56 protein-coding genes (1 of these 56 only partly in view) are annotated in these 54,903 nt (G+C 72.2%); 23 read left to right on the forward strand and 33 right to left on the reverse strand.

Going from position 1 to position 54,903, the window contains the following annotated elements; genetic code table 11:
- Positions 1-149: 149 nt before the first annotated feature.
- Together ACZ6SD_RS24475 and ACZ6SD_RS24480 are read right to left on the reverse strand one after the other, a co-directional pair.
- Entirely contained in the window at positions 150-782 is a 633-nt protein-coding gene (locus tag ACZ6SD_RS24475) for a hypothetical protein (RefSeq protein ID WP_465319313.1), read from the reverse strand.
- A 67-nt stretch (positions 783-849) separates the two neighbouring features.
- Complete coding sequence (locus tag ACZ6SD_RS24480) at positions 850-2,340, reverse strand: CYTH and CHAD domain-containing protein (protein WP_465319314.1); 1,491 nt, start codon at positions 2,338-2,340, stop codon at positions 850-852.
- A gap of 79 nt (positions 2,341-2,419) precedes the next feature.
- On the opposite strand from ACZ6SD_RS24480, the gene ACZ6SD_RS24485 reads away from it, so the two are divergent.
- The 4 genes from ACZ6SD_RS24485 to ACZ6SD_RS24500 all read left to right on the forward strand — a co-directional run bounded on the left by ACZ6SD_RS24485 (position 2,420) and on the right by ACZ6SD_RS24500 (position 5,199).
- A complete protein-coding gene (locus ACZ6SD_RS24485) occupies positions 2,420-3,520 on the forward strand; it encodes a carboxylate-amine ligase (RefSeq protein WP_465319315.1) in 1,101 nt (366 codons plus the stop codon).
- A gap of 10 nt (positions 3,521-3,530) precedes the next feature.
- Positions 3,531-3,911, forward strand: a complete 381-nt coding sequence (locus tag ACZ6SD_RS24490; protein ID WP_465319316.1) for a hypothetical protein — start codon at positions 3,531-3,533, stop codon at positions 3,909-3,911.
- A gap of 61 nt (positions 3,912-3,972) precedes the next feature.
- The gene (locus ACZ6SD_RS24495) at positions 3,973-4,944 is read left to right on the forward strand and encodes a TIGR03557 family F420-dependent LLM class oxidoreductase (RefSeq protein WP_465319317.1); all 972 of its coding nucleotides are present in this window, start codon (positions 3,973-3,975) and stop codon (positions 4,942-4,944) included.
- Between the two features lie 45 nt (positions 4,945-4,989).
- Positions 4,990-5,199: a hypothetical protein gene (locus ACZ6SD_RS24500; RefSeq protein ID WP_465319318.1), complete on the forward strand. Its 210-nt coding sequence runs from the start codon at positions 4,990-4,992 to the stop codon at positions 5,197-5,199.
- Positions 5,200-5,288: 89 nt separating this feature from the next.
- Here the strand turns inward: ACZ6SD_RS24500 and ACZ6SD_RS24505 are convergent, their stop codons facing one another.
- The 3 genes from ACZ6SD_RS24505 to ACZ6SD_RS24515 are packed head-to-tail and all read right to left on the reverse strand — an operon-like array spanning position 5,289 to position 6,419.
- Positions 5,289-5,549, reverse strand: coding sequence for a DUF4235 domain-containing protein (locus tag ACZ6SD_RS24505; protein ID WP_465319319.1), 261 nt, complete (start codon positions 5,547-5,549; stop codon positions 5,289-5,291).
- Positions 5,550-5,556: 7 nt separating this feature from the next.
- Complete coding sequence (locus ACZ6SD_RS24510; protein WP_465319320.1) at positions 5,557-6,006, reverse strand: DUF3618 domain-containing protein; 450 nt, start codon at positions 6,004-6,006, stop codon at positions 5,557-5,559.
- Entirely contained in the window at positions 6,003-6,419 is a 417-nt protein-coding gene (locus ACZ6SD_RS24515; protein ID WP_465319321.1) for a phage holin family protein, read from the reverse strand. Before ACZ6SD_RS24515 ends, ACZ6SD_RS24510 begins: the two co-directional genes overlap by 4 nt.
- Positions 6,420-6,533: 114 nt before the next feature.
- Between ACZ6SD_RS24515 and ACZ6SD_RS24520 the strand changes: the two genes are divergently transcribed.
- Positions 6,534-6,779 carry a DUF6480 family protein gene (locus tag ACZ6SD_RS24520; RefSeq protein ID WP_465319322.1) on the forward strand — a complete coding sequence of 82 codons (246 nt, stop codon included), beginning with the start codon at positions 6,534-6,536 and terminating at the stop codon, positions 6,777-6,779.
- A 68-nt stretch (positions 6,780-6,847) separates the two neighbouring features.
- Here the strand turns inward: ACZ6SD_RS24520 and ACZ6SD_RS24525 are convergent, their stop codons facing one another.
- Both ACZ6SD_RS24525 and ACZ6SD_RS24530 read right to left on the reverse strand, forming a co-directional pair.
- Complete coding sequence (locus ACZ6SD_RS24525; RefSeq protein ID WP_465319323.1) at positions 6,848-7,267, reverse strand: CBS domain-containing protein; 420 nt, start codon at positions 7,265-7,267, stop codon at positions 6,848-6,850.
- Between the two features lie 74 nt (positions 7,268-7,341).
- Positions 7,342-7,557 (reverse strand): hypothetical protein, encoded by a 216-nt coding sequence (locus tag ACZ6SD_RS24530; protein ID WP_465319324.1) that lies wholly within the window; start codon positions 7,555-7,557, stop codon positions 7,342-7,344.
- 198 nt (positions 7,558-7,755) lie between these two features.
- On the opposite strand from ACZ6SD_RS24530, the gene ACZ6SD_RS24535 reads away from it, so the two are divergent.
- On the forward strand, positions 7,756-8,166 hold the full coding sequence (locus ACZ6SD_RS24535) for an ATP-binding protein (RefSeq protein WP_465319325.1): 411 nt from the start codon (positions 7,756-7,758) through the stop codon (positions 8,164-8,166).
- On the forward strand, positions 8,163-8,960 hold the full coding sequence (locus ACZ6SD_RS24540) for an RNA polymerase sigma factor SigF (RefSeq protein WP_465319326.1): 798 nt from the start codon (positions 8,163-8,165) through the stop codon (positions 8,958-8,960). Before ACZ6SD_RS24535 ends, ACZ6SD_RS24540 begins: the two co-directional genes overlap by 4 nt.
- A 188-nt stretch (positions 8,961-9,148) precedes the next feature.
- Here ACZ6SD_RS24540 and ACZ6SD_RS24545 read toward each other — a convergent pair whose 3' ends face one another.
- Complete coding sequence (locus tag ACZ6SD_RS24545) at positions 9,149-9,412, reverse strand: WhiB family transcriptional regulator (protein WP_465319327.1); 264 nt, start codon at positions 9,410-9,412, stop codon at positions 9,149-9,151.
- A gap of 362 nt (positions 9,413-9,774) precedes the next feature.
- Positions 9,775-10,146, reverse strand: a complete 372-nt coding sequence (locus tag ACZ6SD_RS24550) for an STAS domain-containing protein (RefSeq protein WP_465319328.1) — start codon at positions 10,144-10,146, stop codon at positions 9,775-9,777.
- An 80-nt stretch (positions 10,147-10,226) separates the two neighbouring features.
- Between ACZ6SD_RS24550 and ACZ6SD_RS24555 the strand changes: the two genes are divergently transcribed.
- Both ACZ6SD_RS24555 and ACZ6SD_RS24560 read left to right on the forward strand, forming a co-directional pair.
- Entirely contained in the window at positions 10,227-10,961 is a 735-nt protein-coding gene (locus ACZ6SD_RS24555; protein WP_465319329.1) for an HAD family hydrolase, read from the forward strand.
- Positions 10,958-13,336, forward strand: a complete 2,379-nt coding sequence (locus tag ACZ6SD_RS24560; protein WP_465319330.1) for a glycoside hydrolase family 65 protein — start codon at positions 10,958-10,960, stop codon at positions 13,334-13,336. The genes ACZ6SD_RS24555 and ACZ6SD_RS24560 overlap by 4 nt, the downstream gene beginning before the upstream one ends.
- On the opposite strand, the gene gap is transcribed toward ACZ6SD_RS24560, so the two are convergent.
- Positions 13,333-14,349 (reverse strand): type I glyceraldehyde-3-phosphate dehydrogenase, encoded by a 1,017-nt coding sequence (gene gap, locus ACZ6SD_RS24565; RefSeq protein WP_465319331.1) that lies wholly within the window; start codon positions 14,347-14,349, stop codon positions 13,333-13,335. The two genes, ACZ6SD_RS24560 and gap, sit on opposite strands and share 4 nt — an antisense overlap.
- A 29-nt stretch (positions 14,350-14,378) precedes the next feature.
- Positions 14,379-15,812 (reverse strand): MFS transporter, encoded by a 1,434-nt coding sequence (locus ACZ6SD_RS24570; RefSeq protein WP_465319332.1) that lies wholly within the window; start codon positions 15,810-15,812, stop codon positions 14,379-14,381.
- Between the two features lie 64 nt (positions 15,813-15,876).
- Here ACZ6SD_RS24570 and ACZ6SD_RS24575 point away from each other — a divergent pair, with 64 nt between their 5' ends.
- Together ACZ6SD_RS24575 and ACZ6SD_RS24580 are read left to right on the forward strand one after the other, a co-directional pair.
- Positions 15,877-16,686 carry an ArsR/SmtB family transcription factor gene (locus ACZ6SD_RS24575; protein WP_465319333.1) on the forward strand — a complete coding sequence of 270 codons (810 nt, stop codon included), beginning with the start codon at positions 15,877-15,879 and terminating at the stop codon, positions 16,684-16,686.
- Positions 16,687-16,866: 180 nt separating this feature from the next.
- Entirely contained in the window at positions 16,867-17,664 is a 798-nt protein-coding gene (locus ACZ6SD_RS24580; protein ID WP_465319334.1) for a LuxR C-terminal-related transcriptional regulator, read from the forward strand.
- Here the strand turns inward: ACZ6SD_RS24580 and leuA are convergent.
- Genes leuA through ACZ6SD_RS24595 form a run of 3 tightly spaced genes read right to left on the reverse strand, consistent with a single transcriptional unit; the run spans position 17,583 to position 21,528 of the window.
- Positions 17,583-19,268, reverse strand: coding sequence for a 2-isopropylmalate synthase (gene leuA, locus ACZ6SD_RS24585; protein ID WP_465319335.1), 1,686 nt, complete (start codon positions 19,266-19,268; stop codon positions 17,583-17,585). The genes ACZ6SD_RS24580 and leuA overlap by 82 nt on opposite strands.
- Positions 19,269-19,312: 44 nt before the next feature.
- Complete coding sequence (locus ACZ6SD_RS24590; RefSeq protein WP_465319337.1) at positions 19,313-20,512, reverse strand: pyridoxal phosphate-dependent aminotransferase; 1,200 nt, start codon at positions 20,510-20,512, stop codon at positions 19,313-19,315.
- Between the two features lie 14 nt (positions 20,513-20,526).
- A complete protein-coding gene (locus tag ACZ6SD_RS24595; RefSeq protein ID WP_465319338.1) occupies positions 20,527-21,528 on the reverse strand; it encodes a hypothetical protein in 1,002 nt (333 codons plus the stop codon).
- Positions 21,529-21,838: 310 nt separating this feature from the next.
- Here ACZ6SD_RS24595 and leuC point away from each other — a divergent pair, with 310 nt between their 5' ends.
- From leuC to ACZ6SD_RS24610, 3 genes are read left to right on the forward strand one after another with little or no spacing between them, the layout of a single operon-like run.
- Complete coding sequence (leuC, locus tag ACZ6SD_RS24600; RefSeq protein WP_465319339.1) at positions 21,839-23,251, forward strand: 3-isopropylmalate dehydratase large subunit; 1,413 nt, start codon at positions 21,839-21,841, stop codon at positions 23,249-23,251.
- An 11-nt stretch (positions 23,252-23,262) separates the two neighbouring features.
- Positions 23,263-23,880 carry a 3-isopropylmalate dehydratase small subunit gene (gene leuD / locus ACZ6SD_RS24605; RefSeq protein ID WP_465319340.1) on the forward strand — a complete coding sequence of 206 codons (618 nt, stop codon included), beginning with the start codon at positions 23,263-23,265 and terminating at the stop codon, positions 23,878-23,880.
- Positions 23,877-24,743, forward strand: a complete 867-nt coding sequence (locus tag ACZ6SD_RS24610) for a LysR family transcriptional regulator (RefSeq protein WP_465319341.1) — start codon at positions 23,877-23,879, stop codon at positions 24,741-24,743. Before leuD ends, ACZ6SD_RS24610 begins: the two co-directional genes overlap by 4 nt.
- A 33-nt stretch (positions 24,744-24,776) precedes the next feature.
- On the opposite strand, the gene ACZ6SD_RS24615 is transcribed toward ACZ6SD_RS24610, so the two are convergent.
- Both ACZ6SD_RS24615 and ACZ6SD_RS24620 read right to left on the reverse strand, forming a co-directional pair.
- Positions 24,777-25,163 (reverse strand): cupin domain-containing protein, encoded by a 387-nt coding sequence (locus ACZ6SD_RS24615; protein ID WP_465319342.1) that lies wholly within the window; start codon positions 25,161-25,163, stop codon positions 24,777-24,779.
- 50 nt (positions 25,164-25,213) lie between these two features.
- Positions 25,214-27,127 (reverse strand): FAD/NAD(P)-binding protein, encoded by a 1,914-nt coding sequence (locus ACZ6SD_RS24620; RefSeq protein WP_465319343.1) that lies wholly within the window; start codon positions 27,125-27,127, stop codon positions 25,214-25,216.
- A 210-nt stretch (positions 27,128-27,337) separates the two neighbouring features.
- Here ACZ6SD_RS24620 and ACZ6SD_RS24625 point away from each other — a divergent pair, with 210 nt between their 5' ends.
- Entirely contained in the window at positions 27,338-27,922 is a 585-nt protein-coding gene (locus ACZ6SD_RS24625; RefSeq protein WP_465319344.1) for a cysteine hydrolase family protein, read from the forward strand.
- Between the two features lie 9 nt (positions 27,923-27,931).
- Here the strand turns inward: ACZ6SD_RS24625 and ACZ6SD_RS24630 are convergent, their stop codons facing one another.
- The 7 genes from ACZ6SD_RS24630 to ACZ6SD_RS24660 form a co-directional block, all read right to left on the reverse strand.
- Positions 27,932-28,966 carry a DNA topoisomerase IB gene (locus tag ACZ6SD_RS24630; RefSeq protein ID WP_465319345.1) on the reverse strand — a complete coding sequence of 345 codons (1,035 nt, stop codon included), beginning with the start codon at positions 28,964-28,966 and terminating at the stop codon, positions 27,932-27,934.
- An 83-nt stretch (positions 28,967-29,049) separates the two neighbouring features.
- A complete protein-coding gene (locus ACZ6SD_RS24635; RefSeq protein WP_465319346.1) occupies positions 29,050-29,874 on the reverse strand; it encodes a hypothetical protein in 825 nt (274 codons plus the stop codon).
- Positions 29,875-29,953: 79 nt separating this feature from the next.
- A complete protein-coding gene (locus ACZ6SD_RS24640) occupies positions 29,954-32,137 on the reverse strand; it encodes an acyl-CoA dehydrogenase (RefSeq protein ID WP_465319348.1) in 2,184 nt (727 codons plus the stop codon).
- Complete coding sequence (locus ACZ6SD_RS24645) at positions 32,134-33,015, reverse strand: SDR family oxidoreductase (protein WP_465319349.1); 882 nt, start codon at positions 33,013-33,015, stop codon at positions 32,134-32,136. The genes ACZ6SD_RS24640 and ACZ6SD_RS24645 overlap by 4 nt, the downstream gene beginning before the upstream one ends.
- Positions 33,016-33,029: 14 nt before the next feature.
- Complete coding sequence (locus tag ACZ6SD_RS24650; protein WP_465319350.1) at positions 33,030-33,899, reverse strand: MaoC/PaaZ C-terminal domain-containing protein; 870 nt, start codon at positions 33,897-33,899, stop codon at positions 33,030-33,032.
- Complete coding sequence (locus tag ACZ6SD_RS24655) at positions 33,899-34,330, reverse strand: type II toxin-antitoxin system Rv0910 family toxin (protein WP_465319351.1); 432 nt, start codon at positions 34,328-34,330, stop codon at positions 33,899-33,901. The genes ACZ6SD_RS24650 and ACZ6SD_RS24655 overlap by 1 nt, the downstream gene beginning before the upstream one ends.
- Before the next feature lie 29 nt (positions 34,331-34,359).
- Positions 34,360-35,550, reverse strand: a complete 1,191-nt coding sequence (locus tag ACZ6SD_RS24660) for a lipid-transfer protein (protein WP_465319352.1) — start codon at positions 35,548-35,550, stop codon at positions 34,360-34,362.
- A 107-nt stretch (positions 35,551-35,657) separates the two neighbouring features.
- Here ACZ6SD_RS24660 and ACZ6SD_RS24665 point away from each other — a divergent pair, with 107 nt between their 5' ends.
- The 4 genes from ACZ6SD_RS24665 (at position 35,658) to ACZ6SD_RS24680 (ending at position 38,139) form a co-directional block, all read left to right on the forward strand.
- Positions 35,658-36,347 (forward strand): TetR/AcrR family transcriptional regulator, encoded by a 690-nt coding sequence (locus ACZ6SD_RS24665; RefSeq protein WP_465319353.1) that lies wholly within the window; start codon positions 35,658-35,660, stop codon positions 36,345-36,347.
- A gap of 91 nt (positions 36,348-36,438) precedes the next feature.
- On the forward strand, positions 36,439-36,936 hold the full coding sequence (locus tag ACZ6SD_RS24670; RefSeq protein ID WP_465319354.1) for a hypothetical protein: 498 nt from the start codon (positions 36,439-36,441) through the stop codon (positions 36,934-36,936).
- Entirely contained in the window at positions 36,914-37,525 is a 612-nt protein-coding gene (locus ACZ6SD_RS24675) for a TetR family transcriptional regulator (RefSeq protein ID WP_465319355.1), read from the forward strand. Before ACZ6SD_RS24670 ends, ACZ6SD_RS24675 begins: the two co-directional genes overlap by 23 nt.
- Before the next feature lie 29 nt (positions 37,526-37,554).
- On the forward strand, positions 37,555-38,139 hold the full coding sequence (locus tag ACZ6SD_RS24680) for a DUF2867 domain-containing protein (protein ID WP_465319356.1): 585 nt from the start codon (positions 37,555-37,557) through the stop codon (positions 38,137-38,139).
- A gap of 7 nt (positions 38,140-38,146) precedes the next feature.
- Here the strand turns inward: ACZ6SD_RS24680 and ACZ6SD_RS24685 are convergent, their stop codons facing one another.
- From ACZ6SD_RS24685 to ACZ6SD_RS24700, 4 genes are all read right to left on the reverse strand, one after another.
- Positions 38,147-39,037: a transglutaminase family protein gene (locus tag ACZ6SD_RS24685; protein ID WP_465319357.1), complete on the reverse strand. Its 891-nt coding sequence runs from the start codon at positions 39,035-39,037 to the stop codon at positions 38,147-38,149.
- 22 nt (positions 39,038-39,059) lie between these two features.
- A complete protein-coding gene (locus ACZ6SD_RS24690; protein ID WP_465319358.1) occupies positions 39,060-39,749 on the reverse strand; it encodes a DUF998 domain-containing protein in 690 nt (229 codons plus the stop codon).
- Between the two features lie 102 nt (positions 39,750-39,851).
- Entirely contained in the window at positions 39,852-40,901 is a 1,050-nt protein-coding gene (locus ACZ6SD_RS24695) for a hemolysin family protein (RefSeq protein WP_465319359.1), read from the reverse strand.
- Positions 40,902-40,977: 76 nt separating this feature from the next.
- The gene (locus ACZ6SD_RS24700; protein ID WP_465319360.1) at positions 40,978-42,330 is read right to left on the reverse strand and encodes a hemolysin family protein; all 1,353 of its coding nucleotides are present in this window, start codon (positions 42,328-42,330) and stop codon (positions 40,978-40,980) included.
- Positions 42,331-42,956: 626 nt separating this feature from the next.
- On the opposite strand from ACZ6SD_RS24700, the gene ACZ6SD_RS24705 reads away from it, so the two are divergent.
- Together ACZ6SD_RS24705 and ACZ6SD_RS24710 are read left to right on the forward strand one after the other, a co-directional pair.
- On the forward strand, positions 42,957-44,051 hold the full coding sequence (locus ACZ6SD_RS24705) for a tryptophan dimethylallyltransferase family protein (protein WP_465319362.1): 1,095 nt from the start codon (positions 42,957-42,959) through the stop codon (positions 44,049-44,051).
- A gap of 45 nt (positions 44,052-44,096) precedes the next feature.
- Positions 44,097-45,464, forward strand: a complete 1,368-nt coding sequence (locus ACZ6SD_RS24710) for a tryptophanase (protein WP_465319363.1) — start codon at positions 44,097-44,099, stop codon at positions 45,462-45,464.
- On the opposite strand, the gene ACZ6SD_RS24715 is transcribed toward ACZ6SD_RS24710, so the two are convergent.
- From ACZ6SD_RS24715 to ACZ6SD_RS24730, 4 genes are read right to left on the reverse strand one after another with little or no spacing between them, the layout of a single operon-like run.
- The gene (locus ACZ6SD_RS24715; protein WP_465319364.1) at positions 45,465-46,061 is read right to left on the reverse strand and encodes a GTP-binding protein; all 597 of its coding nucleotides are present in this window, start codon (positions 46,059-46,061) and stop codon (positions 45,465-45,467) included. It abuts the gene before it with no gap.
- Positions 46,042-46,416 (reverse strand): DUF742 domain-containing protein, encoded by a 375-nt coding sequence (locus ACZ6SD_RS24720; protein ID WP_091450952.1) that lies wholly within the window; start codon positions 46,414-46,416, stop codon positions 46,042-46,044. Before ACZ6SD_RS24720 ends, ACZ6SD_RS24715 begins: the two co-directional genes overlap by 20 nt.
- Before the next feature lie 10 nt (positions 46,417-46,426).
- Entirely contained in the window at positions 46,427-46,861 is a 435-nt protein-coding gene (locus ACZ6SD_RS24725) for a roadblock/LC7 domain-containing protein (RefSeq protein WP_091450949.1), read from the reverse strand.
- Between the two features lie 31 nt (positions 46,862-46,892).
- Positions 46,893-49,361, reverse strand: a complete 2,469-nt coding sequence (locus ACZ6SD_RS24730) for a nitrate- and nitrite sensing domain-containing protein (RefSeq protein ID WP_465319366.1) — start codon at positions 49,359-49,361, stop codon at positions 46,893-46,895.
- Positions 49,362-49,843: 482 nt separating this feature from the next.
- Here ACZ6SD_RS24730 and ACZ6SD_RS24735 point away from each other — a divergent pair, with 482 nt between their 5' ends.
- Complete coding sequence (locus ACZ6SD_RS24735) at positions 49,844-51,688, forward strand: DNA/RNA non-specific endonuclease (protein WP_465319367.1); 1,845 nt, start codon at positions 49,844-49,846, stop codon at positions 51,686-51,688.
- Positions 51,689-52,115: 427 nt separating this feature from the next.
- Here ACZ6SD_RS24735 and ACZ6SD_RS24740 read toward each other — a convergent pair whose 3' ends face one another.
- Together ACZ6SD_RS24740 and ACZ6SD_RS24745 are read right to left on the reverse strand one after the other, a co-directional pair.
- Positions 52,116-52,496 (reverse strand): PPOX class F420-dependent oxidoreductase, encoded by a 381-nt coding sequence (locus tag ACZ6SD_RS24740; protein ID WP_465319368.1) that lies wholly within the window; start codon positions 52,494-52,496, stop codon positions 52,116-52,118.
- A gap of 17 nt (positions 52,497-52,513) precedes the next feature.
- A complete protein-coding gene (locus ACZ6SD_RS24745) occupies positions 52,514-53,446 on the reverse strand; it encodes a sporulation protein (RefSeq protein WP_465319369.1) in 933 nt (310 codons plus the stop codon).
- Between the two features lie 285 nt (positions 53,447-53,731).
- On the opposite strand from ACZ6SD_RS24745, the gene ACZ6SD_RS24750 reads away from it, so the two are divergent.
- Positions 53,732-54,903, forward strand: partial view of an alanine racemase gene (locus ACZ6SD_RS24750; protein WP_465319370.1) — the 5' portion only. It continues 133 nt past the right edge of the window; the window shows 1,172 of its 1,305 coding nt (coding positions 1-1,172); its start codon is at positions 53,732-53,734; its stop codon lies beyond the right edge, outside the window.

The raw sequence follows: 54,903 nt of genomic DNA on the forward strand, positions 1-54,903 counted from the left end.
AAGCCAAAACAGCAGCGGGGAAGGGGGTGGTGGGGGGTGTTTTCGGGGGACCCGGGGGGAGACCGGGGGGAGGCCCCCCCCCCCCCCCACCAAAACCCCCCCCCCCCCCCCCCGTCCCCCCCCCCGCGGTCGCGTGGTCAACGGCACGGTCAGCGGACGTCCGGGGCGACGGTCCCGCGCCGTTGCGGCCCGGGGATCTCGGGCTCGTAGTCGCTGGCCGGACGGGAGCCCACCCCGGGCTCGGCGCCGGGCGCCCGCGACAGGCGGGTCTCGCCGTCGCCGTTGGCCCGCGCCTGGGCCTCGGCGTCGATGGGGCCCACCGGCTCGGTCGCGAGGTCGCCGCGCACGGCGGTCGCCTGAGCGGGGTAGCCCTCGGCGCGGCGGTCGTCGCGCGGGCGGTCGTCACGCGGGCGGTCGTCGTGGTGCAGGTGGTCGTAGCGCTGCTTGGTCAGGTTCTCCGCGTCGAGGCGGTCGCGCATCCGGGTGAGCACCTTGATGGCGATCCCGTGCGCGGCGGCCACCAGCAGCAGCACCACGCCGAGCCGCACGACGACGCCCTCCAGCGGCGCGTTGCCAAAGTTGATCACGGAGATCAGCAGCAGGATTCCCAGGACGGCGAGCACGAACAGCGTGGAGACGAGTCGCGCCATCGAGCGGGCCGACTGCGCCTCGCCGTACGAGTCGGACAGATACCTCAGCCCGCTGCGGTAGATGATCAGGCCGTCTCCCACCACCAGCGCGATGCCGAGGAGCAGGAATATGACATACGTGTTCTCATCCACGATCGGCCCCTTCCGGACACGGCAGGTCACCTGATAGGTACCCGCAGCGATCGAGAGGCAAACGCGGTCAGCGCAGTCCGCGCGGTCCGCCGCTCGCGCGCAACCGCTGCCACCGCCGGGCGAACTCCTGTTCCGCGCGCCGCGCGCGGACGTCCTGGCGGGCTCGCATCAGACCGTAAGTGAAGCCGTTGTCGCCCGCCAGGTGGGCGCGGACGCCGAGATCGCGCAGGGCGGCCCGGGCGACGACCGCGTCCTGGTGGGCGCCCAGAGCGCTCTGGGTCTTCTTCACCTTCCTGCCCCATTTCGCCAGCTTCACGCCGAAGACCGGCCGCACCGCCTCCACGGTGTAGCGCAGCTTCTTCGCGTCCTTGCGGGCCTGGTGCAGCGCGGTGTCCCGGTCGGAGTCGGCTTCGTCGACCGCGGCCACCGACCGGGCGAGCCGGTGCCATGCCTTGACCACCGGCTTGCCCAGTTCCCGGGCGGCCGGACGGGACGCCTTGTCCGTCCACGGTGGCGCGGCGAGCAGCGCGTCGAGGTCGGTCAGCAGGGCCAGGTACCGGTCGCTGTCCACCGCGGCCAAGGCGGCGGCGCGGGCGTCCGCGGCGGCCCGGCTCAGCTCGGCGGTGAGCCGCGCGGACACTCCACCCAGGACGTCCTCGGCGGGAATGCGGTCGAGTTCGGCGCGCAGTTCCGCTTCCAGGACCTCGGTGTCCCGGGCGGGCGCGAGTTCGCCGCCGAGCCACTTGAGCTCCGCGCGCAGGGCCTCGACCCGCGCGCGGTCGAGCAGCGGCCGGAACGAGCGCAGGGCGCTGCGCAGCCTGCGGCAGGCGACCCGGAACTGGTGCACCGCGTCCTCGGCGTCGAGCCGGACCCCCGCGTCATGGGCCCGCAGCGCGTCGATCTGGGCGCGCAGGTACGACAGCGCGACGTCGCCCGCGGTGGGGCGCTTGGGCAGCTCGGGGGCGGCGGCGGTCCGGGCGCGGTCGCCCAGCGCCCGCGCCAGCTTCGAGGTCGACTTCGACGGCCGCGCGCCCAGCGCGGCGCCCACCGCGTCGAGCACGTCCCGGTCGGTCGCCTCGATCTCCAACTCGCGCCACTCCTGGGGCTCCCCGTCCGCGGGATGCGCGCTGACCTTGTCGTCGGCGAGCAGCGCGATCGTGGCGCCCTCGGCGTCCTTGAGCTCCCACTCGTCACGCTCGGTGGCGATCCGCACCACCGGGGCCAGCGGCGCGCCCAGGGTGTGCGCGCGGACCAGGGCGGCGAGGTCGTCGGGCACCTTCGTGCGGGCGCGGCCCAGGGGGAACCGGATCTCGTCGCGGGTGTCCGGGCCGACCGGGAGCTTGGCGTGCCAGCCCGCGTCGTCGCCGCCGGTGCGCCTGCGCAGGGTCACGCCCGCGTGCGCGAGGCGCAGGTCGGCGGTGTCGAAGTAGGTGGCTTCCAGCTCCGTGCGGCGCGGGCCCTCGCAGGCCCGCACCGGGCCCGCCTCGGTCAGATCGGGGAGGGCGAAGTCCGCGCCCGCCTCGTACTTTCGTTCGATCTCACGTACCCGGGTGGTCATCCCCTCACTATGACACTGAGTGAGTCCGCTCGCGGCTGGGTACTCGATGAGGTGACCGGAGCGGAAAGAGGAGAACCAGTTGGCGACGCAGGGTTTGACAGTCGGGGTGGAAGAAGAGTTCCTCCTGGTGGATGACAAGGGCGGACTGGTTTACCAGGGGCCGGAAGCGATCGCCGACCACGAGAAAGGCGCGGACCTCAAGACCGAGATGATGCGCTGCCAGGTGGAGTCCGCGACCGGAATCTGCCGGGACGCCAAGGAAATCCGCGACGAGCTGGCCGGGCTGCGCGAGCAGCTCGCGCGCGGCGCCCGGGAGCAGGGCGCCACGCTCATCGCCTGCGGCACCGCGACCCACGCCCAGCCCGACATCGCGGTCATCGGCCCTGGCACCCGCTACCACCGGATCGCCCGCCACGTCGGCAAGTTCATCTTCGGCGGGGTGACCTGCGGCTGCCACGTGCACGTCGGCGTCGAGGACCGCTCGACGGCGCTGGCGGTGGCCAACCACCTGCGGCCGTGGCTGCCGCCGCTGCTGGCGCTGTGCGCGAACTCCGCGTTCCACGAGGGCGAGGACACCGGCTACTCCTCGGTCCGGCACCTGCTGTGGGGGCGCTGGCCGTCCGCTGGCCCGCCGCCCTATATGGACTCTCCCGACCAGTACGAGGAAATCGTGCAGGGGCTGCTGGCGACCGGGGCCGCGATGGACCGCAAGATGGTCTACTGGGACGTCCGCCCCTCCGAGGCGCAGCCGACCGTGGAAATCCGGGTGTCCGACGTCGCGGGCACGGTGGAGGAGGCGACGCTGCTCGCGGTGCTGGTGCGCTGCCTGGTCGCCGACGCGCTGGCCGCGCCGGAGCCCGCGCCCCGGGTGCCCACCGAGATCATCCGCGCGGCGCAGTGGCGGGCGGCGCGCGAAGGCCTCGCGGGCGAGGTGCCCGACCCCGTGTCGGGGGCGCTGCGGCCGGTGCGCTCGATCGTCGGCGACCTGGTGCGCGACCACGCCGCCGAGTTGCGGGCCACCGGCGAGCTGGAGTTCGTGGAGTCCACGCTGAGCTGGCTCGACCACCACGGCGACGGCGCGCACCGGCAGCGGGACGCCCACGCGCGCGCGGGCGGGCTCGACGGCGTGCTGCGACTGCTGGCCGCGCAGACGAGTTTGTCGCCGACCGCCGCCGGGTAGCACAACCGACATGAGCACCGACGGTTTCAGCACGGACGGAGAGAGCAAGTTCGAGAGCCTCGACGAGGACAACCTCGGCCTCGATCCGCTCGAAGAGGGCATCGAGCCCCCGGAGCGCTGGGCCGAGGCGGACAAGCACGGCATGACGATCGCCGAGCAGCGCGAGGGCGAGGACCTGGCGCACCGGCTCGCGGCCGAGGAACCCGACGTGTCCGACGACCCGGGCCGCCCCGGCCCGGACACCCCGATCGATGAGCTGTCCGACCGGATCGATGAGCCAGCAGACGACGTGGACGACGTGACCGCCGCCGCCCCGGGCGAACCGGGAAACCCGGCGCCCGCCACCGACGACACCAGCGGCTCGGTCGCCTCGGCCCTGCGGGAGGAATGAGCCCCGCGCGGGCGAGTCCGAGGGGGGACCAGCGATCTCGGCTTCGCGAGAGGAATGAGCGATGACCCGCTTCGGCTACACGCTGATGACCGAGCAGTCCGACCCGCGCGACCTGGTCCGCTACGCCGCGCGCGCGGAGGAGGCCGGGTTCGACTTCGAGGTCAGCAGCGACCACTTCAACCCGTGGCTGGACGAGCAGGGGCACGCGCCCAACGCGTGGAGCGTGCTGGGCGCGGTGACCCAGGTGACCAGCACGGTCGAGCTGATGACCTACGTGACCTGCCCGATCATGCGGTACCACCCGGCGGTGGTCGCCCAGCAGGCCGCGACGACGCAACTGCTGTCCGGCGGGCGGTTCACCCTCGGCCTCGGCGCGGGCGAGAACCTCAACGAGCACATCGTCGGGCGGGGCTGGCCGCCGGTCAACGTGCGGCACGAGATGCTGGTCGAGGCGGTAGAGATCATCTCGGCGCTGTTCGACGGCGGCTACGTCAACTACGCGGGCGACCACTTCCGGGTGGACTCCGCGAAGCTGTGGGACCGGCCGGACCTGCGGATGCCGGTGGCGGTCGCGGTGTCCGGCGACCAATCGGTGAGCCGGTTCGCGCCGCTGGCCGACCACATGATCGCCGTCGAGCCGGACAGCGCCCTGTGCTCGGCCTGGGACAAGCTCGCGCGCACCGAAAGCAGGAAGATCGGGCAGATCCCGATCTCCTGGGACCTCGACCGCGACGCCGCCGTCACCCGCGCGCACGAGCAGTTCCGGTGGTTCGGCGGGGGCTGGAAGGTCAACGCCGAGCTGCCCGGCCCCTCGGCGTTCGCGGCGGCCAACCAATTCGTGCGCGAGGACGACGTGGCCGCGAGCATCCCGTGCGGCCCGGACGCGGGCGAGATCGTCAAGGCGGTCTCGGCGTTCTGGGAGGCGGGGTTCACCGACATCGCCCTCGTCCAGATCGGCGGGGACGCCCAGGACGACTTCTTCGCCTTCGCCCGCGACGAACTGCTGCCCGCCCTGCGCGAATCGGCCGCCTGATTCGCGGGCTGATTCACTGACCGTCGCGCTGGGTATCCGAACGGTGTGACCCGACCAGAGAACGAATCCGACAGCGTCGACTCCGACAGCGACGACATGCTGGACCGCAGCACGGCGTCGCTGGACGAGTACGCCGAGAGCCACACCCGCGAACGCGTGCCGCTGCACGGCGAGGACGCCGAGGCCGACACTTCCGTCGACGGCACGGCGGACACTGTGGACCAGTCGCCGCCCGCGGCGGAGCCACCGGATTAATTGTTCGTCCTATCGATACAGTTGCGGGCCACCTTCCTGCCGAAGGTGGCCCGCAATTGTTTGTGTTAACAGGAACTTGTCAGTCGTCGTCAGTCGTCTAGGTGTTGTCCGGTCAGCTTGCGGAAGCCCTTGGCGCCCGCGCGGTCCACGCTCGCCTTGACGACGCCGAAGATGGCGCCCTGGAGCAGCGCGGCGACGAGCACCTCCCGGGTGGAGTGCTCCGACGAGGTGGCCTCGGGAGCCTCCTCGTCGCCGGAGACCGCGCGCCAGACGCGGCGAAACACCGCGGCGGACACCAGGCCGCCGAGCACGCTGATCAGCATGCTGAGGGGACGGTAGAGCAGCTTCACGACCGGCTCACCTCGTCCGCTTGCGGATCAGCAGCACGATCAGCGCGGCCAGGAGCGCGGCGGCGACCCCGACCGGGACGGGCTTGCGGCGGGCCACCTCGACCGCGTGGCTCGCCTGCCCGGAAGCCTGGCCCGCGAGGTCGTCCGCCTTGATCTTGGCCTCGTGGGCGCGCTCGGCGAGCGTCTCCCGGACGTGCCCGGTCTTCTGCGCCAGGTTCGCCTTGGCCTCGCCGGTCTTCTCGGCGACCGCGGCCTTCACCTCGCCGGTCTTCTCCGCCACGGTGGCCTTGACCTCCCCGGCCTTGTCGGCCAGGTTCGCCTTGACCTCCTCGGTCTTCTCGCCGACGCGGCGCTTCACGTCGGTCTTGGCGACCAGCGCGTCCACCGTCTCGGCGAGGTCGCCGCGGACCCGTTCGATGTCCTCGCGCAACTCGTCCTGCTTGGGCTTGGGGTTCATCGGTGCGCACTCTCCTTCACTGCTTCGACGTCGCGGCGGGTGCTGCCGATGGCCTGCTCGGGGATGGGCGGGGTGGCGTTCTGGACCTTGTTCTTGGCCAGCAGCCCCAAACCGCCCGCCGCGGCGAGCAGGGCGACCGCCACGATCAGCGCGGCGGCCCACACGGGCAGCGCCAGGGCCAGCGCCGCGATGACCGTGATCACCAGCGCGCCCACCCCGAACCAGGCCAGCACCGCGGCCGCGCCGCCAAAAGCCGCGCCCGCGCCCGCCTGCTTGCCCTTGTCCTTCAGCTCGTTCTTCGCCAAGGCGAGTTCGTCGCGAATCAGGTGGGACACCTGCTCGCCGAGCCTGCCGACCAGCTCGCCAGTGGACAGTTGGCGCACCTCCTCGGTGCGGTTCGGCTCATTCGTCATGCCGGGGGACTACCCCTGATCAACGGTCATTACTCATCCGGGCGGGTGACGCGGTGTGCGGACAGGCGGCGCCGGGTAGCCGGAAACCGAACCGTGAGAAGGAGGCACCGACCCATGACGGCCACTCCCCCGGACCCCGATCCGGACCGCACGCCCGGCCTCGGGCTCGAACCTGGCGGCGGGGTCCGGCCCGGCGACACCCCGCCCGACTCGGGCAGCGCCACCCAGGGGCTCTCCCGCCGCGAGCGCTACCCCTCCCGCGCGCTGCCGGTGGTCACGCTGGTGTTCGTGATCGTCGTGCTGCTCGCGGTGGTCGCCTTCACGGTCGTCAGCCTGCTCGGCATCGTGAAAATCTTCTGAGCCACCAGATCGCCGACAAAGCCGAAGGCCACCCCGGCGCGACGGGGTGGCCTTCGAGTCGGTTTCGGCTAGTCGTCCACGGACAGGGCGCTGAGCAGGTCGCCGACCCTAGGCTCGGGCAGCGAGCGGGCCACGTCGGCCTGGGCGACGATGCCGACGAGGTCGTGCCCGTCGATCACCGGCAGCCTGCGCACCCCGTGCGTGGCCATGGTCCGCAGGATGACCTCGGCGTCGTCGTCCGCGCCCACGGTCACCGCCTCGCCTTGGGCGAGCTCGCCCGCGTGCACCGCCACCGGGTCCTTGCCCTGGGCGAGCACCTTCACCACGATGTCGCGGTCGGTCAGCATTCCCTTGAGCCGGTCGTCCTCGCCGCAGATCGGCAGCGACCCCACGTCCAGTTCGGCCATCCGGCGCGCCGCTTGCAGCACGGTGTCCGAGGCGCGGATACAACTCACGTCCGGCGTCATGATCTCCCGAGCGGTGGTCATGTCTCTCCTTTCCGAAAGCACGTGTGGGTGTCACGATCGGGCTACCCCGGCGGCGTCCGCCCAATCCCGCGACCTCAGCCCTCCGCTGGCGGCCGTTCCTCGGCCAGGACGTCGTCGGGATTGCCTTCCGGGATCACCTCCGGCGCCTCCCGCGGCTCCGCCAGCGGGCTGCCCACCTCGTCCCGGCCCACCTCGCGTTCCACGTCGTGGTCCAACTCGTCGTAGACCACCTCGTCGCCGATCACCTCGTCGCGGTCCTCGGTGTGGCCGCGGTAGGCGGATTCCCGCAAGTCGTCTTCGTAAGGTCTGGGGTGGCGAGGAGTCATGCTCCGGGCGTTCCCGGGCCACGGGCCCGCGAAACGCACTTTAGGTGTAGCGCGCGCCGAACGGGGTAACCGGAGTCGGTGACAGATCCGCGACACCGGCGGGAGCGCGCCACCGGCGCGATGCATCTTCCGCGGCCGAGGCAACCCCGAGTGGGAGAGGCGATGCCGGACCGCATGTCCGACGAGGGCGAACTCGTCGAACTCCGGGTGGACGCCGCCCTGACGCAGCTGCCCCTGGCCAGAGCGGTGGCCGCGAACATCGCCATGCGGCGCGACTACGACGTCGACGCGATCGCCGACCTGCAACTGGTCGTGGACGAGACGTGCACGATGCTCATCAGCCGCGCCCTGCCCTTCAGCGACTTGGTGCTGCGGTTCCGCACGACGCCGCACGGCATCGACATCCACGGCACGGTGCCCGTGCTCGACGACACCCCGCTGGACAAGGGCTCGCTGGGCTGGAGCCTGCTGACCGCCCTGGTCGAGTCGATGCGGACCGAGGTGTCCGGCGGTGAGTCCTTCGCGCGGCTCGCGATCGAGCTGCGCATGGCGAGGAGGTCGGCCGCCGCGTGACCCAACCACACCTGTCGAGTTCGGCTCGTCGTGCCGGTTCCGACGGCTACACCCACCTCACTCCCCTGTTCCAGCGGTTGACCGATCCGCGGACGGACCCGGCCGAGCGCGCCGCGCTGCGCGAGGAACTGGTGACCGGCCACCTGCCGGTCGCCCAGCACATCGCGCAGCGCTTCGCCAACCGCGGCGAGCCCTACGACGACCTGCTCCAAGTGGCCACCGTCGGCCTGATCAACGCCGTCGACCGGTTCGACCCCGAGCGCGGCAGCGACTTCCTGTCCTTCGCCGTGCCCACGATCATGGGCGAGGTGCGCAGGCACTTCCGGGACACCAGCTGGTCGGTCCGGGTGCCGCGCAGGCTCAAGGAGCTGCACCTCGCGGTCAACACGGCGACCGCCGAGCTGGCCCAGCGGATGGGCCGCGCGCCCACCCCCAGCGAGCTGGCCCGGCACCTGGACATGTCCACAGAGGACGTCTACGCCGGACTGGAGGCCAGTTCGGCGTACCGCTCCCAGTCGCTGGACGAGATGATCGGCCCCGACGAGGACACCGCGTCGGTGGGCGACCGGCTCGGCGTCGAGGACAAGGCCCTCGACGGCGTCGAGTACCACGAGACACTGCAACCGCTGCTGGAGCGGCTGCCGGAACGCGAACGCCGGATCTTGCTGCTGCGCTTCTACGGCAACATGACCCAGACGCAGATCGCCGACCAGGTGGGCCTGTCGCAGATGCACGTCTCCCGGCTGCTGGCCAGGACGCTGTCCCAGCTTCGACAGGCGATGACCGAGGACTGAACTGTTTGGTCATGGCTGTTCGGACATGGCTGTTCGGACACGGGCCACTCGCTCACCGGCCACTCTGGACACCGGAGCCGATCGTCTCGCGCGGCTCTCGAATCACGGCGACCACCGGCGCGCTCGGAAAGTCCCGCGACAGCGAAAAGTCCCGCGACAGCCCGGAAAGTCAGGCGTAGCGGCGAAAGTCAGGCGTAGCGGCGGCGGCCGCGTCTGCGCAGTTCGGCGCGCTCGTTCTCGTCCAGCCCGCCCCACACCCCGTAGGGCTCCGCGGTGCGCAGGGCGTGGTCTCGGCAGCGGATCAGCACCGGGCACCGCGCGCACACCCGCTTGGCCTCGCGGATTCGCTGGTCGCGGGCGCGGCCCCGCTCGTTGTCCGGGCTGAAGAACCGGTCGGCGGGCGCCCCGCGGCAGGCGCCGCGGTCCTGCCAGGGCTCGATGGCGGTGCTCACCTGTTCGCGTTACCCCCGGTGTCCAGGGGCAAAACGCCCGCGGGGGTCCGGTCGCCCGGTCGGGACGGCCGCGTCGTCCTCCGCATGGCCGCACGAGCGGCCACGGAGAGTGATCATTGGGCGAGGTCCGAGGCCGCCGACCGGACTGGGGGTGGGGGGTTGGTCCGGTCGGCGGCATCTCGTCGCCATGCCCCGGTTCGGCGACGTGCGTCCAGCGGTATCGGGGGGAACACCGCCGGGAAACGTCCGCCGGTCCAGCTTTGCGTGGCGACATACGACTCAACGTCCGAACCTCGCGCCGCGTTCCCCCGCCCGGGTGTTTCCCGTCACTCTCCGCTATCGCGGGCTCCGGGGTGTCGCGGTCAGCCCGCGAGCGCGGCCGCGACCGTCGCCCGCATCTCCAGCACCTGGGTGAGCCCGCTGATCTCCAGCACCCGGCTGGCCATCGATTCGCCCACCACGAGCCGGAACACGGCGCCGACGACGAGCGCCCGCTCCGCGGCCTTGGCCAAGCCCGCCACGCCCGCCGAGCCGAAGAACGTCACCTCGCCGAGGTCGACCACCACCAGGGTGGCCCCGCCGTCGAGGGCGTTCGCCATGCTGGCGGCGAACCTGGGCGCGGTGAGCAGGTCGACCTCCCCCCTCGGCCGGATCACCACGGCGCCCTCGGTGGGCCGGTCGAGCACCACGTCGAGCAGCGGGCGCGGGGCCGACCGGTCGGATGCCTCGGACATGGCGCCAGTGTCGCAGCAACACCCCGGTTTCGGCAGCGCGAACGCTGCCGAGGCGGGCCCGAAACGGTAGCGTCGCTCTCATGATCGGTCTACCCGACGGTGTGCGGGCCTGCCTGTTCGATCTCGACGGCGTGCTCACCAGCACCGCGGCCCTGCACGAGATCGCCTGGCAACGCACCTTCGACGAGTTCCTGGCGGGCAGCGCGGCAGGCGACCGCTCGCCGTTCACCACCCTGGACTACACGTCCTATGTCGACGGACGGCCGCGCGCCGACGGGGTGCGCACCTTCCTCGCCTCGCGCGGCGTCCGGCTGCCCGAGGGCGAGCCGGACGACCCGCCGGACCGCGCGACCGTGCACGGCGTGGGCAACCGCAAGAACGTGGCGCTGCTCGCGCTGATCGATGAGCGCGGCATCGAGGCGTACCCGGGCTCGGTGGCCTATCTGCGCGCCGCCCAGGACGCCGGGCTCAAGATCGGCGTGGTGACCTCGTCGGCGAACGGCGAGCACGTCCTCGCCGTGGCCGGGCTCGCCCCGTTCGTCCAGGCCCGGGTCGACGGGCTCACGATCGTGGCGGAGCGGCTGCGTGGCAAGCCTGCCCCAGACTCGTTCCTCGCGGGCGCGCGGGCGCTGGATGTGGCGCCGTCGGAGGCGGCGGTCTTCGAGGACGCGCTGTCGGGCGTGGAGGCCGGGCGTTCCGGCGGGTTCCGCTACGTGGTGGGCGTCAACCGGGCGAACCAGGCCGACGCGCTGCGCGAGCACGGCGCGGACGTCGTGGTGAACGATCTCGCCGAACTCCTGGCGGGCCAGGCGTGATCACCCCCGGCTACGACACCGAGCCGTGGCGGCTGCGCTGGAGCGGGCTGGCCGTCGACCAGCTGCACCGCACCGAGTCCACCTTCGCGCTGTCCAACGGCCACCTGGGAATGCGCGGGTCGCTGGACGAGGGCGAGCCGGTCGGGCTGCCGGGCACCTACCTCAACGGGTTCTACGAGGAGCACGCGCTCCCCTACGCCGAGGCGGGCTACGGCTACCCGGAGGCCGGGCAGACCGTGGTCAACGTGACCGACGGCAAGATCATCCGGCTGCTGGTCGAGGACGAGCCGCTGGACATGCGCTACGGCAAAGCGCACGCCCACCACCGCACCCTGGACTTCCGCACGGGAGTCCTGTCCCGGGAGACCGAGTGGGAGTCGCCCACCGGGCGGCGGGTGCTGGTGCGCTCGCAGCGCCTGGTGTCGTTCACCCAGCGGGCGGTGGCCGCGATCCGCTACGAGGTCGTGCCCGTCCACGAGGGGATGCAGCTGGTCCTGCAATCGGATCTGCTGGCCAACGAGCCGGTCGAGTCCGAGACCCGCGACCCCCGGGTGGCCCAGGCGCTCAAATCGCCGCTGGTGGGCGAGTTCCACTGGTCCCAGGACTACCGGGCGGTGCTGGTGCACCACACCCGCGAGTCGGGGCTGCGGATGGCGGCGGCGATGGACCACGAGATCGCCGCGACCGACGGCCTGCGCACCGACATCGCCTGCGAGGACGACCTGGCGCGGCTCACCGTCGCCGCGGACATCCCGGTCGGCGAGACCCTGCGGGTCACCAAGTACCTCGCTTACGGCTGGTCGGCCAAACGGTCCGCGCCCGCCCTGCGCGCCCAGGTGGAGGCGGCGCTGGCGGGCGCGCTGCAGACCGGCTGGGAAGGGCTGCTGGCCGAGCAGCGCGCGTTCCTGGACGACTTCTGGGAAGCCGCCGACGTCGAGATCGACGGCGACGACGAGTTGCAGCAGGCGGTGCGGCTGAGCCTGTTCCACATCCTGCAAGCCGGGGCGCGCGGGGAAAGCCGGGCCATTCCCGGCAAGGGGCTGACCGGCCCGGGCTACGACGGGCACGCGTTCTGGGACACCGAGACGTTCGTGCTGCCGGTGCTGACCTACACGATGCCCGACGCGGCCCGCGACGCCCTGCGGTGGCGGCACAGCACGCTGCCGCTGGCCCGCGACCGCGCCCGGGTGCTCGGCAAGGCGGGCGCGGCGTTCCCGTGGCGGTCGATCAACGGCCAGGAGTGCTCGGCGTACTGGCCCGCGGGCACGGCGGCGTTCCACGTCTCCGCCGACATCGCCGACGCCACCGCCCGGTACTACGCGGCCACCCTGGACACCGACTTCGACCGCGACGAGGGCACCGAGCTGCTGGTGGAGACCGCCCGTCTATGGGCCTCGCTCGGCCACGACGACCCGCACGACGGCTTCCGCATCGACGGGGTCACCGGCCCCGACGAGTACACCGCCATAGCGGACAACAACATCTACACGAACCTGATGGCCCAGAAGAACCTCGTGGAGGCCGCCGACGCCTGCGAGCGCAACCCCGAGGTCGGCAAGCGCCTTGAGGTCACCGCCGAGGAAGTCGGGCGCTGGCGCGACATGGCCGACCGGATGCACGTCCCCTACGACGAGCTGCTGCGGGTGCACCCCCAGTCGGAGGGATTCACCGAGCACGAGGAATGGGACTTCGAGAACACCCCCGACGACAACTACCCCCTCCTGCTCAACTACCCGTACTTCGACCTCTACCGCAAGCAGGTGGTCAAGCAGGCGGACCTGGTGCTGGCCCTGCACCTGCGCGGCGACGCCTTCACCCTGGAGCAGAAGGTCCGCGACTTCGCCTACTACGAGGCGCGGACCGTGCGCGACTCGTCGCTGTCGGCGGGCACCCAGTCGGTGATCGCCGCCGAGTGCGGCCACTTGGACCTGGCCTACGACTATCTCGCCGAGGCGGCCCTGACCGACCTGCACGACCTGCACAGCAACGTCCGCAACGGACTGCACATGGCCTCCCTCGCGGGGGCGTGGCAGGCGGTCGTGGCCGGTCTCGGCGGGATGCGCGACCACGGCGGCGCGCTGACCTTCGCCCCGCGCCTGCCCGCAGCACTGCGCCGGGTCGCGTTCCGGATGTCGTTTCGGGGCAGCCGAATCCAAGTCGAGATCGAACCCGGCCAGGCCCACTACCGCCTGGTCTCCGGCGATCCGGTCCCGACCGCCCACCACGGCGAGCCCATCGAGATCGGCCCGGAGCCGGTGGCCAGGCCGATCCCGCCCGCGCCCGAGCACCCGGCCCCCAAGCCCCCGGCGGGCCGGGAGCCACGCCGGGCGACCCGGCCCGAGACCGGCCTGGGACCGTCGCACTCGCCGGATTAGCCCGCGTGGCCGCCGATGTGGGCGATCAGGTCGAGGGTGCGGTGGGAGAACCCGACCTCGTTGTCGTACCAGCCGACGACCTTGACCAGGGAGCCGCCGTCCGGCCGGTCGATGACCATGGTCATCGGGGCGTCGAAGGTGCAGGAGACCGTGGTGCCGACGATGTCGGTCGACACGATCGGGTCCTCGGTGTACTCCAGCAGACCGGCCAGCGGGCCCGCCGCCGCCTTGGCGAAGACGGTGTTGACCTCGTCCACGGTGGTCCGGCGGCCGAGTTCGACGGTCAGGTCCACGACCGAGCCGTCGATCACCGGGACCCGCATCGACAGGCCGTCGAGCTTGCCGCTGAGGTTGGGCAGGACCTTGCCGATGGCCTTGGCGGCGCCGGTCGTGGTCGGGATGATGTTGGCCGCGGCCGCCCTGGCGCGGCGGAAGTCCTTGTGCGGCAGGTCTTGCAGCCGCTGGTCGCCGGTGTAGGCGTGCGCGGTGTTCATCAGGCCGCGCAGGACGCCGAACTCGTCGTCGAGGACCTTGGCCAGCAGCGCGGCGCAGTTGGTCGTGCAGGAGGCGTTGGACAGCGTGCGCTGGGTCCCGTCGAACGCGTGCTCGTTGACGCCCATGACCACGGTCAGGTCCTCGTTCGTCGCGGGCGCCGCGATGACGACGCGGCCCGCTCCGGCGGTCAGGTGCGCGGCGGCCTTGCCCGCGTCGGTGAACACGCCGGTGGACTCCACCACCACGTCGACGCCCAACTCGGCCCAGGGCAGCGCGGCCGGGTCGCGCTCGCCGAGCACCCGAATGCGGTCCTCGCCGACCACCAGGTCGTCGCCGTCGAGGGCGACCGGGGTGGTGAGCCTGCCGTGGCTGGAGTCGTAGCGGAACAGGTGGCGCAGCAGGCCGGGGTCGGCCAGGTCGTTCACCGCGACCACGGCGATCCCGGCGCGATCGATGGCGGCCCTGGCGATGGTCCGGCCGATGCGGCCGAATCCGTTGACGGCGACGCGAATAGTCATGTCAGTCCTTTCCTGATGAGCGGGCGGTGTCAGGCGCGCTCGGGCGCGCGCCTGCCCGCGGTGAGCGCGAGCAGGGAGCCGAGCAGGAATGCCGCGGTCGCGATCAGGGCCGACAGGCGCAGGCCGTCGATCATCGTCGGCGCGGTGACCGCGAGCGTGCCGAACAGCGCGACGCCGATGGCGTTGCCGACCTGGCGGGCGACGTTGAGCACCGCGGAGGCGACGCCCGCGCGCTCGGCTGGCGCCGACTCGATGATCGCCGCGGTGGCGGCGGGCACCGTCATCGGCGTGGCGAGGCCGGTGGCGACCAGCGCGAACAGCAGCACGGCGTAGGGGGTGTCCGGCCCGGCGGCCAGCCAGCCGAGGAAGCCGACCGCGCCGAGCAGCAGGGCGGCGGTCATCGGCCGGTACGGCCCGAACCGGGCGGTCAGCCTGCCCGAGAGCGGGGCGGCGAGCAGCGCCATGCCCACGGTCGGCAGCAGGAGGAAGCCGGTGGTCAGCGCGTCGTAGCCGCGCTCCTGCTGGAAGTAGAGGGTGGTGAGGTAGAGCATCCCGTAGTAGCCGAGGTTGAGCAGGACGCCGATCACGGCGGTGGCGGCGAACCCGGGGTCCCGGAACAGCGAGAGCGGCAGCAGCGGCGATCGCGCCCCGTTCGGGTCGGCCGCCGCCGCCCGTTCCAGCCGCCACTCGTTCACCGCGAATCCGGCCAGCGCGGCGGCTCCGCCGACGAAGCCGGTGATCACGACGACCGAGATCCACCCGTCGGTGCTGGCGTGGTTCAGCGCGCCAGCGACGCCGATGAGGCCGACGACGGCGAGCACTTGGCCGACGAAGTCCGTGCGCCGCCGTTCAGCCTTGGGCGGGGTCGCCGGGAGGTGGCGGACGGTCAGCGCCACCGCGACGAGCGCGATGGGCACGTTCAGCCAGAACACCGCCTCCCAGTCCAGCCCGGCGACGAGGAACCCGCCGATCACCGGGCCCGCGCCGAAGCCGACGGCCGACACACCGGCCCAGAAGCCCAGCGCCCGCGCCCGGACGGCGCGGTCGGGGTAGGCGGCCGAGAGCAGCGCCAGCGACGCGGGCACCAGCAGCGCAGCGCCCGCGCCCTGCGCGAGCCTGCCCGCGATCAGCGTGCCGGTGCTGCCCGCGAGCGCGCACAGCGCCGAGGCCGCGGTGAACAGGCCCAGACCAAGCAGGAAGATCCGGCGGTTGCCGAGCCGGTCGCCCAGGCTCCCACCGAGCAGCAGCAACGCGGCGAACAGCGTGCTGTAGCCGTCGATGATCCACTGCATTCCCGCCGAACTCGCGCCGAGTTCGCGCTGGATCTGCGGCACGGCGACGTTGACCACGGTGACGTCGAGCATCACCAGGAAATAGCCCAGGCTCAGGGCCAGCAGAGGGGCCATGACAAGTTCGGGGCGAGCGGGCGGGGCCGCCACCGAACTCGAAGTCGCTGAGTTCATGCGCTCAGTGTCGAGCCGGAACACTTCGTTCCCCGTCGAAGCTTCGTCCCGTTACAGTCGGGGCGTGGCCACAGAACACGCGCGGGCGCCACGACCGGCGCCGGGACCACGGCAGGCCGATCCGGACATCGCCCGGGCCGCCGCGCTCATCGCGGACGGGTCCCGGGCCCGGATGCTCAAGGCGCTCAGCGACGGCCGGGCGATCCCAGCGAGCGTCCTAGCCGACGAGGCCGGGGTCAGCGCGGCGACGGCGAGCGCGCACCTGGCGAAGCTGGAGCGGGCGGGCCTGGTGACGGTGACGCGGACGGGCCGCACGCGGCGGTACCGGATCGCCGGGACCGAGATCACCTCGGCGCTGGAGGCGCTGGCCATCATCGCCCCGCCGCTGCCGGTGACCTCGCTGCGGGAGAGCACCCAGCACACCGCCCTGCGCCGCTCCCGGACCTGCTACGACCACCTCGCGGGCAGGCTGGGCGTCGCGCTCATGGGCGCGCTCATCGACCGCGCCGCGCTGGTCGGCGGCGACGGCGTGCACCACCCGGACAGCGGCGGCCGGGACCAGCCCGCCGCCTACGGCCGCGACGCGACCTACGCGCTGACCGAGTCCGGCCGCGCCGAGTTGACCGCGTTCGGCATCAACCTGGGCGCCCTGCCCACCGGCAGGCCGCCGATCCGGTACTGCGTCGACTGGAGCGAGCAGCGCCACCACCTTTCCGGCGGCTTGGGGGCGGCGCTCACCGCCCGGTTGTTCGACCTGGACTGGGTGCGGCACGCGAGCACGCCGCGCATCGTGCGGGTGACCGACGCGGGCGCCGCGGGACTCGCGACCGTCTTCGGCGTCAGCGAGCGGCAGTGGCGGGAGGAACCGGACTGACCCTGGCCCGCCCCGCGAAACGCAGGTGAGCGACGCCTGCGGCGAATCAGCGCGCCGCAGGCGTTTTCGGCGTATTGTCTGCCATTTTCGGACTATTAGAGATTGCCATCACCCTTGACAAGTCGAGCGTTTCCGAGCAAGTTCGTTATTGCGCATCGGATTCATGTCAGGGGGAATTGTGTGAATACCGAGATGCTGTTCACCTACTCGGGAAAACCGCTGGACCGCGTGGTGCGGGACGACGCCTGCGGGCGCGTGCGCGTCCTGCTGGTCGACCACGACCCGCTGTCCCGGCACGCGCTGGCCGAGGCCCTGCGGTCGGACGAGGGCACCCTGCTGCTCGGCTCGGTCGACAGCGCGCTGCCGGTGCAGCGCTGGCCGCACCTCGACCGCGCCGAGGTGGCCGTGCTCTCGGCCTATCCCGGCTTGGATCCGACGCCCGGCGTGCGGGCGCTGCGCGAGCGCGGCGTGCGGACCCTGGTCATCTCCTCGGCCTGGGACCCGACCACGCTGACCGACACCCTCGCGGCGGGGGCGACCGGCGCGCTGGTCAAGGACCGCGAGACCGACGGGGTGGCCGCTGCGGTTCGGGCGGTGGCCTTCGGGCACCTGCTGCTGTCCCCGCAATTGTGGCCGCTGCGGGCGGCGCCGCAGCACATCGATCCCCGGTTATCCACCGCGAAGAACTCATCCGCGCTGACCGCAAGGGAATGGGAAGTGCTCACTCTGCTCGCCACCGGCGTGTCCACCACCGAGGCCGCCCGCCAACTGCGCATTTCGCCCGCCACGATCAAAAGCCATGTCTCGCACGCGTTACCCAAGCTGGGGGCGCGCAACCGGCTCGAAGCCGTGCTGATGATCAACAGCGGCACGGCCTCGGGCGCGGTTGGCGGCCCTCAGGCAGACCGGGCCTGGTCGAGCTGGGTCGCCGTCGACCGGCGCGCCGCGCCGAGCACGGCCGCGGCCCGCGCCCTCTGAGCGTCGGCGTCAATGCCCACGCCCCAGCGGACCTCGCCCGCGATCGCGCATTCCAGATAGACGGCCGTGCGCGGCTCCGGCCCGGCCAACGGGTGCTCGACGGCGTCGAGCACCCGGACCGGTGTGCCCCGCGCCGCCATGGCCGCCACGGCGGCGGACTCGGAGTCCAGTTCGCCCGGCGCGTCGAGCCGGTAGTGCTCGGCGAAGACCTCCCACAGCCGTCGCGGGCTCACTTCGCCGCCGACCTCGTCGGTCACCGCCTGCACGACGCCGGAGAACTCGATCTGGAGTCGGCGCGGCAGGTCCAGACCGTGGTGCTCCTTCATCAGGTAGGCGACGCCGCCCTTCCCGGACTGGCTGTTCACCCGGATCACCGCCTGGTAGGTCCGGCCGATGTCACGCGGATCGATGGGCAGGTAGGGCATCGACCACTCCGCGTCCTCGACGGGAACCCCGGCTAGCGCCGCCGCGGCGGCCTGGGCCTCGAAGCCCTTCTTGATCGCGTCCTGGTGCGACCCGGAGAACGAGGTGAACACCAAATCGCCCGCGTACGGGTGGCGTTCGGGGACCTCCATCCGGCTGCACTGCCGGTAGACCCGCTTGACCTCCTCCAGGTCGGAGAAGTCGATGGCCGGGTCGACGCCCTGGGCGAGCAGGTTGAGCCCCAGGGTCACCAGGTCGACGTTGCCGGTGCGCTCGCCCTGGCCGAACAGGCAGCCCTCGACCCGGTCCGCGCCCGCCAGCACGGCGAGCTCGGCCGCGGCGACGGCGGTGCCGCGGTCGTTGTGCGGGTGCGCGGACAGGCAGACGAACTCCCGCCGGGACAGCGAGCGCGACATCCACTCGATCCGGTCGGCGTAGATGTTGGGGGTGCAGCGCTCCACCGTCGCCGGGAGGTTGAGGATGATCTCCCGGCCGGGGCCGGGCCGCCAGCGGTCCATCACCGACTCGCAGACCTCCAGCGCGAAGTCCAGCTCGGTGTCGGTGAACATCTCGGGCGAGTACTCGTAGCCCAGGACGAAGTCCGGGCCGAGCACGCGGTCCGCGTGCCGCATGACCGTCTCGGTGCCCGCCACCGCGATCTCCCGCACCCGCGCGCGGTCCGCGCGGAACACCACCTCGCGGAACAGCGGAGCGGTCGCGTTGTAGAGGTGGACCGTCGCCTTGCCCGCGCCGCGCAGCGACTCCACGGTGCGCTCGATCAGGTCCTCGCGGGCCTGGGTGAGGACCGAGACCGTGACGTCGTCGGGAATCAGGTCCCGCTCCACCAGCGACCGGACGAAGTCGAACTCGGCCCGGGACGCGGCCGGGAACCCGACCTCGATCTCCTTGTACCCCATGGCGACCAGCAGGTCGAACATGGCCAGCTTGCGCTGCGGGGACATCGGGTCCACCAGCGCCTGGTTGCCGTCGCGCAGGTCCGTCGACAGCCACCGCGGGGCGCGGTCGAGCACGCGCCCCGGCCAGCGGCGGTCGGGCAGCGGCACGGGGAGCATCGGCGGGTACCGGTGGGCGGGCATGCCCGACGCCCGCCGCGCCGCGGCCCCGGGGGTGATGGGGGTGGCGCGCCCGCCGGGGCGCGCCGCACTGGCCCGTGTGGCCATGGTGTTCTCCAAGGTGCTGTGGGACGGCGGGCGAGGACGGGGGCTCACGCGGGCGCGGGCGCGGTGGACCGGCTCCGGTCGAACGCGTCCGCCATCCGGTCCAGGGCGTCGGCGAGGACGGCCCGCGATGTGGCGAACGACAGCCGGACGTGGCCCTCACCGCCGGGGCCGAACGCCGAGCCGGGGATCACCGCGACACCGGCGGCCTCCAGCAGCCAGGCCGCGAACTCGGCCGAGTCGCCCCGCCCGGCCGCGCTGATGTCGGGGAACACGTACAGCGCGCCGTCCGGCGCGGCGCACGTGACGCCCGGCAACCGGTTCAGACCGGCGACGAGCAGGTCGCGGCGAGCGGCGTACTCGGCGGTCATCGCCGCGATCGGCTCCTGCGGGCCGGTCAGCGCGGCCGTCCCGCCCGCCTGCACGAACGACCCGGCGCAGCCCACGGTGTGCTGCTGCACCTTGAGCGTCTGGGCGATGACCTCGCCGGGGCCCGCGACGTAGCCGAGCCGCCAGCCCGTCATCGCGTAGCCCTTGGAGAAGCCGTTGACCGTCAGCGTCCGCTCCGCCCCGCCCGGCGCGGCAGCCGGGCTCAGGTGCGGCGCGCCGGTGTAGCTGATCTTCTCGTAGATCTCGTCGGAGATGACGAACAGGTCGTGCTCGCGGGCGAAGTCGACCACGGTCGTGATCTCCTCGTGGTCGAGCAGCCGCCCGGTCGGGTTGTTCGGGGTGTTGACGAGCACGGCCCGGGTGCGCTCGCTGACCGCGGCGTCGAGCACGCGCCGGGTGAGCCGGAACCCGTCCGCGCCCGACAGCGGCGCGAACACCGCGCGCCCGCCTGCCAGGGCGACCACCGAGGCGTAGCTGACCCAGCTCGGCGTGGGGATCAGCACCTCGTCGCCGGGGCCAGCGACGGTCAGCACGGCGCTGAACAGCGCGTGCTTGGCCGAGGGGGTCGCGATCACCCCGGTGGCCGGGTCGACGGCGATGCCGTTGTCCTCGGCCAGTTTGTCGGCGATCGCGGTGAGCAGGTCCTGGTCTCCCCGGCTGGGCGTGTAATGGGTGTTCCCGGCCCGCAGCGCCGCGATCGCCGCGGCCGAGATGTGCGCCGGGGTGTCGAAGTCCGGCTCGCCGCCGCCGAGGTCGAGCACGTCGACCCCCTTGGCGCGCAGGCCGCGCGCGAGGTCGAGCACCGCGTAGGTGGCCGACCGGCCGATACCGTCGAATCGCCGTGCCACCGCAGGCATGTCGGCTCCCCCGCTCAGTCGGCCACGCGGCCGCGCACGCCCGCGATCCACTTGTCCGCGTGCCGGTCGGCCGCGGCGTCGTCCCGGAAGGCGTAGGTCTTGAGCAGCCAGCGCCGCTTCGCCTGCGACGGGTCGGTGATGTCGATCTTCTCCCGGCTGTGCAGGCCGTCCTGGTTGGCCAGCAGGAACAGGTCGCGCTCCAGGATGCGGTGGCGCACCTTGGTCGACTTGGCCATCGCGTTCTTCATAGCGATCAGCGCGTCCTTGGCCCGATGCGGCGCGTCCGGGGCCGTCGTCGTGCTGGTGTCGAGGTACCGGAAGCTGTGCTGGTTCTCCAGGATGGGGTGGATCTCGGAGAAGGTCAGGTCGCGGTTCTTGTCCTTGGAGAACACGTCGAACGGGGTGATGAACAGCGGCTCCCGCAGCACCCGCTGCTGCTCCTGGTCGAGGTGGCGCAGCAGTTCGGCGCCGTGGATGAACCCGGTGTAGATCAGCTCGCCCTCCGGGCAGCGCATGCCCAGCAGCGAGATGAAGTCGGCCCGGACCTCGTGCGCGGTGCGGTCGTTGTGGAAGAACAGCTCGCTGTCGCTGTAGCCGGTGAGCATGCCGCTGTACTTGTCGATGGCCACCACGTCGGTGAAGAAGTCGCCGAGGTTGCGGGTGTAGGCCAGCAGCGGAGTGCCGACCAGGCGGTTGACTAGTTCCAGCAGCGCCTCGGCGACGAAGGTCCGCTTGAGCGCGTGCTTGCGGCCGACCGGGTCGGTGTTGCCCAGTTCCGGCAGTTCGCGGTCGATCGGGCAGTTGCGCAGCACGTGGGCGTCGTTCCCGGCCAGGCGCTCGGCGCGGACGCGCTCGCAGACCTCGACGAAGAACCGCGGCACCTCGCCGCGGTCCACCAGGTCGCCGACGGCCTGGGAGAACGCCTCGTAGTCGTCGTAGGGGTGCTTGTCCACCCCGCCGAGCACGTCGTAGAGCTCGTCGTGCTCAGCGGCGCTGAGCTGGTAGATCGGCTTCATCGTTTTCCTCCCCAGAAACAGATAGCGGCAAACAGACTACGGCCGAACAAAAAGTGACACATCGGGAAACAATGACACGGAACCCGTGGCCATCGGTGTCGCCGCCTATTTTTCCGAGCCCGGGCCGCCGAATTCATCGGCCGATGGTTGAAAGAATTCGCGCGCACCGCCCGCCCGGTCACCCGCCTCGTTCCCGAGGTGGACGGAAGTGGAGGACGGCGGACCTTTCTGGGCCTAAAGTGTATTGCCCGGCGTAGTCGAGCACCGGTTTACTACGCATGTCCTTTTCCGACAGAACAGGGGGACCGGCGTGGCCGAGAAAATCGGGCGCACCATGGCGGGAAAGATCTGGGACGAGCACGTCGTGCGCCGTGACGAGTCCGGCGAGGACCTGCTCTACGTCGACTTGCACATGCTGCACGAGGTGAACACCCCGCAGGCCTTCGACGGGCTGCGGGCGGCGGGCAGGCGGGTGCGCAGGCCCGACCTCACCGTCGGCACGGAAGACCACAACACGCCGACCATCGCGGTGGACCGCGTCATCAGCGACCCCGACGCGCGGGAGCAGGCGCGGCTGATGCGGGCCAACTGCGCCGAGTTCGGCATCCCGCTGCACCGGCTGGGCGACCCGCGGCAGGGCATCGTGCACGTGATCGGCCCGGAGCTGGGGCTGAGCAGGCCGGGCATGACGATCGTCTGCTGCGACTCGCACACCACCACCCAGGGCGCGTTCGGGGCCCTGGCCTTCGGCATCGGGACCAGCCAGGTCGAGCACGTCCTGGCCACCCAGACCCTGCTGCTGCGCAGGCCCCGGGACATGGCCGTGACGGTCCGGGGCGGGCTGGCCGCCGGGGTCACGGCCAAGGACCTGGTGCTGGCCGTGATCGCCCGGATCGGCACGGCGGGCGCGCAGGGGCACATCGTGGAGTACCGGGGCGACGCCGTCGCGGCGCTGTCGATGGAGGGCCGGATGACGCTGTGCAACATGACCGTCGAGGCGGGCTCCCGCGCGGGCATGGTCGCGCCGGACGAGCGGACCGTGCGATACCTGCGCGACAAGCCGGGCATGCCGACCGGCGCGGCCTGGGACGCCGAGGTCGAGCACTGGCTGGGGCTGCGCACCGACCCCGACGCGGAGTTCGACCGCGAGGTCGTCCTCGACGCCACCGCCCTGGCGCCGCACGTGTCCTGGGGCACCAACCCCGCCCAGAGCATCCCGATCGACGCCCGGGTGCCGGGGCCGGATGCCTTCGCCGACCCCGCCGAGCGCACCGCCGCCGAGCACGCGCTGCGCTACATGGGGCTGCGACCGGGCACCGCGCTGCGCGACGTCGCGGTGGACGTGGTCTTCATCGGCTCGTGCACCAACGGCCGGATCGAGGACCTGCGCGCCGCCGCCGAGGTGCTGCGCGGGCGGCGGGTCGCCGACGGGGTGCGCATGATCGTGGTGCCCGGCTCGGCCGCGGTGCGCAGGCAGGCCTGCGCCGAGGGGCTCGACGCGGTGTTCGCCGCGGCCGGGGCCGACTTCCGGGCCGCGGCGGGCTGCTCGATGTGCGCCGCGCTCAACGAGGACCGGCTGGCCCCTGGCCAGCGCGCCGCCTCCACCAACAACCGCAACTTCGAGGGCAGGCAGGGCAAGGGCTCCCGCACCCACATCGTGTCCCCGCCGGTCGCCGCCGCCACCGCGGTGGCGGGCAGGCTCGCCGCCCCCGCCGACCTGTAGAGGAGCACCTGATGCGCGCTTTCACCGTGCACACCGGAACCGCGGCGCCGCTGCGGCGCAGCGACGTCGACACCGACCAGATCATCCCGGTGCGGTTCCTGACCCGCTCGCGGCGCACCGGCCACGCCGACGCGCTGTTCGCCGACTGGCGGCTCGACCCGGACTTCGTGCTCAACCGGCCCGAGCACGCCGGGGCGACGATCCTGGTCGCGGGCAACGAGTTCGGCACCGGCTCCTCCCGCGAGTACGCGGTGTGGGCGCTGCTCGACTACGGCTTCCGCGCCGTGATCGCCCCGAGGTTCGGCGACATCTTCCGGGAGAACTCGCTGCTCAACGGGCTGCTCACCGTCGCGGTGGACGAGTCGGTGGTGCGGCGGCTGTGGGCGGCCGTCGAAGCCGACCCGGCCACGCCGGTCACCGTCGACCTGGTGGCGAAGACGATCCGGTGCGCGACCCTGACGCAGCCATTCGACCTCGACGAGCAGGTCCGCGCCCGGCTGATCGCCGGGCTCGACCCGATCGCGGCGACCCTGCGGCACGCCGGGGCCATCACCGACTACGAGGTCCGCCGCAGGCCGAGCCTGCCCAGGACCACCGCCACGGTGGAGCCACAGCGGGGGGCGCGGTGAGACTCAACCAGCTCACAGCCCTGGTGGCGGTGGCCGACACGGGCAGTTTCACCAAGGCGGCCAAGGCGCTGGGGGTCAGCCAGTCCGCGGTGAGCCACGCGATCGCGGGCCTGGAGGCCACCCTCGGGCGGGTGCTGGTCGACCGGGACCGCGCCGGGGCGCGGCTCACCGACGTCGGCCGGGACGTGATCCGCGACGCCCGCGCGGTGCTCGACCACGTCGGGCGGATGCGCGCGGTCGCCGAGGCCGAGCCGAGCGCGCCGGTGCGCTTCGCCACCAGCCAGAGCTTCGCCAACCGGCTGCTGCCTGCGCTGCTCGACCGCTACCGGGAGGTCTTCGCCGGTGGGCGGGTCGACCTGCGCGAGGGCACCGACCAGCAGATCGAGGGCTGGCTGCGCGGGCACGCGGTGGACGCGGGCGTGGTCACCCTGCCCAAGCCGGGGATCGAGACCATTCCACTGTGGACCGACGAGTTCCACGCGCTGGTCCCGGCCGCGCACCCCGCAGCCCGCGGCCCGGTGTTCGCGCTGGAGCGGTTCGCGGGCGAGCCGGTGCTCATGCCGGTCGGCCGGGTGGAGCCGATCCTGCGCGCCGCGCTGGCTGGCCGGGGGGTCGAGTTGGCCGTCGCGCACCGGATCCGGGACCTGTCCGCGCTGCTGGCGATGGTCACGGCCGGTCTGGGGCTCACCGTGCTGCCCGCGTTCGCGCTGCCGCAGGCGCACCCCGGGCTGCGGGCGCTGCCGCTGGCGCCGAGGGTGACCCGCAGCGTCGGCCTCGGCCTGCGGCCCGGGGCGCACGCGGTGGCCTCGGTCGCGGCGTTCGCCCGGGTGGCCGGGGAACTGACCGCCCGCCCGGCCGCGTGAGGGACGCCGCCCCGACCCGGCGCGGCCCGGCGGTCAGCCGAGCGGCCGGGTCGGGGCGGCCCGCACCCCGAGGACGGTGCATCCGGCCGGGCTCGTGACCCGGTGCACGCTGCCTGGCTCCTCGATCACCAGGTCGCCGACGGTGTAGCGGTCGCCGTTGTCGTTGACCAGCTCACCGTCGAGCACGAACATCAGCTCGTGGCCGAGATGCTCGTGCAGGTCACCGTGCGCGCCGGGGTTGAGCCGGGTGAGGAACGCCGCAGCTGGCGCGGCGTCGCTGCCGGTGAACAGCGGCAGGATGTCCACTCCGGACCGTCCCGGCTCGGTCCAGCCGACCCAGTCGAGGGCGTCGCGGTTCGCCGCGGCGAGCAGGCCGCGGAACACCCGGACGGCGCGGGTCGATTCGGTCACGTCGGTCACTGCTGTTCCTCTCGTGGTCGCTCCGGCGGGCCGGGTCGCCCGCCCTCGGGTCAGCCCACCGCGGCGGCGCGCAGGTCGCGCCGGGGCGGCGCGGTGGTCAGCGGCGTCAGCGCGTCGCAGGCGATCGCGTCGGCGTCGCGGGTGAACTCGTTCCACGGCCCGGGCCTGCCGCTGCCGACGAAGGTGAACCACCGGGTGTGCTCGGTGGGCACGCCGAGCGCGTACATGCCGGGGACGGGCCTGCCGTGCCGGTCGACCGGGTGGAACGGGCTGCGGGTCACCGACACCCCGCCGGTGTGGAAGGCGTCCAGGCCGTCGCCGTTGACGAAGCCGGTCCACAGCCCGCGCCGGACCAGCGCCTGGGTCAGCGGCGAGCGGTCAAGGAAGATGCTCGGGGTGGGCACCCTGGCGTCGATCAGCGAGCTCACCGCCGTCGCCGATCCGGCCACCCGGGGCGAGCGCAGCACGAACGCGCCCAGGTCCCGGTCGATCTCGAAGCAGGTGTCCGGCCCGACGACGCGCAGCAGCCCCGCCGCGCGCAGCGCCATCGCCTGGCGCACCCGCACCCGCGGCGGCCCGGCCGCCAGCAGCGCGCTGCGCGGGGCGAACCAGCGCAGGAAGGCGTCGCGGTGCGAGGCCGGGGTGAGCCCGCCGAAGTCGGCGATGAGCCGGATCACCCACCGGGTGTCCCGCATGACGTCGAGGGCCGCCTTGACCGGGTCGGCGTAGTTGCCGCGCTCGGCGCGGCGCAGGTCCTCGGCCAGGTGCGCGTTGAGCGCGGCGTCGAACTCGGCTGGCGAGCCGAACGAGCGCCCGGCGAACGGGCGGGCGAGCCGCTCGAAGTCCAGCGGCGGCAACTCGGTCACCCGGTGGGCCAGGGCGATCTCGCGCACCGGCGGCACACCGGCCTCGGCGGCGGCGACCACGTCGGCGGTGAACGCGTCGGCCGCCGCCTCGCCCGCCCGCTCGCGCAGCGCGGTCCGGTAGTACACCAGCTCGACCTCGGCGAGCACCCACGGCCAGACGTCGGTCCCGAAGTCGATCTCGCCGATGACCTTGTCCCGGCACACGCGCTCCGGGGTGAACAGGGCCGGTTTGAACGCCAGCGTGGCGGGCTTCTGGTTGCGCCCGCGCGCGGGCAGCGGGACGCCGCTGCGCGAACCGGCGACCACGACCGGCTCCCGGCCGCTCGGCGCGTAGTCGAGCCCGCCCCGCCCGTCCTCGACAAACCGGCCGCCCCGGCCGACGCTCAGCGCGAGCATCACGTCGTAGAACGACAGGCCCAGGCCGAGCACGCCGACGGCGGAGCCAGCGGGAATGGCGTCGAGGTCCATGTCCGCGGCCGAGTCGGCGGGGAAGAACCGCACGTCGGGCCGCTCGGCGGCGAACCGGGCGAACTCGGCGAACGTCCCGGTCTGCCGGTTGGTCGCGTGGCCGGTCGTCAGCACGACGCGGTGCGCGAGCACCTGCTCGCCGGTGGACAGCGCCAGCCGGTAGCCCGCGTGGACCTGCGCGATGTCGGTCACCGCCGCGGTCACCCTGCGCAGCCGCGCCGCCGGGGGCAGCGTCCGCTCGATGGTGTCGAGGACATAGCGCATGTACCGGCCGTGCCGGGCGCGCGGCGCGTAGCCGTCCTTGCCGGGAAAGCCGGGGTCGGTGGCGGCCCACCACTGCGCGAGGGACGGCCCGGCGCCGGGCCTGCTGGGGCCGTCGTCCGGCGGGCCGGAGAACATCGTGACCTCGCCGCAGACGGTGTTCATCAGGAACCACTCCGGCTGGTCCGAGCGCCAGACTCGGCCGCAGCCCACCTCGACGGCGTCGATGACCACCAACTCCACCGCGGTTTCCGGCGGGTCCGCGAGCAGCCGGGCGGCCAGGCGCTCCAGCACGCCGAGCCCGCGCGGCCCGCTGCCGACCACGGCGATCCGCAGCGGCTCGCCCTGGTTCTCGGGAGTCTCCCCCATCGAATTGGTCCCTCCGGCCGAATAGCGTGCCAACACCGCAGGACGCTAACCGGAGAACCGGGTCCACAGAACGGGAAAACCCTCATCCCGACCATCTGACTCAGTCATGGAAATTAGGCCGAATGGCAAATCGAACGCCTGCCGAGTCGCTTTATCGTCGGGCTGTCGGCCATTCAGAGCCAGGAGCCCCATTCAGAGTCGGGAGCCGAAATGTCCGCTTCACCCGTCCTGTTGGTCCTCGACCTCCTCAACGACATCGCCCACCCGGACGGCCATTACGCCAAACACGGCTACGCCGAGCAGATCGCCACCCGCGGTGTGCTCGGCCGGGCGGCGACCGCGATCAGCCGCTGCCGGGCCGCGGGCGTCCCGGTGGTGCACGTGCGGGTCGGATTCTCCGCGGAGTTCGCCGAGTGGCCCGCGGAGTCGCCGGTGTTCGCCGAGGCCAGGCAGGCGAACGCGCTGGTCCTGGACACCTGGGCCACGGCGTTCCACGACGAGGTCGAGCCTGCCAAGGGGGAGGCGGTGGTGGTCAAGCACCGGATCAGCCCGTTCTACGGCACCGACCTCGACCTGCGGCTGCGGGTGCTGGGCGCGGACACGCTGGTGCTCGCCGGGGTGTCCACCGACCTGGTGGTCCTCGCCGCGGCCAGGGACGGCCACGACCGCGACTACCGGGTGCGGGTCCTCGCCGACGCCACCGCCGCGGCGACGGCCGACCAGCACGAGGCCGCCCTGGCGCTGATCAGCCGCACCGGCTCGGTCACCACGGTCGATGAGGTCTTCCCGGCCTGACCGGTCGGGCTACTCGCGCAGCAGCCGGAGGACGGCGCGTTCCAGCGACTCGCGGACCCCCTCGGCGGTCAGGTCCGCCGACCCGATCCGGCGCAGCGCCGCCTCGATGGTCCTGCCGTCGCGGAACGCCTCGGCGACCCGGGGGTCCACATAGGACTGGCGGGCGACGGTGGGGGTGTTGCCGAGCTGTTCGGCGACCGCCCGCATGACCTCGGATTCGGCGCGCTTGGCCGCGGTCTTGGAGCGGGGAGCCGACCGGGCGCCGAACTCGGCGGCGGCGAGCACCGTGGCGGTCCAGGTCCGCATGTCCTTCACCGTGAACCGGTCGCCTGCCAACTCCTTGAAGCGCTCGTTCACCTCAGCCGCCCGCAGTTGCCGCACCGCGTCACCCGCGGCGTCCTCGGAAACCTTGCCGTTCACCCGGTAGACGAACAGCCGCTCGTCGTCGGACCGACCTCGGCGCAGCGCGGCGATCAGGCGGGCCAGCTCGGGATCGCGGATCGCGGCGACGCGCTCGACGCCGCTCTTGGCCGGGAACCGGAACCGCAGCTCCCCCGCCCGCATGGTCACATGCCCGCGCAGCAGCGTGGACACGCCCCGGGAGTCGTTCTCCTCCGCGTACTCCTCGCCGCCGACGCGGAAAACGCCGCGGTCGAGGATGCGCAGCGCGCCCGCGAGGACGCGTTCCCGGGGCAGGCCGGGGCGGACCAGGTCGGCGTGGATGCGCTCGCGGACGCGGGGCAAGCGGCGGGCCAGGGCGAGCACCCGCTCGTGCTTCTCCTCGTCGCGCTCCTTGCGCCACTGCTCGTGGTAGAGGTACTGCTTGCGACCGGCGTCGTCGGAGCCGACCGCCTGGATGTGGCCGTTGGGGTGCGGGCAGATCCACACGTCGCGCCACGCGGGCGGAATCGCCAGGGCCCGGACGCGGTCGAGCACCTCCGGGTCGGTGACCCGGGCGCCGTGCTCGTCGACATAGCCGAAACCCCGGCCGCGGCGCACTCGCCTGATCCCGGGACCCGCGCAGTCGCTGCGCCGCAGCCGCATCCACCCTCCCTCGCGTCCACGGCGACATTCCCCGGGTCGCGGAAGGACAAACCAGCGCCACTCCGCCTGCTCGACCAGCCCGACTAGCTCCGCTGGGACAGCACCCAGCGGGCATGGCAGTTGCGCCAGCCGATGTTGCGGTGCACGCCGGGGTGCACCAACGGAATCCACCGGATCTCCCGGCCGCCGAGCGGAACGGCGCGGCTGACCCCGTAGTCGCCGGTGAGGCGGAAGGGCACCCGATCGGTTCCGGTGAGCGCGGCGAAGACGTCGGCGGCTTCCTTGCCCAGGGTCACCACCGTCGGCGCGTCGGAGTCGCGGAACTGGCGCAGCAGTTCGGCGCCTTCGGTCTGCACGGCGATGCGCACCAGGTCGCGCTTGTCGGGGCGTCTGCGTAAGACCGACGCGGGAAGCCCGGCGGCGACGGCGAACTCGTCGTACTCGCGCATGGCGCGGTCCTGGCGCTCCCCCGGCTTGACGAAGTACGTGGGCAGACAGTCGGTGAAGTAGGCCGACCGGGGGTCCAGGCCCAGTGGTTCGAGCACGTCGGTGACCACCAGCCTGCCGGAGCCGTCGTTGGCGCCCGCGGGGCTGATCGCGCCCCACTCCGGCCGCCAGCCCACCTGCCGCCGCCACCACTCGACGCGCTCGGCCTGGTTGTGGCCGGTCCAGAAGACAGTCGGCTCGTCGTCCACGGCCAGCGCGGCGATCGGCGGGCCGCCGGGCCGGGCCCAGCGCACGTGCAGCGCGCTGGGATAGACGCCCAGGACCAAAACCGCGGCGCTGTCGGTCTCCGGAAGCCGGGGCAGGCGCCGGGTGGCGGGCCGCCCGAACGGATACGTCCCGACGACGGGAGTGGACGACTCGGGGTCGACGGGACGCCCTTCATCGATACAGAGATCGGTCACGGGAAGAGTATCGCCTGACCGAGGCGATCTGTGACACCGATCGCACCCGAATGGGGCAACGGGTGCGATCGGTGTCCACTCAGGCCGCGTCCCTCGGCAGACCCAGCATCCGCTCGCCGATGACGTTGAGCTGAACCTCGGTGGTGCCGCCGTAGATGGTCATCGCGCGGCACGCGATCACCTGGTCCATCCACTTGTCGCTGGGCTCACCCGCGACCGAGACCACGCCCGCGGTCCCGAGTTCGCCGACGCAGAACTCGGCGATCCGCTGGCCGAACCGCATGGACAGCAGTTTTCCGACACTGGCCGCCGTGTCGTCGTCCGCGCCGGAAAGCTGCCGCAGGACGCCGCGCGCGCCGATGAGGTCGATCGCCTGGTTCTCGCAGACGAACCCGCCGACCTCGCGGCGCGCCACCGGGTCGAGCGCGCGGCCCGCCGCGAACCGGAGCAGGTCCGCCAGCGTCGGGTACGAGGCATTCCCCCGACCGAGCGCCACGCGTTCACTCGACAGTGTCGCTCGGGCGACCGCCCAGCCCTGCCCGACCTCGCCGACCACGCAGTCGTCCGGGACGAACACGCCGTCGAGGAAGACCTCGTTGAACAGCGCCGACCCGGTCGCCTCGCGCAGCGGGCGCACGGTCACCCCGGGACTGGACATGTCCAGGATGAAGTAGGTGATGCCCTCGTGCTTGGGCCCGGAGGCGTCGGTGCGGGCCAGCAGCATGGCCCAGTCGGAGAACTGGGCGACGGTGGTCCACACCTTCTGCCCGGTGACCTTCCAGCCGCCCTCGACCCGCTCGGCGCGGGTGGTCAGCGACGCGAGGTCCGAACCGGCGCCGGGCTCGGAGAACAGCTGGCACCACACCACCTGCCCGCGCAGGGTCGGCACGACCACGCGCCGCTTCTGCTCCTCGGTGCCGTAGGCGACGATCGCGGGCACGGCCCAGCCGCCCATCAGCAGCTCCGGCAGCGCGATGCCCGCCCGCCGGATCTCCTCGGCGATCACCACCTGCTCGACCGGTCCGGCGGCGCGGCCGTAGGGGCGCGGCAGGTGCGGCTGCACCCAGCCCTCGTCGCCCAGGCGCACCAGCTGGTCTTCCTCGGGCAGGTCGGCCAGGGCGGCGAGTTCGGCGCGCACCCGGGCGCGGATCTCCACGCTGTCGTCCGGCAGGTCGATCTCCGCCGCGCGGGACACCCCGGCGAGCGCCCGCTCGGCCACCCGGTCGGTCCACTGTCCGGACGGGCCGAGCAACCCGCGCAGGGTCAGCGCGCGCCGGTAGTACAGGTGCGCGTCGTGCTCCCAGGTGAAGCCGATGCCGCCGAGGACCTGGATCGCGTCGGCCGCGCACCGCACGCCCGCGTCCGGGGCGACCACGGCCGCCACCGCCGCGGCGAACTCCGCGGTGTCCTCGCCCGCGTCGAGCGCCTTGGCCGCGTCCCACACGACCGCGCGGGCGCGCTCCAGCTCGACGGCCATGCCCGCGCACTTGTGCTTGACGCCCTGGAACTGCCCGATGGGCCTGCCGAACTGCACGCGCACGGCGGCGTACTCGGCCGCGGTGGCCACGCACCACGCCGCGACGCCGACCGCCTCGGCGCCGAGCACGACCGCGGCCAGCGCGCGGGCGCGGGAGTCGGCGAGCCCGTCGAGCACCCGGTCCGCCGGGACCTCGACGCCCTCGACCGCGACCAGCGCGGAGCGCCGGGCGACATCCAGACTGTCCTCTTCGGACACCGTGACCTCGTCGGCGCGCAGCAGCACCCACCGGATCGCGCCGTCGACGTCCACCGGCAGCAGGAAAACATCGGCGACCACACCGCCGAGAACCCCGACCGCCTTGCCGGACAACGACAATCCGTCCTCGGTGCGCGAACCGTCCACACCGGACGCCAGGCCGACCGCGCCGACCGTGGTCCCGTCGACCAGGCCGGGAACCAGTTCACCGGTGGCCTTGGCGTCGGCGGCGACCAGCAGCGCCGCGGCGAGCGCGCTGCTGGTGAACGGGCCCGGCGCGACCGCCCGGCCCCACTGCTCCAGCGCCACCGCGAGCTCGACCAGCCCGGCGCCCTGCCCGCCCAGCGCCTCGGGCACGTGCAGCCCCAGCAGGCCCTGCTCGGCGAGCGCCGACCAGTAGCCGGGAAGGGTCTCGGCGCGGGCGTCGACCGCGCCGCGCAGCACCGCCGGGGTGACGTGCCGGTCGGCGAAGGCGCGCACCGAGTCGGCGAGCGCGGCGTGCTCCGCTGTCAGTCCGATGCCGCTCATCGCACCCACTCCGCGAGCCGGGCCTCGATGTCGTCGGAGGTCCACGGGCCGTCGCCCTCGATGGTCCGCGTGCCGTGCCAGCCGGACAGCTCGGACACCGCGCCGCCCTGCACCGCGAACACCTTGCCGGTGAACGGGCACTTCTCGCGGGCGAGATAGGCGACCAGCGGGGAGATGTTGGCCGGGCTGAACGGGTCGAACTCGCCTTCGGGGATCTCGGCGGCGAACAGCGCGCCCATACCCGGGGTGGCCAGGGTGAGCCGGGTCCTGGCGATCGGGGCGATGGCGTTGACCCGCACCCCGTAGCGCTCCAGCTCGTCGGCGGCGACCAGGGTCAGCGCGGCGATGCCCGCCTTGGCCGCGCCGTAGTTGGCCTGGCCCGCGTTCGGCATGAACGTGCCGGACGCCGAGGCGGTGTTGACCACCGAGGCGGCGACCGGCTCGCCCGCCTTGGCGCGGTCCTTCCAGTAGGCGGCGGCGTGCCGCAGCGGCGCGAAGTGCCCCTTGAGGTGCACCGCGATCACCGCGTCCCACTGCTGCTCGGTCATACCCGCGATGAACGCGTCGCGCAGGATGCCCGCGTTGTTGACCAGCACGTCGAGTCCGCCGAACGCCTCGATCGCCTGGCGCACCAGGGCTTCCGCGCCCGCCCAGTCGGCGACATTGTCGGTGTTCGCCACCGCCGAACCGCCCGCGGCGCGGATCTCCTCGACCACCTCCTGCGCCGGTCCGGCGTCGGAGCCGGTGCCGTCGTTGCCGCCGCCGAGGTCGTTGACGACCACCGCGGCGCCCTCGCGGGCGAACAGCAGCGCGTGCTCGCGGCCGATGCCCCGGCCCGCGCCGGTGACGATCGCGACGCGCCCGTCCAGTGCTCCCATGGAGCCCGTCCTCTCTAGCTGTCGCGGAGCACGGCGCGGCCGTCTTTGACGACGACCGCCCCCGCTTCCGCTTGACTGTCCACAGTGGTCTCATAGGCGAACTCCGGGCCGTCGGCCCAGATCCGCGTGGTGATGTCCTGGCCGGGCAGGACCGGCTTGGCGAAGCGCACCGCGAGCCGGGCCAGCCGCTCGACGCGCCCGTCGGCCAGCTCGGTGAGCACCGCCCACGAGGTGAACGCCATGGTGCACAGGCCGTGCGCGATGATCCCGGGCAGGCCGACCATCTTGGCGAGCTCGTCGTCCAAGTGGATCGGCATCGGGTCGCCGGAGGCCGGGGCGTAGCGGAAGGTCTGGTCGTCGTCCACGTGCGCGGTGACCTCGGCGGCCGGGGCCCGCTCCCGCAGCGCGTCGGGGAAGGCGTGGCCCGGGGCCCGCTCCCCCACCGTGACACCCGCGTCCACTTTGCGGAAGAACGCGGTCATCCACTGCTCGTTGACCAGTTCCCCAGCGTCGGTGCGGGTTTCAGCGCGCACGACGACCGCCGTGCCGTTGGGCTTGCCCGCCACCCCCACCGGCCGGGCCCGCGACACCAGCACGTCGCCGGGCCGGATCGGCCGGTGGAAGTGGAAGTCCTGCTCGCCGTGGACCAGCTTCGCCAGCAGTTCCACCGGCGCGACCGACAGCGCGGCCGGCGCCAGCGACCCGAACACCGGGACCACCGCGAACACCGGCGGGGCGACCTCGCCCGACCGGTGCCGCGCGATGGGGTCGTTGGTGGCCTCGGCGTAGGCGGCGATCCGCTCGGCGGTGACCTCGAAAGTGTCCGGGTCGGTCCACTGCCCGAGCGCGGCGGTGTCGAACTCGGCGGTGTCGAACTCGGTCATCAGGCCACAAGCTCGGCGAAGCGCGCCAGCGACTTCTCCAGCTCGCCCCGGGTGTTCTTGCCGATCGCCGCGCCGATCGGGCCGACGATCATCTGCCCGGTGAACTCGGCGTCGATCTCGGCGACCGACCCGGCGCCCTGCGGGGTGACCGACAGGGTGAAGGAGACCTTCACCCCGGCCATGCCGGTGCCGCTGATCCGCAGCGACTTCGGCGGCGCGTACTCCTCGACGGTCCACTCGATCTTGTTGGCCATGCCCATGACCGCGACGACCTCGGTCATGGTGGTGCCCACGGTGATCTCGGCGGGAAGCTGGCCGCGCCAGCCCTGGTGGATGGTCAGCCACTCCTCGAAGCGGGCCGGGTCGGCCAGGGTCGCCCAGGTCTTCTCCGGGTCGGCGGGCAGGGTCGCGGACACACTGATCTTGGTCATGCGGGTTTTTCCTCTCTGGTGAACGGATTTCAGCGGTTGGCGGGCCGGTAGGCGGTGACGACGACCGCCCCGCCGAGGCCGATGTTGTGCTGGAGGGCCACACTCGCCCCGGGAACCTGGCGGGCGGCCGCGGTTCCGCGCAGCTGCCAGGTCAGCTCGGCGCACTGGGCCAGGCCGGTGGCGCCGAGCGGGTGGCCCTTGGAGATCAGGCCGCCGGAGGGGTTGACCACCCACTGGCCGCCGTAGGTGGTCTCGCCCGCGTCGATGAGTTTTCCGCCCTCGCCCTCCGCGCAGAGGCCGAGCGCCTCGTAGGTGAGCAACTCGTTGGCGGAGAAGCAGTCGTGCAGTTCGATGACGTCCACATCGGACGCCGTGATGCCCGCTTGGGCGTAGACCTTGGCCGCGGCGGTGCGGGTCATGTCCGCGCCGACGAGGCTGATCGCGCTGCGGTCGGCGAAGGTGCTCGGCAGGTCGGTGACCATGGCCTGGCCGACGATCTCGACCGCGCGGTCGGCCAGGCCATGGCGCTCCACAAAGGACTCGCTCACGATGATCGCGGCGCCGGAGCCGTCCGAGGTCGGCGAGCACTGCAACTTCGTCAGCGGGCCGTAGACCTGCCGGGACTCCAGGATCTCGGCGAGGGTGTAGACGTCTTGGAACTGGGCGTAGGGGTTGTTCGCCGAGTGCCGGTGGTTCTTCTCGCCGATCTTGGCGAACTGCTCGGCGGTGGTGCCATAGCGCTGCATGTGCTCGACTCCGGCCGCGCCGAACATGTACGGGGCGGGCGGCATCGCGAACTCGTGCAACTCGGCCAGCGCGAGCAGGTGGCGCATGAGCGGCTGCTCGCGGTCGTCAAAGGTCGAACCGAGCGAGCCAGGCTGCATCTTCTCGAAGCCCAGCGCCAGCGCGCAGTCGACTTGGCCGCTGCGCACCGCCTGGGTGGCCAGGTAAAGCGCGGTGGAACCGGTGGAGCAGTTGTTGTTGACGTTGACGATCGGGATGCCGGTGAGCCCGAGTTCGTAGACCGCGCGCTGCCCCGCGGTGGACTCGCCGTAGACGTAGCCGACGTAGGCGGCCTCGACCTGGGCGTAGTCCACGCCCGCGTCGGCCAGCGCAGCGGTGCCCGACTCGCGGGCCATGTCCGGGTAGTCCCAGTCCCGCCCGCCGGGCTTCTCGAACTTCGTCATCCCGACGCCGACCACGTACACCCTGCCGCCCATCGGCGTCTCCTTCACACCTCGTCCGTCGCGTTGCGTGTGACAGTGTGTCTCACATAAGTGTCTGAGACAAGATGTCACATATACTTCTTTCCCGCTACGCTTGCCAGATGCTGGACGCCGCCGAGACCGCCGCCGACGGCCGCGCGACGCGCTGGGACGCGCACAAGGCCCAGCGGCGGCTGGAAGTGCTCGACGCCGCCGTGGAGCTGATCGAGGCGGAGGGCCCGGCGATCGGCGTCAAGCAGATCGCCGAGCGGGTCGGCCTGCCGCGCCCGGTGGTCTACCGGCACTTCCGCGACCGCGACGACCTCGACGAGCAGATCCGCGCCCGGGTGATCGAGAAGCTGATGCGCGACCTGGCGCCGTCGTTGAGCCCTGAGGGCACGGTCGGCGCTGCCGTCGACCGCGCCGTGCGCACCTACCTTGGCTGGATCGAGGCCCACCCCAAGCTGCACCACTTTCTGGGAACCGGGGCGAAGGCGGAGCGGGCGGGCGGCGGCTCGAAGATCGTCTCCAGCACCAAGACCGCGATCGCGGTGCGGGTCAGCGGCCTGTTCGGGCTCGCGCTCTCCCGGATCGACACCGACCCGGCACTGGCCGAGCCGCTGGCCTTCGGCTTGGTGGGCCTGGTGGACGCCACGGTCAACCGGTGGCTCACCGACCCGAACCGCAGGCAGACCCCGGCGGCGCTGGCCGACTTTCTCACGTCCTCGATCCTGCACCTGATCATCGGCCACCTCGCCGACCTAGGCGTCGAGGTCACCCCCGACATGCCAGTCGCGGACCTGCTCGGCTGATCAGCCCCACCCCGATCCGACCATCGGTCCATCCCACTTACATACAGACATGTATGTATATTGGAGGCACGAGCCCCAGGGGAGGAATCACGTGACGAGCAACCCGCACGCCCGCGCGGTCGAGGTGACCGATCCGATCGCCACCGCGCTGCCCCACGACTACGCCGACGCCTTCGAGGCTCGGCTGCCGGAACCGGACCGGCACACGCCCGAGGAGTGGGTGCGCGCTGGTCTCGCGGCCACGCCCGCCGCGGTCAAGCGCGTCGTCGGCCTTCTGCTGAACCGCAAAAGCAGCCTGACAACCGACCAGGGCGACGGCTGGGACGTCGTGGCGTCGGACCCGGACGTGGTCCACCTCGAACGGTCCCTGGCCGTGCTGGACATCATCATGATCGGCCGCCGGGTTGAGCCGACCCGCCGCACGCTCACCACCGTCCTCCGGTTCCGGCGACCGGTGCTCGCCCGCCTGATCTGGGTGGTCCTCGGCCCCGCGCACCGCAGGACCGCGGCCAGGCTCGTCACGGCCGGAATCCCAGCCGGAGTCCCGACCGGGAAGCGGAGCGGGGATGCGCACGCCGACCCCGCGTGAGACGCAGGCCGACCGCCGGGCGCGCACCCGGGCCGCGCTGCTGGAGTCCGCGGCCCGCTCGCTGTCCCGCCACGGCTACGGCAACCTCGTGCTCGAACAGGTCGCCCGCGACGCCGGGTACACCCGCGGCGCGCTCTACCACCAGTTCAAGGACAAGCAGGACCTGGCCCTGGCCGTGCTCGACTGGGTCCGCGAGACCTGGCTGCGCGAGGTCGGCGCCCTGATCGAGCGGGAGACCGAGCCGGTGGCGGCGCTGCTCGCCCTGGCCCGCGGGCACGCGGTCTACTGCCGCCGCGACGTGGCGCGGGTGGCCATCGCCCTGCGGCTGGAGTTCTCCGGGCAGGACCACCCGGTCGGACACGCGATCGAAGAGGGCTACCGCCTGCTCACCGCGCGCGCCGCGCGCCTCATCGGCGCCGCCCGCGCGGCCGGGTCGATCCCGGACGGCTCGCCGGTCGACGTGCTGGCCCTCGCCTACGTCGGCGCGCTCGAAGGGGCCGTGATCGGCCTGGCCGGTCACCCGCCGCACGACGAGGTGCTCGCGGCCCGCGCCGTCGCGGGCGTCCTCGGCCTCCCACCCCTGCTGTGACCCCGCTTATCCGGAGAGTGGAGAACACCGTGAGACTCCCGAACTCGGCGCACACCGACCGGCCGTGGCGAATCCACGAGATCACCCGCGATTTCGTGGTCGAGGACGTGTGGGCGCTGCCGACCCCGGGCGGTCCGGACGACTTTCCCCGGCTCGTGCGCCAGACCGCGAGCGGGGACACCGCCGACAGCCCGTCGTGGGTCGCCCGCGCGCTGTTCGCGATCCGCTGGCGGCTCGGCGCGCTGCTCGGCTGGGACGACCCGGCCACCAGCGTCGGCTCCCGGGTCCCGACCCTGCGCGACCGGCTGCCCGCCGACCTGCGCGACGGCCCGGCCGGGCCCGCGTTCGACCGCCTCCCCTTCACCTCGGTCTACCGCACCGGCGACGAGTGGGCCGCCGAGATGGCCAACCGGACCGTGCACGCGGTGCTGCACCTGAGCTGGGTGCCCGACGGCGCGGGCGGGCACCGCGGGCAGATGGCCGTCCTGGTCAAGCCGAACGGCTGGGTCGGCAAGGCGTACATGGCCGCTATCGCGCCGTTTCGCTATCTGCTCGTCTACCCGCCGCTGATGTGCCGCATCGGCGCGGCCTGGCGCGCGGGCGCCGCCGCCTGAGGCCGGGTCAGGCGGCGACGGCGACGACGCCGACCTCGCGGGTCGCGGTCAGCCTGCCGCCGGGCGCGCCGAGGTAGGAGCCCGACGTGGGGGCGACGTCGGTGTAGTCGCGGCCGGTGGCCACGGTGACGTAGCCGGTGCCGTGGCCGCCGTCGGCGCGCCTGCCGTGGCAGGGGTCGAACGGGACGGCCACCGCGCCGCCGCCCTCGGCCACCACGACCTCGACCCAGGCGTGCGTGCCGCCCTGGCCGAGCAGGTGCCCGGAGACGTAGCGGGCGGGCAGGGCGAGCAGGTGGCACAGGGCCAGCATCAGGTGCGCGGTGTCCTGGCAGACGCCCCGGCCGCCCGCCAGCGCCTCGGCTGCCGTGGTGCGCACGGTCGTGACGCCGAACTCGTAGACGAGGGCGGCGTGGACCGCCGCGCACACGCGGTCGGCCAGGTCCAGCCCGCGCGCCCCGCCGCGGGCGAGGTCGGCGGCCAGCGCGCGGAGCCGGTCGTCGGCCGCGGTGAGCCGGGTGGGGCGCAGCAGCCTCGGGTCGGCCAGCGCCGCGGCGGGCAGCGTCGTCGGCCCGTCGCCGCGGACCCGCTCGACGACGGCCACGACACCGAACTCGACGCTGTCCTCGACCCGGTCGGCGTGCACCCGGACGATCGTGTTGCCCGCGGCGTCGCGGCGCACCCGGCGCCGGGCGGGCGCGCCGGTCACCTCGATCCGGTGGGCGCGCCGGTGCAGGTCGCCGTGGCGCGCGGGCGGCACCACGACCAGCCGCTGCCGCACCGACTCGACCGGGGAGTCGTAGTCGTAGCGGAAGCTCTGCTCGATGCGGTAGGTGATCCGCGCGGCCGACTCCAGGTCGAGTCCGCCGGGGTCGAGCAGCGGGGCGGCGATGGCGTCCATCGCACCATCATCCCCGGCGCCGTCAGCCGGACGCGCCGCCCGCCCCGGAAGACCGGGCCAACCCCACGAGCACGACCGCGAGCGCGGCGACGGCGCTGCCCGCCACCATCCGCTCGACCAGGCCCAGCGGGACGAAATACCACCACGGCGGCCCGCCAGCGACCATGTTGAGCACTCCGACGAGGATCGTGCCGAACCACACCAGCGACGCGATGCCCAGGCCCCGCGCCGTCCACCGCCACCCCGCCGACCCGGGGAACACCCCCCCGGCGAGCAGCAGCACCGCCACGGGCAGCGACAGGAACGCCGCCACGCTCGCGTACCGGTGGATCGTGCCGCCCAGGCTCGGGCCGACCGACCAGTCCGTCTTGGTGAACACGACGACGACCAGCAGGCTCACCGTCCACACCGCGCCCAGCGCCAGGGCGGCCGGGCGGGCGGCGCGCCGCCGGGCGAGTTCGGCGAAGCCCAGCGCCGAGCCCGCCGCGACCAGCACCACCGACAGGTCGAACAGCCACTTGCTCGACCCCAGCGCGTATTCGCTGATGGTGCGCCGCACCGGGTTGACCGCGCTGGTCGGCGGCAGCACGTGCAGGGCGAGCATGAGCGCGACGCCCGCGAGCAGGCCGATCAGCCCGAGCACCGGGACGAGCGCGCTCCGCCGGTCCTCGGCGGCCCCCGCGTCGGGCCCGATGGTGTCCACCGCCGTCATGTGCCGCCCCCCACCTCACCCGTTTCTCCCTTCCCAGCAGGATATGCGGCGCGCATGAGAGCACCGTGAAAGATCAAGCGAGATCGACGAGCCGAGGCTTGGTCAGCCGGTGTCGGTCTCGTCGTCGAACTCGCCGAGGATCTCCTCAAGCAGATCCTCCAGCGCGGCCAGCCCGATGACCGCGCCCGCGGCGTCGGCGACCAGGGCGAGCTGGCAGCGCTCGGCGCGCATCTGGCTCACCGCGTCGCCCGCCGAGCGGTCGGCGGGCAGGACCAGCGCGGCGGACATCATGTCCCGCGCGGTCGCCCCGCTGCCCGACCGGGTGGCCCGCACGGCGTCGCGCACGTGCACGATGCCCAGGATCTCGTCCTCGGCGACGTCGTTCTCCTCCACCACGACCAGCCGGGACCGGCCGCTGGCGCGGCTGCCGTCCTCGACGTCGGCCGCGCTCGCCCAACCGGGGATGGCGACCATGGCCGCGCGCGGGGTCATGACCTGCTCGACGGTCGTGCGCTGCGCCTGGAGCACGCCGCTGAGCATCTGGTGCTGCTGTTCGGGCAGCAGCCCGTGCTCGCGCGACTCGCGCAGCAGCACCCGCAGGTCGTCTGGCCCGTGCGCCTGGGCGAGGGTGTCCTGCGGCTCGACCCGCACCGCGCGCAGCGTGGCGTTGGCCAGGCCGTTGAGCAGGACCAGGAGCGGCCGGGTGAGCCGGGTGAACGCGCGGAACGGCAGCGCCAGCAGCAGCGCGGACCGCTCCGGGTGCGAGATCGCCCACGACTTGGGCGCCATCTCGCCGACCACCATGTGCAGGAACACGACCAGGGCGACCGCGAGGACGAACGCCACCGGGTAGCTCCACCCGGGCGAGAGCCCCAGCGCGCCGAACACCGGGGCGAACAGCTCGGCGACCGCGGGCTTGGCCAGCGCGCCCAGTCCCAGCGTGGACAGGGTGATGCCCAGCTGCGCGCCCGCGAGCATCATCGACAGCTCCCGCGAGCCGCGCACCGCGGCCTGGGCCGCGCGGCTGCCCGCCGCGGCGGCCTCCTCCAACCGGTGCCGCTTGCTGGCGACCAGGGCGAACTCGGCGGCGACGAAGAACGCGTTGGCCACCAACAGAACCAGCGAGACGACCAGGGCCCAGCCGACGCTCATGCGCGCACCTCCGAGCGTCCCGACGCCCCGTCCACAAGCGACCTGCCCGCCGCCGGTTTGCCCGCCGCCGACTTGGTCACGCCGACACCTCCGGGCGGACCGAGACCAGGACCGTGCGCGGCACGTGCCGGTGGACCTCGGTCACCTCGATCACCGCGGCGCGCCGGGCGGCGGCGGTGTCGGCCGGGCCGTCGTCGGGCACCTCGACCACCACCTCCACCTGGTCGCCGGGCCGGGCGAGCCTGCCCAGCGACTGCATGACCAGGCCGCTGACGGTGTCGTACCCCTGGCTCTCGGGCAGCTCGATGCCGGTCACCTCGGCCACCTCGTCCACCCGCCAGCGGGCGGGCACCGACCAGGACCCGTCGGGGTGCGGCACCGCTTGGCGCTCCATGTGGTCGTCCTCGTCCAGGATCTCCCCCACGACCTCTTCGGCCACATCCTCGAAGGACACCACGCCCGCGAAGCCGCCGAACTCGTCCACGACGCAGGCCAACTGGCGGTGCTCGGCGCGCAGCCGCTCCAGCACCTCGGGCAGCGGCAGGCTGTCGGGCAAAAACAGCGGCGGCGCGGCGATCTCGCGCACCGGGGTGTCCGCGCGCCGGTCGGGCGGGACGGTCAGCACCTCGGCGATCCCGACGACGCCGACCACGTCGTCCACGTCCTGGCCGACCACCGGGAACCGGGAGCGACCGGTGTCGAGCAGGTCGACCACCCGGTCGACCGGGTCGGCCGCGGCCACGGTGCGCACGTCCACCCTGGGGGTCATCACCTGGCCCGCGGTCAGGGCCCGGAAGTCCAGGCCGCCCTCCAGCAGCCGGGAGGTGCCCGCGTCGAGGTACCCGCCGTGGCGGGACTCGCCGATGATGCCGCGCAGGTCTTCTGGCGTCGCGCCGTGCGGCAGCTCCTCGATGGGCTCGATGCCCACCGCGCGCAGCAGCCGCGTGGAGACGGTGTCGAACAGCCGGATCAGCGGGCCCGCGACGGTGAGGTAGAGCAGCGTCGAGCGGCTCAGCGCCCTGGCCAGCGTCTCGGGTTTGGCGATGGCGAGGTTCTTGGGGGCCAGCTCCCCGAAGACCATCTGCACCCCGGTGGAGAACAGCAGGGCCAGCGCGACCGACAGGGCCGTGCTGATTCCGCCGGGCAGGCCGGCGAGGCCGAGCAGGTCGGCGACGCCGACGCCGAGATAGGGCTCGGAGACGTAGCCGACCAGCAGCGCGGTGACGGTGATGCCGAACTGGGCGCCGGAAAGCATGAACGACAGGCTCTGGGTGACCTGGTAGGCGCGCTCGGCCGCTTTGTCCCCCTCGTCGGCGAGTTGGCGGAGCCGGTTGCGGTCGACGGCGACGTAGGCGAACTCCTGGGCCACGAAGTATCCGGTGGCCGCGGTGAGCACGAGGACGGACACGAGTCCGATCAGGATCAGCACGGGCCGTCCGCCAGGTGGGCCAAGGAACGGTCGACCTCGATCGTGCGCCGGGCGCGACCCGGCGTGGGACTACAGCCCTCCACGGACGTCATGGCCTCGACGTTAACACGGTTCCCGCGGCGGGCGCGTCCCGAGCGAACGGTTGCCGACCGTCCGAACCGGACGGTATATTACTAGCGAGTAACCGCGAGAAATGACCCATTCGGACCATTCGGCCAATGTGACGAAGATCGCGGCCTATCCGTCTGCCCGCTACCGTCCGTGGCGAGAGCGACACGGAGGGACCGGCGATTGGTCCGCGTCCGCCGCCGCCCGGAATATCCATCGGCGCACATAGACACTGATCACGGCTCCGTAAGCAATACGGTCGTACAGTGAACGAATTTCACCGAGTGAAACAGTTCACAGGAAAGAGGCCGCGCTGGTACGACACGCTCCGTGTTCACCGGAAATATCGCTTAGCAGAAGAGTCCTGGTAGGACAACTGCCATTCATCCGACGGACATCATTTACCCTCAGTAAAGGCGCGTCCGGAGTGGATCACCAGCTTGGCGGTAGTGACTCGATCCAGGTCGCCCGTAAGTTTTCCTCTGACGTCGGCGCACGGTGAAGATCTCGGAGTCGTGATGAAAGCAGTGTCACTCAAGGAATACACCGGTGCCCAATTGCGGCGACTGTGCCAAGCCATTGGTTTAGGCGACCGCGCCGAAGAAGTGTGCGAATTGGTCGCCGATCTGCTCGGCCCGGCGGCCGTCCGCTCGGTCGGCGAGCCGCCGCTGTGGCGTTCCGACGTGGCTGACGACCACACCCCGATCGAGTACTCCGTCGCGTTCGAAGAGGACGGTTCGCACACCCTGCGGCTGCTGATCGAGTGCGTGGCCGCCAAGCCGAGCCCCCGGGCCAACCAGCTCGCCGCGCTCGCCGCGCTCGACCGGCTGGCCGCGCGGTATCCGGTCACCCTCGACCGGTTCGACGCGGTGCGCGACCTTTTCCTGCCCGAGGAGCCGCGCGGGATTTTCTCGCTGTGGTTCTCCATCGTGGTCCGGCGCGACGACCCGCCGCGGGTGAAGATCTACTTCAACCCCGAGGTGCGCGGCAAGGCCAAGGCGAACGGCCTGGTCGCCACCGCCCTCGACCGGCTGGGCTTCGCCGGGAGCTACGACTGGCTGCGGGAGCACACGCCGCGCCCGGAGTCCACCCTGGACCGGTACTCGTTCTTCGCGCTGGACCTGGACGACACGCCGCGCTCCCGGGTCAAGGTGTACCAGTCGCACTACCGGGCGACCCTGCGCGACGCGCAGCACGCCGCGGGCGCGGGCCGGTCGGTGGACACCCGCAGGCTGGCCGAGTTCGGCGCCATGATCGGCGGCGGCGAGGGCCCCTACGAGGGCCGTCCGCTGGTGTCGGCGTTCACCTTCCTCAGCGGCGACTCCGCCCAGCCCAGCGGCTATTCCCTCTACGTCCCGGTGCGCGACTACGTCCGCGACGACGCGGTCACGATGCGGCGGGTGCTGCTGCTCGCCGAGCGCTACGGCCTCGACCAGGACGCGCTGGAGCGGTCGGTGGCCGCGGTCACCGACCGGCCGCTGGAGACCGGCGTCGGGCTTATCGCGCATGTGTCGCTGCGAATCGGGCCGCCGCGGCCGGGCGTGACGGTGTATCTGTCCGCCGAGGCGTACGGGGTGGCCAGCCCCGGCGGCGCGCACACCGGCGCCGCGTGATTTCCACCGTTGTCCAATCCCAGCACAAAAGGACGTGACCAGCCGATGCCGCTGATGGAGCCATACCGCGTCAAAGTCGTGGAGCCCATTCCCATTCTCACCCGGGCCGAGCGGGAAGCGGCAATGGCCAGGGCGGCCTACAACCCATTCAACCTGCGGGCCGAGGAGGTCACCATCGACCTGCTCAGCGATTCCGGAACGGGCGCGCTTTCCGCGGCCCAGCAAGCCGCGGGGATGCGCGGCGACGAGACCTACGCGGGCGCGCGCTCATTCTTCCGGTTCCGGGACACAGTGGCCGAGCTGACCGGCTATCCGCACATCATGCCCGTCCACCAGGGCCGGGCCGCCGAGCGGATCCTGTTCGGGACCGTCCTCAAGCCGGGGCAGCTTTCGGTCAGCAACACGCATTTCGACACCACCCGGGCGAATGTGATCCTCTCCGGCGGTGTCGCGGTCGACCTGCCCTGCGCCGAGGCGGCCGACCTCGACAGCGCCTACCCGTTCAAGGGCGACATCGACCTCGCCGCGCTGGCCGCGACGCTCGACGGCCCCGACGACGTGGGCATCGTGGTCATGACGATCACCAACAACGGCGGCGGCGGGCAGCCGGTGTCGATGGCCAACCTCACCGAGGTGGCCAAGCTGTGCCGCCAGCACCAGGTGCCGTTCTTCCTCGACGCCGCGCGGTTCGCCGAGAACGCGTGGCTGGTGATCCAACGCGAGCCCGGCTACGCCGACCACACCCCCCAGCAGGTCGCCCGGCTGGCCTTCGACCTGGCCGACGGCGCGGTCGCGAGCCTGAAGAAGGACGCGATCGCGCACATGGGCGGCTTCCTCGCGCTGCGCGAGGAAGGGCTGGCCAAGCACTGCGAGGCGGTCCTCATCGCCACCGAGGGCTTCCGCACCTACGGCGGCCTGTCCGGGCGCGACCTGGAGATGCTGGCCGAGGGCCTGCGCGAGGTCGTGGAGCCGGACTACCTGCGCGCCCGGGCCGCGGCGACCGCGCACCTGGCCGAGCTGATCAAGGCGGCGGGCGTGTCGGTGGTCGAGCCCCCGGGCATCCACGCGCTCTACCTCAACGCCGGGCGGCTGCTGCCGCACATCCCGCCGAGCGAGTTCCCCGGCCACGCGCTGGCCACCGAGCTTTACCTGGCGGGCGGCATCCGCTGCGCCGAACTCGGGTCGCTCTACCTTGGCGAAGAGGACGAGAACGGCGTCCTGGTCACGCCTGCGCCCTACGAGCTGGTGCGGCTGGCCATCCCCCGCCGGGTCTACACGCAGAGCCACCTCGAATACGTGGCCGAGACGATCGCCGAGGTGGCCAAGAACCCGGAGCGGGTGCCGGGGTACCGCGTCGTCGAGGCCCCCGCCCTGCTCCGGCACTTCAACTGCCGGGTCGAACCGATCCGCTGATCACGCCGACGCGCTCTGGAGTTGGTCCATCGTGTACTGGACCAACTCCACGAGCACGTCCTTGCTCGATTCGCGCTTGCGCGCGTCGCACTGGACCACCGGCACCGTGGGGTCGATGTCCAGCGCCTGCCGCACTTCCTCGACGCTGTGCTCCCAGGCGCCCTCGAAGCCGTTGACCGCGACGATGAACGGGATGTTGCGCCGCTCGAAGAAGTCGATCGAGGGGAAGCTTGAGTCCAGCCGCCGGGTGTCGACCAGCACGATCGCGCCGAGCGCGCCGTGGGCCAACTCGTCCCACATGAACCAGAAGCGGTTCTGCCCCGGGGTGCCGAACAGGTAGAGCACCACCTGCGGGTTGATCGTGATGCGGCCGAAGTCGAGGGCGACCGTGGTGGTCTCCTTGCCCTCGATCCCCTTCATGTCGTCCACGCCGACACTGGCCTCGGTCAGGACTTCCTCGGTCGACAGAGGCGGTATCTCGCTCACCGAGTTGACCATGGTGGTCTTCCCGACGCCGAACCCGCCCGCCACCACGATCTTGATCGAGGTGGGGATCACCAGCGCGTCGCTCACCTGTTCAGATCCTCCGAATGCCATCGAGTACCGCCTGTAGAAGCTTCGTGTCGGTGATCTCCGTGGTCTGGAACATCGCGCCAGCCAGCACGTCGCCCCGCTCTATCAGGTCGCTGATCAGGACCTTCACCACGACAAGCGGGACGTTGAGATACGCGGCCACCTCGGCGACCGAGAGCGGGGTCTTGCAGAGTTCGATGATCTGCAGGTGCTCCGGGGTCAGCGACGAGGGGTCCGAGGGAGACCGGGAAACCCTGATCTGGGTCACCAGATTGAGGTTCGGGGCGTTGGGCCGGGTGCGTCCGCGCGTCATCGCGTACGGCCGCACCAGCGGTCCGGCCGCCTCGTCGAACCACCAGTCCTGGTCCCCGCCGCCCATCACAGGCGCCTCACGATGGCCGCCTGCCCGGCACGGTCACCGGCTGCCCCGCCCTCGGGGCGGACGCCAGGTGAGCGCCAACCCGCTTCACCAGCATGTTCATCTCGTAGGCGATCATGCCCACGTCCGCGTCCTCCTCGCCGAGCACCGCGAGGCAGGCGCCCCGGCCCGCCGCGGTGACGAACAGGAACGCGTGGTCCATCTCGACAATCGTCTGACGCACCTGGCCGCCGTTGAACTGCCTGCCGGTGCCCCTGGCCAGGCTCTGGAAAGCCGAGGCCATGGCCGAGAGGTGCTCGGAGTCGTCCTTGGAAAGCTCGGCGGACCGGCCGAGCAGCAACCCGTCCGCGGAGAGCACGACCGAGTGGCGGATGCCCACCACCCTGCGGACCAGGTCGTCCAAAAGCCAATTGAGCTGGTGGTCCTGACCGATCTTGTCGTTCACCTTGAGCTGTCCTTCCCCGTTGTCCCAGCCATCACTGCTCGACGGGCGGGTCTGCCCGACGGGCGTCCCTAGTCCCGCGTTGGAACGCGGACATCGTGTCGCGGACTCGTTCCGCGGTGTGCTCCAGGTGCGGCTCGGGCTCGGCTTCCCAGTCGGGGAGCAACGGTTCCTCGCGCAACTGCGGAGCCAGGTTCTGCTGTCGTTGCCTGCGTGGCAGTCGGGGGCGCTCCCCCTGGTGCCCGTTCTGCGTGTGCGGCGACTCCCCTTCTCCGTTCTCCCCCGAAAACGCCTCGCCTGGCAACGACTCCGGCGCTTCCTCATCGGTCTGCGGCCACTGGGCCGCGTCCGCGTCGATCTCGACCCGCCCGTCGTCCTCGGCCGTGGCGTCCGACCAGAACCGGTCGATTCCGCTGCGGTAGGGCGATTCCATGGCGTCGAGCGCGATGGACCCGGACGTCGATGTCCCCGGCTCCGGCCGGTCGTTGGGCTTGCGCGGGCGCGGGCTGGGGGTGTCGGACTCGGGCACGTACTCGACGGTCTCGGCGACGATGTCCGACGGCACGAACACCAGCGCGACGGTGCCGCCGTAGGGCGACTCGCGCAGCTCCACCCGGATGGCCCGGCGCGCGGCCAGGCGGGCGACGACGAACAGGCCCAGGCGGGACTCGCCGCGCAGCGCCATCGCGTCGAACTCCGGCGGGTGGGCCAGCATCTGGTTGGCCTGCTCGCGGTCTTCGGCTGTCATGCCCAGGCCGTGGTCCTCGATCTCCACGACCACGCCGCCGGACACCTGGCTGGTGTAGACCTCGACCTGCGAGCGCGGCGGGGAGAACGACGCGGCGTTGTCGACCAGCTCCGCGACGAGGTGGATGGTGTCGGCGACCGCGACGCCCTGCAGCGCGACGTCGGGCACCTGCCGCACCCGGACCCGGACGTACTGCTCGGTCTCGGCGACCGCGGCGCGCAGGATGTCGAGCAGCCGCACCGGTTTGCGCCACTGGCGGCCCGGCTGCTCGCCCGCGAGGATGATCAAGTTCTCGGCGTTGCGGCGCGCGCGGGTGGCGAGGTGGTCGAGCTGGAACAGCGAGTCGAGGTGCTCGGGGTTCTCCTCTTCGCGCTCCATCTTGTCCAGGATCTTGAGCTGGCGGTGCACCAGGCCCTGGTGGCGGTGGGCGATGCCGAGGAAGACTCGGTTGACGCCCTCGCGCGCCTGGCTTTCCTTCACCGCGGCGGCGATCGCGGTGTACTGGGCGGTGTTGAACGCGTCCGCCACCTGCCCGATCTCGTCGGTGCCGTAGTCCAGCGGCGGGACCTCGACGCCGACGTCGACCCGCTCGCCCTGGCGCAGCCGCTCGACGATGCTGGGCAGCCGCTCGTGGGCCAGTTGCAGCGAGTCGTTCTTGAGCTGGTCGAGCCGGGTGACCAGGGCCTTGTTGACCAGCCTGCGCGAGATGCGCACCGCGAGCACGATGCCGGTGACCACCGCGATCAGCGCGATCAGGCTGCCGACGAGGACCTCGAAGAACTTGTCGTCCGCCCGCTCCTGGCCGATCACGACGCCGTCGGTGGCCTGCTGGACGGCCAGCTTGATCAGGTCCTCGGAGATCTGGGTGCTCACCGGCTCCCACTCGGTCGCGGGGACCGGCAGCGGGTCCGGGTCGGGCCTGCGGTTGCCGCCGGTGGACTGCTCCGCGGACCGCGGCGCCGCGCCGATCAGGGCGTTTTCCAAGTTGGTCAGCCGAAGCCAGCTCTCCGAGGTGGTGATCTGCTGGTAGTGGACCTTGACGCCGTCGGTGCCGACCGCGGCGGCGGTGGCGAGGGTCGCCCGGTAGGAGCCGACCAGGGCGGAGAACTCCACGTGCTGCTCAGGGGTGAACGCGCCAGCCGCGATCGCCGACGAGGCCACCGAGGCCGCCCGCGACATGCGGTCCGCGGCGCGGAAGATGTCGGTCGCCGACAGCGCGGCCTGTGTCACGACCGGGTCGGGCACGATCCGGGCCTGGGTGTCGAACAGCGCGGTTCCGGCGTCGAGCACGCTGTTGTAGTAGTTGTAGATCTCGTCCGCGTTGGCCCGCCGGGCCTCGACCGACGCGCGGCGCTGGGGCAGCGGCTGCAACACCTGGTTGAGCGCCTGCACGCGCGCGTTGACCTCGGCTGGCGCGCTGGAGGCCAGGTTGTCGAGCGCGGCACGCAGCTCCTGGACCGCTTTGTCGGTGACCTGCTGCTGGCTGGCGAGCGCGACGGTGTCGGGCGTGTTGGCGCTCAGCGCGGTCATGGTGAGCTGGCGTTCGCGCTGCAACGCGGCGAAGGTGTTGACCGCGGGGATCGAGGCGTCCTTCACACCGCTGGTGACGGCCTTGAGGTAGATGCCGTCGAAGACCGTGTAGGACGAGAACACCGCCCACATGACGAGCAAGATGACGCTCGGCACCACGACCACGCCGGTGAGGCGCGACTTGATCGTCGTCGTCTTGGCGGGCGTGCCACTGTTCCGCTTCACAGCTCTCCACAATCTCCGGCCGCGGCGCGCGGAGTGGCGCACACCTGCTGCCCGCTCGGGGGGTTCACGGGAAATCGAGGAGACCCTGGCGCGCCCTGTCGCGCTGGACCCCGTCGCACCGAACCACACCTCGCATCAGCGGCGTCACCCGTCACCTGTAATCGAACTCGCGTCCCTCAATAGGGTTATCGCCCTGGCGAGTGATCAGCCGGACCATCTCAAGATCAATCTTACGCAGAGCCAGCGATCACCCGCAGTACGCGAGACAGGAGCGTACCTGTTCACCCGTCAGCGGAAGTGACGGGTCCATGTCTGGGCATGACCGAGGGGTAACCGTCCGCTCGCCGCCGACAGGGCACCCAGTCGACACCTGTTCTTCGCCCGTTAGGGCTGTCGGAGCGGCCAGACGTCCCGCACTCTTGCCAACGGTCCGTGATCACGGGCATGGTCATTTCACACTATCGTGCCGCTGAAGGACGTCCATGGCTGCCAGCACCGCTGACGATGACCTGTTCGCCGCCCTGCGCGCGTTCGTGCGCACCCGCGGCTCGGCGTATCTGCGCGACCCGAACGTGTCCTCGATCGGCATCGGCCACAAGGTCCGCGGCGGCAAGCGCACCAAAGAGGTCGCGGTCCAGTTCACCGTCGACACCAAGGCGGCGCCGGAGGACCTGGCCGAGCTGGGCAGCGCGCTGCTGCCGGAGAGCGTGACCGTCGCGGGCGTCGAGGTGCCGACCGACGTGCTGCAGCGGTCCTACCGGCCCGATTTCCGGGTCGTCGCCGAAGCCGAGGCCGACCAGCGCAAGACCCGGATCGACCCGGTGCGGCCGGGGGTGAGCGTCGGGCACCCGTCGATCACCTGCGGCACCATCGGCGCGGTGGTCTACGACCGGGAGACCGGCGCCCCGTATGTGCTGAGCAACTGGCACGTCCTGCACGGCCATGACGGCGCGCTCGGCGACGCGGTCGCGCAGCCGGGCACGCACGACGACAACCGGACCGAGCACAACCGGCTCGGCGCGCTGGCGCGCTCGTACCTGGGCATCGCGGGCGACTGCGCGATCGCGTCGGTGGACGGCCGAGGGCTGGACCCGGCGATCCTGGACCTCGACGTGGCCCCGGACGAGCTCGGCGACCCGGAGCTGGGCGACAAGGTCGCCAAGAGCGGGCGCACCACCGGGGTCACGCACGGCGTGGTGCGCCGGATCGACACCATCGTCAAGATCGACTACGGCGGCGCGGCAGGCGTCAAGGAGATCGGCTGCTTCGAGATCGGCGTCGACCCCAACCACGCGCCCGAGGGCGGCGAGATCAGCCAGGGCGGCGACTCCGGCGCGGCGTGGGTGTTCAAGGCGGGCAACGGCAGGCCGACCAAGGTGCTCGCGGGCCTGCATTTCGCGGGCGAGGGCTCCGGCGACCCGGACGAGCACGCGCTGGCGTGCCTGCCGAAGTCGGTGTTCGACAAGCTCGGGATCACCCTGACCCGCCCGGCCGCGGCGCGCGAGGCCGAGGACCGCGGGCTCGGCTACGACCCCGACTTCCTCGGCGTGTCGCTGCCGGTCCCCGACCTGGACCCGGACCTGCGCGCCGACGCCGCCGTGCTCGACGGGTCGACCCGGATCGACTACACGCACTTCTCGCTGGCACTGAGCACCTCGCGCACGTTCGCGTTCTGGGTGGCCTGGAACATCGACGGCGGCGGCCTCAAGAAGATCAGCCGCACCGGCGTCCCGTTCCGCAAGGACCCCCGCCTGCCCGCAGCGGCGCAGGCGGGCGACGAGCTTTACTCCGACAACCGCCTCGACCGCGGCCACCTGGCCCGGCGCGCGGACCTGCTGTGGGGCCCACTGGCCGAGGCGAAGAAGGCCAACCGCGACTCGTTCTTCTTCACCAACATCGCCCCGCAGATGGACGACTTCAACCAGAGCGCGAAGGCGGGCCTGTGGGGCAAGCTCGAAGACGCGCTGTTCGAGGACGTCGACGTGGACAACCTGCGGGTAAGCGTCTTCGGCGGCCCAGTGTTCGGCTCCGACGACCGAGTGTTCCGCGGCGTGGCGATCCCCCGCGAGTTCTGGAAGGTCATCGCCTTCGGCACGGCAGGGGCCCTCAAGGCGAGCGCGTTCCTGCTCACCCAAAACCTCGACGGCCTGGAGGCGCTGGACTTGGACGAGTTCCGAGTGCACCAGGTGTCGGTGTCCACCCTGGAGGAGCGCACCCGCCTGCGCTTCCCAGACACCCTGCGCGAAGCCGACACCGCCCCCGCGACAGCGGAGAGCACTGGACCGGCCCCGGCCCTAGAGTCCCTTTCGGACATCGTCTGGACCTAGATCCGGCACTCCGAGACAGAGCCTAGGCCCGACGAACTCGTGATCCGCATCATTTCCAGCCGCCCCAACCGCACCCTCGAACGACCTTCATTCACCGCCCCACACCCCCACACGGCAAACCCCACCCGCCCTGGGGGCTGACCCCGCTCCAGTCTATCGGGCCAGGCCGACAATCCAGGTGAGAACGATCTTGCCTGTGGACAACTCGCGATCATGCCGAGGAAGGTGTCCGGGCGGGTCTCAGCGCACGGCGCCGAGCAGGTCTCAACGCACGTGCCGGATGGGTCTCAACGCACGATGCCAAGCAGCTCTCAACGCACATGCCGGGCGGTCTCAGCGCACGATGCCGAACAGCTCTAAACGCACGTCCCGAGCAGCTCTCAACCCACGTGCCGGGCAGGTCTCAACACACGATGCCAAGCGGGACTCAGCGGACGGTGCCGAGCACCCGGTCCACGGCGATCTCGATGACGACCCGCTCGGGGTTGGGGCGCGGGGGGCGGTAGCGGGCGGCGTAGCGGTGTTCGGCGTCGGTGACGCTGTCGGGATCGTCGTGGACGGTGGCTGGGCCCTCTAGGGTCGTCCAACGGCGACCGTCCACTTGGCACACCGCGGCGCGGCCGGTGGCGAGCGCGTTGCGGACCTTGCGCGAGGCGCGGGAGGTGATCACCCGGGCGATCCCCCGGTCGGCGTCGTAGGTGACGCCGACCGGGACCATGTGCGGTGTGCCGTCGGGACGGAGTGTGGTGAGGGTGCTGAGGTGGCGTTCCCGCCAGAACTCCAGGAACTCGTCGGTGTGGTTCGGCACCCGGTAAAAGCTACCGGTCAGTCCTCTTCGCCGGAGAACGCGTCGCCGATCTCGTCGAAGACTTCGCCGAGGACCATGCCGCCCAGGATGCCCGCCGCCGCGCCCGCGACGACGCCGCCCACGCCCGAGCCGTGGTGCCCGCCATGATGGCCACCGTGGCCGCCGTGCCCGCCGAAGTGGCTCGGCCTGCGGCTGGCGACCTGCCCGATCCACTCCTCGATCCGGGCGCGCCAGTCGGTGCGCTCGGCGTCGTGGTGGCTGACGTGGAAGCGGCCGAACGCGTCGCCGCCGGAGCTGAACAGCCCGGCCCGCCGGTCGGCCTCCAGCACGATCGCCATGCCTTGCGGCTCGGCGAGGAAGGTCAGCTCGACCTGGTTGACCCCGCGCGCCAGGTGCGGGGGCGGGTAGAACTCGATTTCCTGGAAGAACGGCAGGTGCTGGCGCTCGCCGTGGATGCGGCCCGCCTCCAGGTCGGCGGCCTTGAACCGGAAGCCCAGGTCGGCGAACGCGCGCAGCACCGCGTCCTGCGAGGGCAGCGGCGCGATGTGCAGCGGGTCGAGGTCGCCCTTGTCGACGGCCTTGGCCACGGCCAGTTCGGTGCGCAGGCCCAGCGCCATGCCGTGCAGGTGCTGGCCGAAGACCTCGGTGATCGGCGCCTCCCACGGGATGGGGAGCTGGAACGGAATCACCTTCGTCTGCCCGGCGGGCAACATGAACCGCCCCGCGACGACCGACCGCTCGAACTCGACCGGCGCGACTCCGTCATCTCCCCGCTCGACCCGCGTCACCAGCGACAGGGCCACATAGTCGATGTCGGCGTCGGCGTCGCCACCGGTCATCCGGACCTCGCCCGCGACCACCCCGCCGGGGTAGACCCGCGACTCGGTGAGCACGGTGTCGACCGACGGACCGCCGACACCCAGTGCCCGCAGCATCTTCTTGAAGACCATCTTCTCCCCTTACCTGACGCGCCTGCGGCCACCCTAGAGCCACTTCACGGTGTGGGACGTCCGGGATCACCCTGGGTTCCCCCTGAAGGAGCACCACCACAACCCAGAAGACGAACACGGCAGACGCCAGGTTCCCGCCCGCCAACGGCCGTCCCAGCGGCCCCGTGGAGGGTTTTCCGCTTGGCTGGCGACGACGTTGACCGGCGTCGCCGGGATGCTACACACTGCGTGTCGCACAACGCGCTTGTCGTTGTACGAGACGCAAACATCGGGGAGACAACTATCGTGACGCTGCCCGCCGAACCCGCACGCATCGACCGGGACGCGGTCGCGGGACTGCGGGCGGAGCGGCTGGACTGGCGGTTCAAGTCCGTGCCGCACGCCTTGTTCGGCCGCACCGTGGGCGAGGCGGTGTCCTTGCGGCTCAAGTTGTTCCGGGACGGCTTCATCGGCCCGATCGTCGCGCTGGACAACGCCGCCATCGAGCACAACCTGGCGACCATGGCCGCCTGGTCCGCCTCCCGCGGCCTGCACTTAGCCCCGCATGGCAAGACGACCATGGCGCCCGCCCTGTTCGCCCGGCAGCTCGACTGCGGCGCGTGGGCGATGACCGCGGCCAACACCGCGCAGCTTCGGGTCTACCGCGCTTTCGGGGTGAGCCGGGTGCTGCTGGCCAACGAGCTGGTCGACCCGGCGGGCCTGGCGTGGCTCGCGGGCGAGCTGAACGACGACCCGGATTTCGAGTTCAGCTGCTGGGCCGACTCGGTGCGCGGTGTCGAGCTGATGACCTCGGCGCTCACCGCGGCGGGCGCGCGCAGGCCAGTCGAGGTGCTGGTCGAGGTGGGTGTCGCGGGCGGGCGGAGCGGGGTCCGCGACCAGTCCACCGCGCGGGCGGTGGCCGAGGCGATCGTGGCCAGCCCGGCGCTGCGGCTGGCCGGGGTCGCGGGCTACGAGGGCCCGGCGGCGAGCGAGGCGAGCCCGGCCGGGCTGGACGCGGTGTCGGCCTACCTCGGTCGGCTGCGCGAGGTGGCGGTGGCGCTGCGCGGCCGGTACGAGACCGAGCGGGTGATCGTCACCGCGGGCGGGAGCTCGTTCTTCGACTTGGTCGCCGACACGCTCACCGCGCCGTGGCCGGAGGGGATGGCGGTGTGGCCGGTGGTGCGCGCGGGCGCGTACCTCACCCATGACGACGGCGCCTACCGCGCTCTGTCGCCGCTGGGCGCGCACCCGAGGCTGGCGAACGTGCCGCGGTTCCGGTCCGCGCTGCGAGCCTGGGCGCAGGTCGTGTCCCGCCCGGAGCCGGGCCTGGCGCTGCTCGCGGCTGGCAAGCGCGATCTCCCCTACGACCTGGGCATGCCCGAGCCGCAGGTGCTGCGCACCGCCGAGGGCACGCGCGCGTTGAGCGGGTGCCGGGTCACCGCGCTGGCCGACCAGCACACGTTCATGGCGGTCGGCGC

The sequence above is a fragment of the Actinokineospora sp. NPDC051303 genome (assembly GCF_055586285.1).

Coding starts and splice junctions, on each gene's coding strand:
- leuD (WP_465319340.1), top strand. CDS start 23,263: ATGCGCGCTTTCACCGTGCACACCGGAACCGCGGCGCCGCTGCGGCGC.
- ACZ6SD_RS24630 (WP_465319345.1), bottom strand. CDS start 28,966: ATGCGGCTGCGGCGCAGCGACTGCGCGGGTCCCGGGATCAGGCGAGTG.
- ACZ6SD_RS24550 (WP_465319328.1), bottom strand. CDS start 10,146: ATGTCCGAGGCATCCGACCGGTCGGCCCCGCGCCCGCTGCTCGACGTG.
- ACZ6SD_RS24660 (WP_465319352.1), bottom strand. CDS start 35,550: ATGGGCGGCAGGGTGTACGTGGTCGGCGTCGGGATGACGAAGTTCGAG.
- ACZ6SD_RS24510 (WP_465319320.1), bottom strand. CDS start 6,006: ATGAACCCCAAGCCCAAGCAGGACGAGTTGCGCGAGGACATCGAACGG.
- ACZ6SD_RS24715 (WP_465319364.1), bottom strand. CDS start 46,061: ATGGCATTCGGAGGATCTGAACAGGTGAGCGACGCGCTGGTGATCCCC.
- ACZ6SD_RS24665 (WP_465319353.1), top strand. CDS start 35,658: ATGCTGGACGCCGCCGAGACCGCCGCCGACGGCCGCGCGACGCGCTGG.
- ACZ6SD_RS24620 (WP_465319343.1), bottom strand. CDS start 27,127: ATGGGGGAGACTCCCGAGAACCAGGGCGAGCCGCTGCGGATCGCCGTG.
- ACZ6SD_RS24480 (WP_465319314.1), bottom strand. CDS start 2,340: ATGACCACCCGGGTACGTGAGATCGAACGAAAGTACGAGGCGGGCGCG.
- ACZ6SD_RS24745 (WP_465319369.1), bottom strand. CDS start 53,446: ATGGTCTTCAAGAAGATGCTGCGGGCACTGGGTGTCGGCGGTCCGTCG.
- ACZ6SD_RS24595 (WP_465319338.1), bottom strand. CDS start 21,528: ATGAAGCCGATCTACCAGCTCAGCGCCGCTGAGCACGACGAGCTCTAC.
- ACZ6SD_RS24640 (WP_465319348.1), bottom strand. CDS start 32,137: ATGAGCGGCATCGGACTGACAGCGGAGCACGCCGCGCTCGCCGACTCG.
- ACZ6SD_RS24690 (WP_465319358.1), bottom strand. CDS start 39,749: ATGACGGCGGTGGACACCATCGGGCCCGACGCGGGGGCCGCCGAGGAC.
- ACZ6SD_RS24515 (WP_465319321.1), bottom strand. CDS start 6,419: ATGACGAATGAGCCGAACCGCACCGAGGAGGTGCGCCAACTGTCCACT.
- ACZ6SD_RS24675 (WP_465319355.1), top strand. CDS start 36,914: ATGCGCACGCCGACCCCGCGTGAGACGCAGGCCGACCGCCGGGCGCGC.
- ACZ6SD_RS24520 (WP_465319322.1), top strand. CDS start 6,534: ATGACGGCCACTCCCCCGGACCCCGATCCGGACCGCACGCCCGGCCTC.
- ACZ6SD_RS24695 (WP_465319359.1), bottom strand. CDS start 40,901: ATGAGCGTCGGCTGGGCCCTGGTCGTCTCGCTGGTTCTGTTGGTGGCC.
- ACZ6SD_RS24705 (WP_465319362.1), top strand. CDS start 42,957: ATGAAAGCAGTGTCACTCAAGGAATACACCGGTGCCCAATTGCGGCGA.
- ACZ6SD_RS24490 (WP_465319316.1), top strand. CDS start 3,531: ATGAGCACCGACGGTTTCAGCACGGACGGAGAGAGCAAGTTCGAGAGC.
- ACZ6SD_RS24495 (WP_465319317.1), top strand. CDS start 3,973: ATGACCCGCTTCGGCTACACGCTGATGACCGAGCAGTCCGACCCGCGC.
- ACZ6SD_RS24655 (WP_465319351.1), bottom strand. CDS start 34,330: ATGACCAAGATCAGTGTGTCCGCGACCCTGCCCGCCGACCCGGAGAAG.
- ACZ6SD_RS24625 (WP_465319344.1), top strand. CDS start 27,338: ATGTCCGCTTCACCCGTCCTGTTGGTCCTCGACCTCCTCAACGACATC.
- ACZ6SD_RS24590 (WP_465319337.1), bottom strand. CDS start 20,512: ATGCCTGCGGTGGCACGGCGATTCGACGGTATCGGCCGGTCGGCCACC.
- ACZ6SD_RS24710 (WP_465319363.1), top strand. CDS start 44,097: ATGCCGCTGATGGAGCCATACCGCGTCAAAGTCGTGGAGCCCATTCCC.
- ACZ6SD_RS24535 (WP_465319325.1), top strand. CDS start 7,756: ATGCCGGACCGCATGTCCGACGAGGGCGAACTCGTCGAACTCCGGGTG.
- leuA (WP_465319335.1), bottom strand. CDS start 19,268: ATGGCCACACGGGCCAGTGCGGCGCGCCCCGGCGGGCGCGCCACCCCC.
- ACZ6SD_RS24645 (WP_465319349.1), bottom strand. CDS start 33,015: ATGGGAGCACTGGACGGGCGCGTCGCGATCGTCACCGGCGCGGGCCGG.
- ACZ6SD_RS24650 (WP_465319350.1), bottom strand. CDS start 33,899: ATGACCGAGTTCGACACCGCCGAGTTCGACACCGCCGCGCTCGGGCAG.
- ACZ6SD_RS24685 (WP_465319357.1), bottom strand. CDS start 39,037: ATGGACGCCATCGCCGCCCCGCTGCTCGACCCCGGCGGACTCGACCTG.
- gap (WP_465319331.1), bottom strand. CDS start 14,349: ATGACTATTCGCGTCGCCGTCAACGGATTCGGCCGCATCGGCCGGACC.
- ACZ6SD_RS24525 (WP_465319323.1), bottom strand. CDS start 7,267: ATGACCACCGCTCGGGAGATCATGACGCCGGACGTGAGTTGTATCCGC.
- ACZ6SD_RS24555 (WP_465319329.1), top strand. CDS start 10,227: ATGATCGGTCTACCCGACGGTGTGCGGGCCTGCCTGTTCGATCTCGAC.
- ACZ6SD_RS24570 (WP_465319332.1), bottom strand. CDS start 15,812: ATGAACTCAGCGACTTCGAGTTCGGTGGCGGCCCCGCCCGCTCGCCCC.
- ACZ6SD_RS24720 (WP_091450952.1), bottom strand. CDS start 46,416: ATGGGCGGCGGGGACCAGGACTGGTGGTTCGACGAGGCGGCCGGACCG.
- ACZ6SD_RS24735 (WP_465319367.1), top strand. CDS start 49,844: ATGGCTGCCAGCACCGCTGACGATGACCTGTTCGCCGCCCTGCGCGCG.